Annotated in this window: 52 protein-coding genes and 1 pseudogene; 25 read left to right on the top strand and 28 right to left on the bottom strand. The window is 60.4% G+C overall.

Translation table 11 applies throughout. The annotated features are described in order from the left end of the window. Nucleotides 1–63: 63 nt before the first annotated feature. On the bottom strand, nt 64–990 hold the full coding sequence (gene tal, locus AC1MDT_RS02035; RefSeq protein WP_480420456.1) for a transaldolase: 927 nt from the start codon (nt 988–990) through the stop codon (nt 64–66). A gap of 336 nt (nt 991–1,326) precedes the next feature. Further along, nucleotides 1,327–3,474: a methyl-accepting chemotaxis protein gene (locus AC1MDT_RS02040; protein WP_480420457.1), complete on the bottom strand. Its 2,148-nt coding sequence runs from the start codon at nt 3,472–3,474 to the stop codon at nt 1,327–1,329. A gap of 300 nt (nt 3,475–3,774) precedes the next feature. On the opposite strand from AC1MDT_RS02040, the pseudogene AC1MDT_RS02045 reads away from it, so the two are divergent. The 3 genes and pseudogenes from AC1MDT_RS02045 to AC1MDT_RS02055 form a co-directional block, all read left to right on the top strand. After that, nucleotides 3,775–4,593, top strand: a pseudogene (locus tag AC1MDT_RS02045) (cache domain-containing protein); the annotation flags it as partial. A gap of 102 nt (nt 4,594–4,695) precedes the next feature. Beyond that, nucleotides 4,696–5,451 carry a methyl-accepting chemotaxis protein gene (locus AC1MDT_RS02050; protein WP_480422683.1) on the top strand — a complete coding sequence of 252 codons (756 nt, stop codon included), beginning with the start codon at nt 4,696–4,698 and terminating at the stop codon, nt 5,449–5,451. 194 nt (nt 5,452–5,645) lie between these two features. Beyond that, nucleotides 5,646–8,006, top strand: coding sequence for a DNA polymerase II (locus AC1MDT_RS02055; protein WP_480420458.1), 2,361 nt, complete (start codon nt 5,646–5,648; stop codon nt 8,004–8,006). On the opposite strand, the gene AC1MDT_RS02060 is transcribed toward AC1MDT_RS02055, so the two are convergent. Together AC1MDT_RS02060 and AC1MDT_RS02065 are read right to left on the bottom strand one after the other, a co-directional pair. Beyond that, the gene (locus tag AC1MDT_RS02060) at nt 7,971–8,441 is read right to left on the bottom strand and encodes a DUF1810 domain-containing protein (protein ID WP_480420459.1); all 471 of its coding nucleotides are present in this window, start codon (nt 8,439–8,441) and stop codon (nt 7,971–7,973) included. The genes AC1MDT_RS02055 and AC1MDT_RS02060 overlap by 36 nt on opposite strands. A gap of 30 nt (nt 8,442–8,471) precedes the next feature. Further along, entirely contained in the window at nt 8,472–9,293 is an 822-nt protein-coding gene (locus AC1MDT_RS02065; RefSeq protein WP_480420460.1) for an aldo/keto reductase, read from the bottom strand. A gap of 201 nt (nt 9,294–9,494) precedes the next feature. Here AC1MDT_RS02065 and AC1MDT_RS02070 point away from each other — a divergent pair, with 201 nt between their 5' ends. Next, nucleotides 9,495–10,244 (top strand): hypothetical protein, encoded by a 750-nt coding sequence (locus AC1MDT_RS02070; RefSeq protein ID WP_480420461.1) that lies wholly within the window; start codon nt 9,495–9,497, stop codon nt 10,242–10,244. 198 nt (nt 10,245–10,442) lie between these two features. Further along, entirely contained in the window at nt 10,443–11,228 is a 786-nt protein-coding gene (locus AC1MDT_RS02075; RefSeq protein ID WP_480420462.1) for a sulfite exporter TauE/SafE family protein, read from the top strand. A gap of 28 nt (nt 11,229–11,256) precedes the next feature. Here AC1MDT_RS02075 and AC1MDT_RS02080 read toward each other — a convergent pair whose 3' ends face one another. Further along, nucleotides 11,257–11,625: a VOC family protein gene (locus tag AC1MDT_RS02080; protein ID WP_480420463.1), complete on the bottom strand. Its 369-nt coding sequence runs from the start codon at nt 11,623–11,625 to the stop codon at nt 11,257–11,259. 180 nt (nt 11,626–11,805) lie between these two features. On the opposite strand from AC1MDT_RS02080, the gene AC1MDT_RS02085 reads away from it, so the two are divergent. Continuing rightward, nucleotides 11,806–12,354: a DUF4174 domain-containing protein gene (locus tag AC1MDT_RS02085; protein ID WP_480422684.1), complete on the top strand. Its 549-nt coding sequence runs from the start codon at nt 11,806–11,808 to the stop codon at nt 12,352–12,354. A 290-nt stretch (nt 12,355–12,644) separates the two neighbouring features. Here the strand turns inward: AC1MDT_RS02085 and ampC are convergent, their stop codons facing one another. Continuing rightward, nucleotides 12,645–13,808 carry a class C beta-lactamase gene (gene ampC, locus AC1MDT_RS02090; protein WP_480420464.1) on the bottom strand — a complete coding sequence of 388 codons (1,164 nt, stop codon included), beginning with the start codon at nt 13,806–13,808 and terminating at the stop codon, nt 12,645–12,647. Nucleotides 13,809–13,967: 159 nt separating this feature from the next. Here ampC and AC1MDT_RS02095 point away from each other — a divergent pair, with 159 nt between their 5' ends. Further along, nucleotides 13,968–14,846 (top strand): LysR family transcriptional regulator, encoded by an 879-nt coding sequence (locus AC1MDT_RS02095; RefSeq protein ID WP_480420465.1) that lies wholly within the window; start codon nt 13,968–13,970, stop codon nt 14,844–14,846. Between the two features lie 123 nt (nt 14,847–14,969). Here AC1MDT_RS02095 and gudD read toward each other — a convergent pair whose 3' ends face one another. After that, the gene (gene gudD, locus AC1MDT_RS02100) at nt 14,970–16,313 is read right to left on the bottom strand and encodes a glucarate dehydratase (protein ID WP_480420466.1); all 1,344 of its coding nucleotides are present in this window, start codon (nt 16,311–16,313) and stop codon (nt 14,970–14,972) included. A 37-nt stretch (nt 16,314–16,350) separates the two neighbouring features. After that, a complete protein-coding gene (locus AC1MDT_RS02105) occupies nt 16,351–17,697 on the bottom strand; it encodes an MFS transporter (RefSeq protein WP_480420467.1) in 1,347 nt (448 codons plus the stop codon). A 280-nt stretch (nt 17,698–17,977) separates the two neighbouring features. On the opposite strand from AC1MDT_RS02105, the gene AC1MDT_RS02110 reads away from it, so the two are divergent. Next, nucleotides 17,978–18,691: a FadR/GntR family transcriptional regulator gene (locus AC1MDT_RS02110; RefSeq protein ID WP_480420468.1), complete on the top strand. Its 714-nt coding sequence runs from the start codon at nt 17,978–17,980 to the stop codon at nt 18,689–18,691. Nucleotides 18,692–19,092: 401 nt separating this feature from the next. Here AC1MDT_RS02110 and trhP read toward each other — a convergent pair whose 3' ends face one another. After that, complete coding sequence (gene trhP, locus AC1MDT_RS02115; protein ID WP_480420469.1) at nt 19,093–20,412, bottom strand: prephenate-dependent tRNA uridine(34) hydroxylase TrhP; 1,320 nt, start codon at nt 20,410–20,412, stop codon at nt 19,093–19,095. A 163-nt stretch (nt 20,413–20,575) separates the two neighbouring features. On the opposite strand from trhP, the gene AC1MDT_RS02120 reads away from it, so the two are divergent. After that, on the top strand, nt 20,576–21,637 hold the full coding sequence (locus AC1MDT_RS02120; protein ID WP_480420470.1) for an AI-2E family transporter: 1,062 nt from the start codon (nt 20,576–20,578) through the stop codon (nt 21,635–21,637). Here AC1MDT_RS02120 and AC1MDT_RS02125 read toward each other — a convergent pair. The 3 genes from AC1MDT_RS02125 to AC1MDT_RS02135 all read right to left on the bottom strand — a co-directional run bounded on the left by AC1MDT_RS02125 (nt 21,634) and on the right by AC1MDT_RS02135 (nt 22,702). Continuing rightward, nucleotides 21,634–21,816 carry a hypothetical protein gene (locus tag AC1MDT_RS02125; RefSeq protein ID WP_480420471.1) on the bottom strand — a complete coding sequence of 61 codons (183 nt, stop codon included), beginning with the start codon at nt 21,814–21,816 and terminating at the stop codon, nt 21,634–21,636. The two genes, AC1MDT_RS02120 and AC1MDT_RS02125, sit on opposite strands and share 4 nt — an antisense overlap. Before the next feature lie 104 nt (nt 21,817–21,920). Next, on the bottom strand, nt 21,921–22,115 hold the full coding sequence (locus AC1MDT_RS02130; RefSeq protein ID WP_480420472.1) for a hypothetical protein: 195 nt from the start codon (nt 22,113–22,115) through the stop codon (nt 21,921–21,923). A gap of 248 nt (nt 22,116–22,363) precedes the next feature. Then, nucleotides 22,364–22,702, bottom strand: a complete 339-nt coding sequence (locus AC1MDT_RS02135) for a hypothetical protein (protein ID WP_480420473.1) — start codon at nt 22,700–22,702, stop codon at nt 22,364–22,366. Nucleotides 22,703–22,947: 245 nt separating this feature from the next. Between AC1MDT_RS02135 and AC1MDT_RS02140 the strand changes: the two genes are divergently transcribed. After that, nucleotides 22,948–23,766, top strand: a complete 819-nt coding sequence (locus AC1MDT_RS02140; RefSeq protein ID WP_480420474.1) for a shikimate 5-dehydrogenase — start codon at nt 22,948–22,950, stop codon at nt 23,764–23,766. A gap of 11 nt (nt 23,767–23,777) precedes the next feature. Beyond that, a complete protein-coding gene (locus AC1MDT_RS02145; protein WP_480420475.1) occupies nt 23,778–24,296 on the top strand; it encodes a cupin domain-containing protein in 519 nt (172 codons plus the stop codon). A gap of 189 nt (nt 24,297–24,485) precedes the next feature. Here AC1MDT_RS02145 and AC1MDT_RS02150 read toward each other — a convergent pair whose 3' ends face one another. After that, nucleotides 24,486–25,127 (bottom strand): YceH family protein, encoded by a 642-nt coding sequence (locus AC1MDT_RS02150; RefSeq protein ID WP_480420476.1) that lies wholly within the window; start codon nt 25,125–25,127, stop codon nt 24,486–24,488. Nucleotides 25,128–25,354: 227 nt separating this feature from the next. Here AC1MDT_RS02150 and AC1MDT_RS02155 point away from each other — a divergent pair, with 227 nt between their 5' ends. From AC1MDT_RS02155 to AC1MDT_RS02180, 6 genes are read left to right on the top strand one after another with little or no spacing between them, the layout of a single operon-like run. Further along, nucleotides 25,355–26,527 carry an acyl-CoA dehydrogenase family protein gene (locus AC1MDT_RS02155; protein WP_480420477.1) on the top strand — a complete coding sequence of 391 codons (1,173 nt, stop codon included), beginning with the start codon at nt 25,355–25,357 and terminating at the stop codon, nt 26,525–26,527. Next, nucleotides 26,524–27,717: an acyl-CoA dehydrogenase family protein gene (locus AC1MDT_RS02160; protein WP_480420478.1), complete on the top strand. Its 1,194-nt coding sequence runs from the start codon at nt 26,524–26,526 to the stop codon at nt 27,715–27,717. The genes AC1MDT_RS02155 and AC1MDT_RS02160 overlap by 4 nt, the downstream gene beginning before the upstream one ends. 14 nt (nt 27,718–27,731) lie before the next feature. Next, entirely contained in the window at nt 27,732–28,514 is a 783-nt protein-coding gene (locus AC1MDT_RS02165; protein WP_480420479.1) for an SDR family oxidoreductase, read from the top strand. 2 nt (nt 28,515–28,516) lie between these two features. Further along, nucleotides 28,517–28,975, top strand: a complete 459-nt coding sequence (locus AC1MDT_RS02170; RefSeq protein WP_480420480.1) for a MaoC family dehydratase — start codon at nt 28,517–28,519, stop codon at nt 28,973–28,975. A 31-nt stretch (nt 28,976–29,006) separates the two neighbouring features. Then, nucleotides 29,007–30,209, top strand: coding sequence for an acetyl-CoA C-acyltransferase (locus AC1MDT_RS02175; RefSeq protein ID WP_480420481.1), 1,203 nt, complete (start codon nt 29,007–29,009; stop codon nt 30,207–30,209). Next, entirely contained in the window at nt 30,209–30,598 is a 390-nt protein-coding gene (locus AC1MDT_RS02180; RefSeq protein WP_480420482.1) for a steroid Delta-isomerase, read from the top strand. Before AC1MDT_RS02175 ends, AC1MDT_RS02180 begins: the two co-directional genes overlap by 1 nt. 301 nt (nt 30,599–30,899) lie before the next feature. On the opposite strand, the gene AC1MDT_RS02185 is transcribed toward AC1MDT_RS02180, so the two are convergent. Continuing rightward, entirely contained in the window at nt 30,900–31,385 is a 486-nt protein-coding gene (locus AC1MDT_RS02185; protein WP_480420483.1) for an SRPBCC family protein, read from the bottom strand. A 17-nt stretch (nt 31,386–31,402) separates the two neighbouring features. Continuing rightward, nucleotides 31,403–32,176 carry an SDR family oxidoreductase gene (locus tag AC1MDT_RS02190; RefSeq protein ID WP_480420484.1) on the bottom strand — a complete coding sequence of 258 codons (774 nt, stop codon included), beginning with the start codon at nt 32,174–32,176 and terminating at the stop codon, nt 31,403–31,405. Between the two features lie 266 nt (nt 32,177–32,442). Between AC1MDT_RS02190 and AC1MDT_RS02195 the strand changes: the two genes are divergently transcribed. Genes AC1MDT_RS02195 through dmpG form a run of 4 tightly spaced genes read left to right on the top strand, consistent with a single transcriptional unit; the run spans nt 32,443 to nt 36,034 of the window. Beyond that, entirely contained in the window at nt 32,443–33,270 is an 828-nt protein-coding gene (locus tag AC1MDT_RS02195) for an alpha/beta fold hydrolase (RefSeq protein WP_480420485.1), read from the top strand. Next, entirely contained in the window at nt 33,267–34,058 is a 792-nt protein-coding gene (locus AC1MDT_RS02200) for a fumarylacetoacetate hydrolase family protein (protein ID WP_480420486.1), read from the top strand. The genes AC1MDT_RS02195 and AC1MDT_RS02200 overlap by 4 nt, the downstream gene beginning before the upstream one ends. Before the next feature lie 19 nt (nt 34,059–34,077). Next, nucleotides 34,078–34,986, top strand: a complete 909-nt coding sequence (locus AC1MDT_RS02205) for an acetaldehyde dehydrogenase (acetylating) (RefSeq protein ID WP_480420487.1) — start codon at nt 34,078–34,080, stop codon at nt 34,984–34,986. A gap of 13 nt (nt 34,987–34,999) precedes the next feature. Continuing rightward, on the top strand, nt 35,000–36,034 hold the full coding sequence (gene dmpG, locus AC1MDT_RS02210) for a 4-hydroxy-2-oxovalerate aldolase (RefSeq protein ID WP_480420488.1): 1,035 nt from the start codon (nt 35,000–35,002) through the stop codon (nt 36,032–36,034). A 54-nt stretch (nt 36,035–36,088) separates the two neighbouring features. Here the strand turns inward: dmpG and AC1MDT_RS02215 are convergent, their stop codons facing one another. The 4 genes from AC1MDT_RS02215 to AC1MDT_RS02230 form a co-directional block, all read right to left on the bottom strand. After that, nucleotides 36,089–36,256: a hypothetical protein gene (locus AC1MDT_RS02215; protein WP_480420489.1), complete on the bottom strand. Its 168-nt coding sequence runs from the start codon at nt 36,254–36,256 to the stop codon at nt 36,089–36,091. An 854-nt stretch (nt 36,257–37,110) separates the two neighbouring features. Then, entirely contained in the window at nt 37,111–37,659 is a 549-nt protein-coding gene (nudE, locus tag AC1MDT_RS02220) for an ADP compounds hydrolase NudE (RefSeq protein WP_480420490.1), read from the bottom strand. Between the two features lie 87 nt (nt 37,660–37,746). Then, nucleotides 37,747–38,877: a helix-turn-helix transcriptional regulator gene (locus tag AC1MDT_RS02225; RefSeq protein ID WP_480420491.1), complete on the bottom strand. Its 1,131-nt coding sequence runs from the start codon at nt 38,875–38,877 to the stop codon at nt 37,747–37,749. A gap of 135 nt (nt 38,878–39,012) precedes the next feature. Then, nucleotides 39,013–40,056 (bottom strand): 3-ketosteroid-9-alpha-monooxygenase, oxygenase component, encoded by a 1,044-nt coding sequence (locus tag AC1MDT_RS02230; RefSeq protein WP_480420492.1) that lies wholly within the window; start codon nt 40,054–40,056, stop codon nt 39,013–39,015. Nucleotides 40,057–40,201: 145 nt separating this feature from the next. On the opposite strand from AC1MDT_RS02230, the gene AC1MDT_RS02235 reads away from it, so the two are divergent. Both AC1MDT_RS02235 and AC1MDT_RS02240 read left to right on the top strand, forming a co-directional pair. Next, the gene (locus tag AC1MDT_RS02235; RefSeq protein ID WP_480420493.1) at nt 40,202–41,041 is read left to right on the top strand and encodes an SDR family NAD(P)-dependent oxidoreductase; all 840 of its coding nucleotides are present in this window, start codon (nt 40,202–40,204) and stop codon (nt 41,039–41,041) included. Beyond that, entirely contained in the window at nt 41,028–41,954 is a 927-nt protein-coding gene (locus AC1MDT_RS02240) for an alpha/beta hydrolase (RefSeq protein ID WP_480420494.1), read from the top strand. Before AC1MDT_RS02235 ends, AC1MDT_RS02240 begins: the two co-directional genes overlap by 14 nt. A gap of 92 nt (nt 41,955–42,046) precedes the next feature. Here AC1MDT_RS02240 and surE read toward each other — a convergent pair whose 3' ends face one another. From surE to AC1MDT_RS02255, 3 genes are all read right to left on the bottom strand, one after another. Next, complete coding sequence (gene surE, locus AC1MDT_RS02245; protein WP_480420495.1) at nt 42,047–43,024, bottom strand: 5'/3'-nucleotidase SurE; 978 nt, start codon at nt 43,022–43,024, stop codon at nt 42,047–42,049. 78 nt (nt 43,025–43,102) lie between these two features. After that, nucleotides 43,103–44,482, bottom strand: a complete 1,380-nt coding sequence (locus tag AC1MDT_RS02250) for a DUF1329 domain-containing protein (protein WP_480420496.1) — start codon at nt 44,480–44,482, stop codon at nt 43,103–43,105. 23 nt (nt 44,483–44,505) lie between these two features. Continuing rightward, nucleotides 44,506–46,083: a DUF1302 domain-containing protein gene (locus AC1MDT_RS02255; RefSeq protein ID WP_480420497.1), complete on the bottom strand. Its 1,578-nt coding sequence runs from the start codon at nt 46,081–46,083 to the stop codon at nt 44,506–44,508. 283 nt (nt 46,084–46,366) lie between these two features. Here AC1MDT_RS02255 and AC1MDT_RS02260 point away from each other — a divergent pair, with 283 nt between their 5' ends. Next, complete coding sequence (locus AC1MDT_RS02260; RefSeq protein WP_480420498.1) at nt 46,367–48,109, top strand: FAD-binding protein; 1,743 nt, start codon at nt 46,367–46,369, stop codon at nt 48,107–48,109. Then, on the top strand, nt 48,106–48,984 hold the full coding sequence (locus tag AC1MDT_RS02265; protein WP_480420499.1) for an SDR family NAD(P)-dependent oxidoreductase: 879 nt from the start codon (nt 48,106–48,108) through the stop codon (nt 48,982–48,984). The genes AC1MDT_RS02260 and AC1MDT_RS02265 overlap by 4 nt, the downstream gene beginning before the upstream one ends. A gap of 184 nt (nt 48,985–49,168) precedes the next feature. On the opposite strand, the gene AC1MDT_RS02270 is transcribed toward AC1MDT_RS02265, so the two are convergent. The 6 genes from AC1MDT_RS02270 to AC1MDT_RS02295 all read right to left on the bottom strand — a co-directional run bounded on the left by AC1MDT_RS02270 (nt 49,169) and on the right by AC1MDT_RS02295 (nt 55,713). Further along, entirely contained in the window at nt 49,169–50,749 is a 1,581-nt protein-coding gene (locus tag AC1MDT_RS02270; protein ID WP_480420500.1) for a FadD3 family acyl-CoA ligase, read from the bottom strand. A gap of 71 nt (nt 50,750–50,820) precedes the next feature. Further along, nucleotides 50,821–51,564, bottom strand: a complete 744-nt coding sequence (locus AC1MDT_RS02275) for an SDR family NAD(P)-dependent oxidoreductase (RefSeq protein ID WP_480420501.1) — start codon at nt 51,562–51,564, stop codon at nt 50,821–50,823. 99 nt (nt 51,565–51,663) lie between these two features. Next, a complete protein-coding gene (locus AC1MDT_RS02280; protein WP_480420502.1) occupies nt 51,664–52,752 on the bottom strand; it encodes a 2Fe-2S iron-sulfur cluster-binding protein in 1,089 nt (362 codons plus the stop codon). A 13-nt stretch (nt 52,753–52,765) separates the two neighbouring features. Beyond that, a complete protein-coding gene (locus AC1MDT_RS02285) occupies nt 52,766–53,521 on the bottom strand; it encodes a glucose 1-dehydrogenase (protein ID WP_480420503.1) in 756 nt (251 codons plus the stop codon). Beyond that, a complete protein-coding gene (locus AC1MDT_RS02290) occupies nt 53,509–55,188 on the bottom strand; it encodes an FAD-binding protein (RefSeq protein WP_480420504.1) in 1,680 nt (559 codons plus the stop codon). The genes AC1MDT_RS02285 and AC1MDT_RS02290 overlap by 13 nt, the downstream gene beginning before the upstream one ends. A 9-nt stretch (nt 55,189–55,197) precedes the next feature. Then, nucleotides 55,198–55,713, bottom strand: a complete 516-nt coding sequence (locus AC1MDT_RS02295; protein ID WP_480420505.1) for a flavin reductase family protein — start codon at nt 55,711–55,713, stop codon at nt 55,198–55,200. Between the last annotated feature and the right edge of the window lie 423 nt (nt 55,714–56,136).

Raw genomic sequence — 56,136 nt, forward strand, 5'->3', positions numbered from 1 at the left:
ATTCAGCACACAAAAAAGGGCGAACCCGTCAAGGTTCGCCCTTTTTGCGTTTGCTCTATTGAATCAGAGCTTGGCTTGAAGCAGTGCTTCGAGTTTTTCCTGGTCACGGGCGAACTGACGAATGCCTTCAGCCAGTTTCTCGGTTGCCATGGCATCCTCGTTGGACAACCAGCGGAATTGCGCTTCATTCAGGTTCAAGCGTGCTTCACCCGCATGCCCCGGCGCCAATTTGCGCTCCAGTTTGCCAGTATCCGCTGCCAGCTTATCGATCAAGTCCGGGCTGATGGTCAGGCGGTCACAACCGGCCAGTTGCTCGATCTGGTTCAGGTTACGGAAACTCGCGCCCATCACGACGGTTTTGTAGTCATTGGCTTTGTAGTAGTTGTAGATACGGGTCACCGATTGCACGCCCGGATCATCCGCGCCGGTGTAGTCGTTGCCGTTGGCTTTCTTGTACCAGTCGTAGATACGGCCCACGAATGGCGAAATCAGGAACACGCCCGCATCGGCACACGCGGCGGCCTGAGCGAACGAGAACAGCAGCGTGAGGTTGGTCTGGATGCCTTCTTTTTCCAGAATCTCGGCAGCGCGGATGCCTTCCCAAGTGGACGCGATCTTGATTAATACACGGTCGCGGCCAATGCCGGCCTTGTCGTACAGATCGATCAGACGGTGCGCGCGCTTCAAGACGGCATCAGTGTCAAACGACAGCCGCGCATCCACTTCAGTGGAAATACGGCCGGGAATGACCTTCAGGATTTCTTGCCCCACCGCAACGCCAAAACGGTCGCTGGCCAGGCCCACATCGCCCTTGCAGTCGTTGACGCAAGCGTTCAGCAACTCGGCATAACCGGGAATGGCCGCCGCTTTGAGCAGCAGGGAAGGGTTGGTCGTAGCGTCCACGGGTTTAACGCGAGCGATTGCTTCGAAGTCGCCGGTGTCGGCAACGACGGTGGTGATCTGTTTGAGTTGTTCCAGCTTGGAAGTCATGGGCGTGCTCTGTCCTATGGGTCTGTTGACATTACCCGAGCGCTGACAGCCACTCAAGGGCACGTAGGTGTATCGATGGCCTCAGCGGCAACAACCTGAAAACGGCTGTTTGAATGGCGAGGCGCGGTGTCGATAAATACGATGCCAAAATGCGGCACAGGTTCAACGCAACTGACAGGCAGGCCCGTAGGAGCGAGCTTGCTCGCGATGGACTCGAAAGCGCCGCATTCAGCCAGAAAACACGCGTATTCGTTAACGACCATCGCGAGCAGGCTCGCTCCTACAGCACAGCAGCGAGCGCCCCCCTTTTTCATGTTTCCCGCGACGCAGCGGTCATTACACGCGGAACTGATCCATCAAGCTTTGCTGTTGATTGGCCAGGCTGTTGAGCGATTGGCTCACCCGGGCAGACTCATTGGCCTGACCCGAGAGCGACTCGGTCACATCCCGGATGGTCGCCACGTTGTTATTGATCTCTTCGGCCACAGCGCTTTGCTCCTCGGCGGCACTGGCGATCTGCAGGTTCATGTCGCTGATCACCGTCACCGCGTCGCCAATTTGGCGCAGCGCGGTTACGGCCTGGCTGACCTGCTCGACACTGCCCTGAGCTTGACGATGGCTGTTGTTCATCGAGCCCACCACCTCCTGCGTGCCGCTCTGCAACTGCTCGATCACCAGGCGGGTTTCTTCGACCGACTCCTGGGTCCGACGCGCCAGGTTGCGTACTTCATCGGCCACCACGGCAAAACCGCGTCCGGCTTCACCCGCGCGGGCCGCCTCGATCGCGGCGTTGAGCGCCAGCAGGTTGGTCTGTTCGGCGATGGCGCGAATCACTTCCAGCACCGAACCGATTTTCTCGCTGTTGGCCGCCAGCCCTTCGACTTGCACCATCGCCGCGCTCATGTCGGCGGCGAGGTTGTCGATGCTGGTGGTGGTCTGATCGATCACGGTCAGGCCGCGACGGGTAGCGTGGTCGGCATCCCGCGCCGCGTGGGCGGCTTGCGCGGCACTGCGGGCGACATCCTGGGCGGTGGCGCTCATTTCGTGAGATGCGGTCGCGACCTGGTCCACCTGGCGGTATTGCTGCTCCATGCCTGCGCTGGTCTGGGTGGCGATGGCGGAGGATTGATCCGCCGTGCTGCGAGCGTCCTGCACCGAGCGTTTGACCTCGGCGATGATGGGTTGCAACTTGTCGAGGAAGCGGTTGAACCAACCGGCCAACTGGCCCAGTTCGTCCTTCTTGTCGTAGTCCAGGCGGCGGGTCAGGTCGCCTTCGCCGCTCGCAATGTCTTCCAGCATGTGCGCCACGCCGAGGATCGGCTTGGTGACGCTACGCGCCATCAGCCACACCAGCAACAGGCCAATCAGCGCGGCCAGCACGCCCAGGCCGAGTTCGACGAGTGTGCCGGCCGTGTTGCTGTCATCGAGTTGTTTTTTCAGCGCTTCGGCTGGGCCGATCAGGACTTTTTCCGGGACATCGAGCAGCACGCCCCACGACTTGCCGCCGGGAATCGGCTGGAACGGCGACAGCACTTTCAATTGCTGATTGCTGCGCAGGCTTAGGGTGTGGGTGCTGGAAGCGAGCATGCGGATCAGCTCGGCACCGCTGGTTTTGTCCACGGCCTCCAGGCGCTGACTGAGTTTGCTGGCGTCCGGGCTGTAACCGGCGAGCAAACCGGCCGGGCTGATGATGCTGACATTGGTCTGGCCGTCATAAAGCTTCTTGCTGGCGCCCTGGCTGACCGCTTGCAGGCTGTTGAGGTTGATATCAACCGACAGCGAAGCGATGACCTTGCCGTTGACCATCAGCGGGAAAACGATGCTGGTCATCAGCACGTTCTGGCCGTTGATCATGTAAAAGTAGGGTTCGATCACACACGGCTTGAGCGTCGTGCGCGGGCAGGTGAACCAGGCGTTGGCCGATTCGCCGCTGGGGCCGGTGCGGGTGTCGGCAATGTCGCTTTCCGGCAGTGGCATGGAGGTCAGTTGGCCTGGGGTCGATTGCGACCAGTACAAGGCAAAGCGCCCCTTGTCGTTGCTGCCGACTTCGCTCTGGCCGGCGAACAGTTCGTCCTTGCCGTCCAGACCGTTGGGTTCGAACACCAAGGATAGTCCGAGCAAGTCCGGGTTGGCTTGCAGGGCCGACTTGACCTGACGGGTCATGTCCTCACGCAGGTCGAAGGCATCGAGAAAGCGCTTCTCGGCCTGCTCGCGCAGAAACAGCACCTGACGCGAAAAGCCGTGGCCGTATTGGTAAGCGTCCATAAACTGCTGACGAATGTTCAGCGCCTGGTTCTCGCCCTGGGATTCGATCCGGGCCTGGGCAGCTTCGTTGAGCATCTCCATGCTTGAGGCTTTCACCAGCGCGGAGCTGTGCTCCATGCGATACAGCGAAAGACCCACGAGCAGGGTCACGACACCGGCCAGGCAAAGCCCGGCCAACAGGGTGATCTTCCATTGAATGGAAAGTTGTCTGAGCGACATGGAGACGTCCTTATTCGATATATATCTGAGACTTTGCACTGTAGCGGCCGTGATTCGGCTTTCTTGATGGTCCCGGACGATAACCACCGCCCCCTGTAGGAGCGAGCTTGCTCGCGAATGACCTAAGAGCAACGCGTTTATTCAGGAGGAGCGCGTTATCGTTAACGTCCTTCGTCGGAACGCCGCCCGGAGCAAGCTCGCTCCTACAGGGGGCAGGATGCCTTCACGACTCAACTTTTGGTTTTGTGTGCCGTTAAAGCCTTTAACCACGCCAACAAAATCAGAGTGAACGTCATGCGCATGAGCCTGAAGGCCAAAGTCCTGTCCCTTGCCGTTCTCCCGGTGTTGCTCTTTGCGCTGGTCATCAGCGTGGCCACGTTGTTCATTCTCCAGGAACAGGCTCACAAGGAAGTCGAGGAAACGCGTCAGCGTCTGCTCAGCGATGCCAAGGCGACCCTGCAAAGTTACGTCGCCGTGGCCATGACCACGATCAAACCGCTCTATGACGCCGCCGCTCCCGGCGATGACGCGGCACGGGCCCAGGCGATCAAGTTGCTGTCGAGTATCACCTATGACAAGGAAGGCTATTTCTTCGGCTACGACTCCAACACCGTGCGCCTGTTCAAGGCCAACAGTTCCGAAGGCGTGGGCCAGAGCTTCAAGGACAACCGTGATCCGAATGGTGTCTACGTCAACCGCGACCTGGTAAATGTCGCGAAGGACGGCACGCACTACCTGCAATACAGTTCGCCGTTGCCCGGCAACAGCCAGGTGCAGGTGCCCAAACTGGGTTACACCGAATACCTGTCGAAGTGGGACATGGCGGTCGGTACGTCGGTGAACCTCGACGGTATCGAGGCGCAAGTCGCGCTGGTTGAGGCCAAGGTGCAGGAGCGGATGGAAGGGGTGGTGTTAACCATTGCCGGCCTCGCCGCCGTGATGTTGCTGGTGATCGCCGCTGTCGGGATGCTGCTGGCCAACACCATTCTGCGTCCGCTGAACCAGATGAAAGCCAACCTCGACGACATCGCGGCGGGCGAGGGTGACCTGACCCGGCGCTTGACGATCACCCGTCAGGACGAACTCGGTGAGCTGGCCGGCTCGTTCAACCGTTTCGTCGACAAGATCCACGGCCTGGTGCGCCAGATCACTGAAATGACGTCGCAACTGACCGGGCTGGTCAATCAAGTCTCTGACCAGGCCCAGCGTTCGGATCAGGCGATGGAGCGTCAGCGTCACGAAACCGATCAGGTCGCCACGGCGATCAACGAAATGTCGGCTGCCGCCCAGGAAGTCGCCAAAAGCGCACAAAACGCAGCGGTGGCTGCCCAGCAGACTGACGAAGAAGGTCAGGCTGCCAAGCGTGTGGTCGCGGGCAGCATTGTGAAAATTCACGCGTTGGTGGATGACATTCGCAGCAGCGGCCTGTCCCTCGACAGCTTGCAAAAAGACGTGTCGTCGATCGTCAGCGTGCTGGGTGTGATCCGCTCGATTGCCGATCAGACCAACCTGCTGGCGCTCAACGCTGCCATCGAAGCGGCCCGGGCCGGTGAGGCTGGCCGGGGGTTTGCCGTGGTGGCGGATGAGGTCCGTGCGCTGGCCAGTCGCACACAAATCAGTACCCAGGAAATCCAGGGCATGATCGACCGTTTGCAGGCCGGCACCCAATCGGCGGTGGAAGCCATGCGTCGATCCAGCGAGGCCGGCGATGGCACTTCGGCCCAGGCCAACGAGGCGGGCGCCTCGCTGGATACCATGGCTCAGTTGATCGCCACCATTAACTCGATGAACGCTCAGATTGCCAGCGCCGCCGAGGAGCAGACCGCCGTGGCCGAGGAGATCAATCGCAGCGTGCATCAGATTGCCGTGGCGGTGGACAGCGTCGCCGACGAAACCCAGCTTGGTGCCCAAACCTCCCGCAGTCTGGCAGAACTCGGTAAGCGCCTGGGCCAACTGGTCGGACAGTTCCGTATCTGACACTGCAACCCCCGTAGGAGCGAGCTTGCTCGCGATGGAGTGTCAGTCGACACCTTGTTTAGCTGACACTCCATCGCGAGCAAGCTCGCTCCTACAGGGGAGACAGGCATAGCGCCGATCCGCAGCGGGCGGCGATCTTTTCAGGGCGGGCACGCGTAGAATTGCGACCTGAATCAGATCGTGAGGTTGCAGTGGTGGATTTACAGCAGGGCTTCGTCCTGACCCGGCATTGGCGCGACACCCCGGCCGGCACGGAAGTCGAGTTCTGGCTGGCGACCGATAGCGGTCCTCAGCGAATCCGCCTGCCTTATCAACCGTCGGTGGCGTTTATTCCGGCGGCTCAACGTGAGCACGCTGAACAGGTGTTGCATGGCGAAAAAAACGTCGAGCTGCGGCCTTTGGCGCTGCTCGATTTCGAGCACCGCCCGGTGCTCGGTCTGTATTGCCAGCAGCACGGTCAGTTGATGCGACTGGAAACCGCGCTGCGCAAGTCCGGCGTTGAGATGTTCGAAGCTGACATTCGCCCGCCCGAGCGCTACATGATGGAGCGATTCATCACGGCACCGGTCATCTTCGGCGGCACACCGAGTGCCGATGGCCTGCTGCTCGACGCGCAGATGAAACCCGATCCCGACTATCGACCGACCTTGAAACTGGTCTCCCTGGACATCGAAACCACCGCCCAGGGCGAGTTGTATTCCATCGCGCTGGAAGGCTGCGGTGAGCGCCAGGTCTACATGCTCGGCCCGCCCAATGGCGACGATTCTGGTGTGGATTTCCAGCTCGAGTACTGCGACTCCCGAACCCTGCTGCTGAAAAGACTCAACGAATGGTTTGCCCGGCATGACCCTGACGCGATCATCGGCTGGAACCTCGTGCAGTTCGATTTGCGGGTGCTGCACGAACACGCCCGACGTCTGGCGGTGCCGCTAAAGCTCGGGCGTGGCGGCGAGGAAATGCAGTGGCGTGAACACGGCAGCCGCAACCATTACTTCGCCTCGGCCGCCGGCCGATTGATCATCGACGGTATCGAGTCCCTACGCTCGGCGACCTGGAGCTTCCCCTCGTTCAGCCTGGAAAATGTCGCGCAGACCCTGCTCGGCGAGGGTAAGTCGATCAGCACGCCGTACCAGCGCATGGATGAAATCAATCGCATGTTCGCCGAGGACAAGCCGGCGCTGGCCAAGTACAACCTCAAGGATTGCGAACTGGTCACGCGGATCTTTGCCAAGACCCAGTTGCTGACGTTTCTGCTGGAACGGGCCAGTGTCACCGGTCTGCCGGCAGATCGCAGCGGCGGTTCGGTGGCGGCGTTCACTCACCTCTACATGCCGCTGATGCACCGCCAAGGCTTCGTCGCGCCCAATCTCGGCGGTCGACCACCCCAAGCCAGCCCCGGTGGTTTTGTCATGGACTCGCAACCGGGGCTCTACGAATCGGTGCTGGTGCTCGACTACAAGAGCCTTTATCCGTCGATCATCCGCACTTTCCTGATCGATCCGGTGGGGCTGATCGAGGGACTCAAACATCCCGACGACAGCGAGTCCGTACCCGGATTCCGTGGCGCGCGTTTTTCCAGGACCCGGCATTGCCTGCCCGCCATCGTGGCCCGCGTCGCGCAAGGCCGCGAAACCGCCAAGCGCGAACACAACGCGCCGCTGTCCCAAGCGCTAAAGATCATCATGAACGCCTTCTACGGCGTGCTCGGCTCCAGCGGCTGCCGCTTCTTCGATACACGCCTGGCGTCGTCCATTACCTTGCGAGGTCACGAGATCATGCTGCGCACCCGCCAGCTGATCGAAGCCCAAGGCCACACCGTGATCTACGGCGACACCGACTCGACCTTTGTCTGGTTGCGCCGCGCCCACGGCCAGGAAGAGGCGGCGAAGATTGGCCTCGCGCTGGTGGACCACGTCAACCAATGGTGGCGCGAGCATGTACGGCAGGAATATGGGCTGGAAAGTGCCTTGGAGTTGCAGTTCGAAACCCACTACAAACGCTTTCTGATGCCGACCATTCGGGGGGCTGAGGAGGGCAGCAAGAAGCGCTATGCCGGGCTCGTCACTCGTGCCGACGGCACCGATGAAATGGTCTACAAGGGGCTGGAAACGGTGCGCACCGACTGGTCGCCGCTGGCCCGGCAATTTCAGCAGGAACTGTATTCGCGGATTTTCCATCGCAAGCCCTATCAGGATTACGTGCGCGACTACGTGCGCAAAACCCTGGCCGGTGAATTCGATGACCGTCTGATCTACCGTAAGCGTCTGCGCCGCACCCTCGATGACTGTCAGCGCAATGTGCCGCCGCATGTGCGAGCGGCGCGCATTGCCGATGATTACAACGACCGGCAGGGGCGGCCGCGGCAATACCAGAACGGTGGCTGGATCAGTTACGTGATCACCGTCGCCGGTCCCGAGCCGCTGGAAATCCGCAGTGCGCCCATCGACTACGATCATTACGTCACACGGCAGCTGCAACCGGTGGCTGACGCCATATTACCGTTTGTGGACGACGACTTTTCAACCTTGATTGGTGGGCAGCTGGGCCTGTTTTGAGTCCAGCAGTGAGAGCGTCCAGTCATCCGGTATGCCGTGAAAGTAGCGCTGCAGCGACTGGTGAAACAGGCTGTCTTCGGGGGCGAACTGGGCGAACAGCGTCATCGATGAGTGAAATTTGAGGTCGTCGGGGTGACCAAAAATCTCGGCAATCGAGCGTTGCTGGACGTTCAGCACTAATTGCGTGCACATCCGCAAGCGTGAGCCCAGCAGTGGATGGGCCAGGTACGCAGCCGCTTCCTGTCCGGAAGCAATGGCGAAATGACGGGACATTTCACTGGCGCCGAGGCCGGCAATCTGCGGAAAAACGAACCACATCCAATGCCGGCGTTTCTTGCCGGCGCTCAGTTCTTCTTGAACCCGATCGAACACCGGCGCCTGCGCCAGGACAAAGCGTTGCAGATTAAAGGTGTCCAACTGATCAGTGCTTCTCATACAGAAGCCCTCTGATGAAACCGCGATGGCTTAGACCATGGCCAACCGCTGTTTGCGTTGTGGCGCGCGAAACGCGTGGTCCAGCGCCTCCAGATCCCCTGCTTCGAGCTGCAATTGCGCCGCATGCGCATTGAGCTGTACATGTTCAGGCCGGACCGCTTTGGGGATGGCGATCACCACGTCCTGACGCAGAATCCATGCCAGCGCTACCTGAGCCGGTGTTACCCCGTGACGGGCCGCCACCTGATGGAGTGTTGAATTGACCAACATATGCCCACCCTGGCTGATTGGGCAGTAGGCCATGAGCGGAAGTTGATGCTGTTGGCTCCAGGGCAGCAGATCGAATTCAACGCCGCGCTCTTCTAAATTGTAGAGCACCTGATTGGTGGCACAGGCCGGCGAGGCCAATTCCTGCAAGTCATCCACGTCAAAATTGGACACGCCCCAGCGGCCGATTTTGCCGGCGTCGCGCAAGCGTTCGAAAGCTTCGACGGTTTCCTCCAGGGGATACTGGCCACGCCAGTGCAACAAATACAAATCGATGTAATCGGTATTCAGACGCTGCAGGCTGCGTTCGCACGCCTGAGGGATGCCTGTGCGGCTGGCGTTGTGCGGGTAGACCTTGCTGACAAGAAAAACGTTGTCGCGCTGACCGGCGATGGCTTCGCCCACCACCTCCTCGGCGCCACCTTCGGCGTACATTTCAGCGGTATCGATCAGGGTCATGCCCAGCTCGATGCCCAGGCGTAGCGCGGCGACTTCCTGAGTGCGTCGGGTGTGATCTTCACCCATGCGCCAGGTGCCTTGGCCGATGACCGGTACGTGGACGCCGGCCAGTTCGAGGGTCCGCATGAAAACCTCCTTATTTTGAAACGATGAATGCTCTCCAGTTGGCAGCAGGATAAGCCGGTGGTTCCCCTTTCAAATTAAAAGATCGCAGTTTGCGCCAGCACTTACGGACCATCGGCACCGCACTTTTTCAGGATTCACCGCTCTACCATTGGCCTGCCTGCGGCGATCCCCTCTTCAGGCCCATGCCAAGTTCAAGTGCCCATGGCTCGAGTTTTACTCCTCATCGCCCCGTCAATCCGACGCCATTGCCTGGTGCTGGCCTGCGTATCGATGCTCTTTGCCAGCGGTTGCAGCCAGCAGCAAGGCCGGGACATCGTCACCCAGTTTGGCGAAGGCAAACCTCAGGAGTTTCTCCAGACCAGCGTTGATCGCATGGCGACCCTGACGATGCGCGACAACCTCGACAGCCTCTACCTGCTGATGAGCAAGCTTTACCTGCGCAACCCCGACGAGCTGAAAAAATCCGGCTTCCTCAACGCCCGCATCGCTGGAAACCAAGTGCGCATGGCTATCGAACTGCAACAGCCGCTCCCGACCCTGGGTGATAAAAAAGACCTGGCGGCGTTGAGATATGCCATGAGTCCGCAATTCCTCGGTGACCGCGTCGGTGCCTTTATCTATGCCATCGGCAGCATGTTGGTCACGGCCCACGGCAATCGGCTGGAGTTCTACATGACGGACGCCATCAACCCGACATTCGTCAGCAATGCCGCACGTAACATCGAGATAGCCACCTGGATATTGAGCCAACGGCAAAACAAGAACGGCGAACCGTTGCTGTTCTCGAATGAAATCTCGGAGGAGGGCAGTAACCTGAGTTTTGCCGTGGAGTTCGGCAAGATCGTTGCCCGGTTGGATTTGCTGACACAGATGCTCGACGAGCGTTACCGGCGAATCGCTTTGAATTACGCGCAGAGTTTGCTGTTCCTCAATTTCCTGCCCGTGCAATGAACCCTTTGTAGGAGCGAGCTTGCTCGCGAAGGAGTGTCAGTCGACATCAATGCAGCTGGCACACCATCGCGAGCAAGCTCGCTCCTACAAGGGTTGTGTATTTCGGGAATAACTATAGTTCGCATCGATATAACTGGTTATAAGAAAAATCGCTATGCTGCGAGCCAGATTTTTCATGCGTTTTTTATGGGCGTGTTAATGGATTTCGTTAACTTCGGGTTGGTGATTGCTGGGTTGGTGGTCGGCTTTATCGTCGGCATGACCGGCGTGGGCGGTGGTTCGTTGATGACCCCGATCCTGTTGTGGTTCGGGATCAACCCGGCCACGGCGGTGGGCACGGACCTGCTGTACGCGGCGATTACCAAATCCAGCGGAGTGCTGGTTCATCGAAAGAACCAGAATATCGACTGGACAATCACCGGTTGGCTGACCCTCGGCAGCGTGCCGGCGGTGGCGATGACCTTGTGGTTTCTGAGCACGCTGCACACATCACCCGATGCCATGAATGCTGTTATCAAACAGGCACTGGGCTTTGTATTGTTCGCCACGGCATTGGCGATTCTCTTCAAGAAACGCTTGCTCGATTTCGCTCACAAACGTGCAGGCGGAAACTACAACCCCAGCGGCTTGCGGCTGAATGTGATGACCGTTATCACGGGCCTGGTCCTTGGCACCATGGTTGCGTTGACGTCCATCGGTGCTGGCGCCCTCGGCACTGTGGCGCTGTTTATTCTGTATCCGCTACTGCCGACCCGGCGCCTTGTCGGGACTGAAATCGCCCATGCCGTGCCGCTGACCCTGGTCGCGGGCCTGGGTCATGCGAGCATGGGCAATATGGATTGGCATGTACTGGGCTTTTTGCTGATCGGTTCATTGCCCGGGATTTGGCTGGGCAGCCATTTGACCGGGCGCATTTCCGATGAAGTGCTGCGTCCTTGCCTGGCTACGATGCTGGTGATGATCGGCTACAAACTGGTGTTCTGATCCCGCATCAAGCGTCAGCTGCCCGAGCTCAGGCTCGGGTCATAATCTCTAGTAGATGCCCGTCCGGGTCATCGAAATATACGCGCCGGCCCCCACCATAATCATTGATCTCATTCAGCCGTTGCTTGCCAGGATCGGCCCACCAGGGTTGCTTGCGCGCTTGCAGTCGCGCGAAAGCTGCGTCGAAATCATCGTCTCCGATCAAAAACGCATAGTGTTGGGAGGTAATGGGCGGGTCATTGTCGTAGAAGTCCAGTGAGACGCCGTTGTCGAACTTGACGATCAGCATCGGGCCGAAAGGTTGGGGGGCGGGCAGGCCAAGTATTTCGGCGAGAAAAGCGGCCGAGATTCGCTTGTCGCGGCACCAGACGATGGTGTGGTTCAGCTGAGCGCTCATGCACAGGTCCTCACGGCGGTTCAGGTGGCAAGTATCAAGCCTTGAGATTAGCTCAGCCTGTTGCGCAATGACCGCCCTGACCTAAGCTTGGGGCAAGGCGGAACACAATTGCGGTGCGTCACCCGGAACGATCGCCGCGATGCGCAATCATTAGAGCGTGGATATCAAAAGGAGATGCGCATGCTCATCAGGTCATTGACCCTGGTAACCCTGCTGGCTTTCGCCAGCCCCCTGTTCGCCGCCGATGACGGCTCACCTCTGGATATGGATAAGGGCAGGTCCCGGCCGTTGATTGTCATCGCACCAAGCACGGTCGACCCGACGTGGGTCAGCTTGAAAAAATCGCTGGAGGAGCCGGCGAACAAGCAGGGTTTCGCCGAGCGAAATATGATCCTGTATACCGTACTCAACTTGATGGGCCAGCGCGAAGGTAAAGACCTGGGACCCCAAGACACGGCGGCGTTGATCCGTGCGCTCAAGTTGGGAGCGGGGGCAAAGACCAAGGTTATTCTGGTCGGCAAGGACGGCGAAAAGAAACTCGAACAATCGGATGCGGTTGATCTGAAGGCGATTTTCGCCGCGATCGACCAGTTGCCGGCCACCGAGAAAGAAACTGTGGCGCCGCCACCACCACCGGCTGCTGAAGCCGAACCGGTCAAGGGGGCCAAGGGTACAAAGAAAGGGAAACCGGGCAAACCCGCCAAGCCACCAGAAATGCCGGATGATTGAATGCGAAAGTGCCGGTGAATTACAAAAACGCAGTTATATCTGACAGAACGCGGTCACCGGATGGTGGCCGAATTGCTGGTCAACCGGGCACTGGACAATATCGATATCGATCCGCCGCAGGCGGCGTAACAAAAATGGGCGACCTCAAGGGTCGCCCATTTTATTTATCGCCGCTGATCCCTGTGGGAGCGAGCTTGCTCGCGATGGTCGTCAACGATAACGCGTGCAGCCGGATACTCCACGGCGTTCTCGGGTTTTTCGTCGGTACGCCGCCCGGACCAAGCTCGCTCCTACAGGAATTCGCTCAATATCGCATGGGCGATTTTGATTCGTTCCGGGTTCGGGTAGTTTTTGTTGGCGAGGATCACGATGCCGATGTCTTTCGATGGCACGTACGCCACGTAAGCCCCGAAGCCACCCGTGGAGCCGGTTTTGTTGAACAGCACATTTTCCGGTTGAGGTTGCGGAGGGTTCAGCCACTGGACTTCATGGGCCTCCATGGCCATCTGCGACGAGTTGCCGGCCAGCAATCGGTCAAGCGTGACCGGGTAGTTGTAGAGCTCCCAGCCTAATCCTTGTGTCATGTCGCCGACCGTGTAGTAGCCGGTGTGAGTTGTTGCGATGGCCTGCTGCAGCGGCGCTTCCAGCGCCGTCGGTTTCATGTTCGCCTCAACATAACGAATCATGTCCGCAGCACTGGTTTTCACGCCATAGGCTTCTGAGTCCAGCGCACCCGGACTGACCCGCACAGGCTTGTTGTCCTTGTTATAGCCCTGAGCATAAAGCCTCATTTGATCCTTCGGCACCTTGAGGAAAGTGTGCTTCAACCCAAGTTTGGGCAGCAGGGTTTTTTCCATCAGCTCATCAAATGGCGCGCCCATGCTGTGGGCGGCGAGATAACCGAACAGCCCGATGCTGGGGTTCGAATATTGGCGATGAGTGCCAGCGGCGTAGGTCGGTGTCCACTGTTTGAAATAGCCGAGCATCTTGTCCTGATGATCGGCCTCGTCAGGGAATTGCAGCGGCAGGCCACCGGCCGTGTAGGTACCGAGTTGCAGCACGCTGATGTTATCGAACGCGCTGCCACGCAAGGTCGGCAGGACCTGACTGGCCTTGTCGGACAGTGACAGTTTGCCGCTGGCCTGGGCGTAGGCGGCGAGGGTGGCGGTGAAAGTCTTGCTCACCGAACCGATCTCGAACAGGGTGTCCTCGGTAACGGCTTTGCCGTTTTCTTTCGAGGCCATGCCGTAGTTAAAGTAATGCGGCTTGCCATTGAAGGTGATCGCGACGGCGATGCCCGGGATGTTCTGCTGTTGCATGATCGGCACCACGGCGGCGTTTACCGCTGTTTCGATCTGCTGGTCAGTCGGATTCCCGGCAACGCAGTAACCTGCGCCAAGGAAAAGTCCGAAAGCGCTATAGGATAAGACCTTGCTGAGTTTAAAGTTGTACATGATTGAGCCGCTGTCCATGAAGTTTGTTGGTTTAACCCGCTACACTCCGACCGGTTTTTAAATCGGGCCGCCGTTGAGCGAGCCAAATCTATTCATTCTGTCGGCCATCGACAATCAACGATATTTCGGATGAGCCATTAGAAAAATTTGGGAATGAGCATGATCCGGCCTCAATTACCGCTCAACGCACTTCGCGCCTTCGAGGCCTCTGCACGGCATTTGAGTTTCACACGGGCGGCGGTGGAATTGTGCGTCACGCAGGCAGCAGTGAGTCATCAGGTCAAAAGCCTTGAAGCCCAGCTCAACGTAGCACTGTTCAAGCGCTTGCCCCGCGGGTTGATGCTGACCAGCGAAGGGCAGACCTTGTTGCCGGTATTGCGCGAGTCCTTCGACCGAATCGCTGAAACCCTGGAGCGTTTCGAAGGTGGGCACCTTCGCGAAGTGCTGACGGTGGGCGCGGTCGGGACGTTCGCGGTGGGCTGGTTGTTACCGCGATTGGCAGACTTCCAGGCGAAACATCCGTTCATAGATTTGCGCCTGTCGACTAACAACAACCGGGTGGACGTAGCGGCTGAAGGGTTGGATTACGCCATTCGGTTTGGTGCGGGGGCGTGGCACGGGATTGAGGCGGTGCGGTTGATCGAGGCACCATTGTCGGTGCTGTGCGTTCCCGAGATTGCCCGGCAACTGCAAACGCCCGCCGATCTGTTGCAGCAAACGCTGCTGCGTTCCTATCGCACGGACGAATGGCCCGAGTGGTTTCAGGCGACCGGCCTTCCTGCCCATGCCGCACCGCCGCGCAGTATCGTCTTCGATTCATCGCTGGCGATGATGGAGGCGGCGCTGCAAGGAGCAGGCGTGGCATTGGCGCCGCCGCGGATGTTTGCCCGGCAATTGGCGGCGGGTGCAATTGAGCAACCATTCGCCATTGGGATCACCACCGGCAGCTACTGGCTGACCCGCTTGCAGTCGCGGCCCGAAACGTCGGCCATGGCGGCGTTCAAGGGCTGGTTGCTGTGTGCGGCACAAATGAATTAACGAATGCCACCTTGTGGGAGCGAGCCTGCTCGCGAAAGCGGCGGCACATTCTGTATCAATGTGACTGATAGAGCTCTTTCGCGAGCAGGCTCGCTCCCACAAGGTTTACGGTGTTCCGGCTGATTAGCGCACCAGACACGGCCGCTTGTTATCGAACGTCCACCCCGGAATCAAAAACTGCATCGCCACACTGTCATCCCGCGCGCCCAATCCCATGCCTTTGTACAGTTCATGGGCCTTGGCCAGCTGATCCATATCCAGGTCCACGCCCAGCCCAGGTTTTTTCGGCACTTGCACGCAGCCATCGACGATTTGCAGCGGGGCCTTGGTCAGGCGCTGGCCGTCCTGCCAGATCCAGTGCGTGTCGATGGCGGTGATTTCACCCGGCGCGGCCGCCGCGACGTGGGTGAACATTGCCAGGGAGATATCGAAGTGGTTGTTGGAATGCGAGCCCCAGGTCAGGCCCCACTCATGGCACATCTGCGCCACCCGAACCGAGCCTTGCATTGTCCAGAAATGCGGGTCGGCCAGCGGAATGTCCACTGATTGCAACTGAATCGCGTGGCCCATTTCCCGCCAGTCGGTGGCGATCATGTTGGTGGCGGTTTTCAGGCCCGTGGCGCGGCGGAATTCAGCCATGACTTCCCGACCCGAGTAACCGTTTTGCGCACCGCACGGGTCTTCGGCGTAGGCCAGCACATGATGCTGATCCCGGCACAAACGAATCGCTTCTTTCAGCGACCACGCGCCATTCGGATCGAGGGTGATGCGCGCGTCCGGGAAGCGTTCGGCCAGGGCGGTCACCGCCTGGATTTCTTCATCGCCACTCAGAACGCCACCCTTGAGTTTGAAGTCCTTGAAACCATAACGAGCGTGTGCGGCTTCGGCGAGGCGCACAACAGCGTCGGCGGTCATGGCTTTTTCATGGCGCACGCGGAACCAGTCGTTGTCGGCATCCGGCTCGCTGCGATAAGCCAGATCGGTTGCTTTGCGATCCCCGACATAAAACAGATAGCCGAGCATCTTCACTTCATCGCGTTGCTGGCCTTCGCCGAGCAGGGCGGCAACTGGCACGTCCAGGTGTTGACCGAGCAGGTCGAGCAACGCAGCTTCAAGCCCGGTGACTGCGTGGATGGTGATGCGCAGGTCGAAGGTCTGCAAACCGCGGCCGCCGGCATCACGGTCGGCGAAGGTCTGGCGCACTTGATTGAGGATCTTCTGATAGGTGCCGATCGGGCTGCCGACCACCAAACTGCGTGCATCTTCCAGGGTCTGGCGAATGCGTTCGCCGCCAGGTACTTCACCGACGCCGGTATGGCCCGCGTTGTCCTTGAGGATCACGATATTGCGGGTGAAAAACGGACCGTGGGCCCCACTCAGATTGAGCAGCATGCCATCGTGACCCGCCACGGGAACCACTTGCATGCTGGTGATGATCGGAGCTTTTGCAGTGTCTTGTGCGTTCATTTTCTTGTCCTTAAAAACCAGGCGCTTGGATGAGTGCTCAGGCGTGGTTGGGCGTTGGTTTGCCCAGCGCTGCGGCAGGTGCAGGTTTCGGTTTGTTGCGTGCGGCGAAGACGATGATCGCGGCGATGATCGAGGTGGCAGCCAGGCCATACAGCCCGCCCTGGATCGAACCGGTGTGTTCTTCCAACAGGCCAAACGTGGTTGGCGCCACGAAGCCACCGAGGTTGCCCACCGAGTTGATCAGCGCGATGACGCCCGCGGCGATGCGTGCATCCAGATAAGCCTGGGGGATCGGCCAGAATAGCGACGATGCCGATTTGAAACCCAGGGCTGCGAAGCAGATCGCAACGAAGGCGAAGATCGGCCCGCCGGTGGTGGACATGAACATCCCGGCCGCTGCGATCAGCAGGGCGGCAGCGACCCAGGCTTGCTGGTGTTTCCATTTGGCCGACAGCGAAGCGAAGGCGTACATGCCGACGATCGACAGCAACCACGGGATCGAGTTGAACAGCCCGACCTGCATGTCGTTGAGGTCGCCCATCTTCTTGATGATGCTCGGCAGCCAGAAGGTTGCTGCGTAGATGGTCAGCTGGATAAAGAAATAGATCAGGCAGAACAGGATGATCTGACGGTCCTTGAGCAGTTTGCCCAGTGACGGCTTGATCGGCGTCGCGGCTTCGCGGGCCAGTTGTTCGTCATTGATGGCGTTGACCAGTGCGTCCTGCTCGTCGCGGCTGAGCCATTTGGCGTCGTGGGGTTTGGAGTCCAGCCAGAACCAGACGAATACGCACAGGCTCACGGAGAACATGCCTTCTATGAAGTACATCCATTGCCAGCCGTGCAGGCCGAATCCACTGATTTGCAACAGCAACCCGGACAGCGGACCGGAGATCAGCGAAGCAATGGCCGAGCCGCTGAGGAAGATCGCAATCGCCTTGCCGCGTTCTACGCCGGGTAACCAGCGAGTGAAGTAATAAATCACTCCGGGAAAGAACCCGGCTTCGGCCACGCCCAGCAGGAATCGCAGGATGTAGAAGTGGGTTTCGTTCTGGATGAAGGCCATGCCGGCGGCCACCAGGCCCCAGGTCAACATGATGCGAGCGAGCCAGATTCGTGCGCCGACTTTTTGCAGGAGGATGTTGGAAGGGACTTCGAATAGCGCGTAACCGATGAAGAACAGACCGGCACCGAGGCCGTAGGCGGCAGCGCCTATCCCTAAGTCATGTTCCATGTGGGCGCGGACGAAGCCGATATTCACACGGTCAATGTAATTGACGATGAACATGATCACGAACAGCGGCAGGACGTGCCGTTTCACTTTTGCGATGGCTGACTGCAAGACCGAATCGGTGCCGTCGTTCATCCCGGATATGGATGTATTCACTGCGTTATCTCCCACTGATTATTTTTATGCGGGGTGTAAACGGGTGGAGCTTGTTGACAGACATCATACAACTAGGTTTTTTCGTCTTGCAAGCACTGTTATCCAGATAAATCGCGCTTTATCGAGAGTTTTTATTGTTTTTTTGGCAGGGTATGGTCTGTGTTATAGGGTCTTAAGTCTTTGGTGTTGAGTGTTGTCATACAAGTTGGCCGAGGTTTTCTTGAGATTCCAGTCGACCGCAGTGCTACGATCCCGTTAGCCCCGCTTCCGGAAAATCACCATGCAAGAAGACCTCGACGCCCCTGCTCGCAAGCGCACTCACAATCTGGCCCATGACCTGGTCTCCAAACTGACCCAGAGCATCCTGCTCGGCCAGATGCTGCCGGGGGACAAGCTGCCGTCGGAGAACACGATTGTTCAGGAGCACGGGGTCAGTCGCACCGTGGTGCGCGAGGCAATCTCGAAGTTGCAGGCGTCCGGGCTGGTGGAAACACGCCACGGCATTGGCACCTTTGTGCTGGAGCGCGCACCTGAGCAGGGGCTGCGACTGAATGTCGATACGGCGCTGGGGGTGCGCAGTATTCTGGAGTTGCGCATGGGCCTCGAAACCCAGGCCGCAGCGCTGGCTGCCATCCGGCGTACTGATCATCAATTGGCGCAGATGCGCGAAGCGCTGGACGACTATCAAGGCCTGCTCGCCAACAACGACAGCTGCGTCGAAGCCGACAGACGCTTTCATCTGCTGATCGCGGAAGCCACTGGCAATGTCTGCTTCACCGAAATCATGCAGCAACTGGGCAGCGCCATGATTCCCCGGACCCGCGTCAATGCCGCCGAACGCGGTGCGACGGATTTGAGCAAGCTCGGACAGCTCGCGAATCTGGAGCACGAGGCGATTCTCAACGCCATCAAGCGCCAGGATCCGGATGCAGCGAGGGCCGCGATGTGGCTGCACCTGACGAATAGCCGCGACCGGTTTTCGGCGGGTGCCTGACGACCGTTTGTCTGTTCAATAGCACGCCATTAGCACGCTTGCTTCCAACGTGTACGGCCCAGATTTACTGGACCTCATCAGTGAGGTGCATCATGGTTAACTCAATGGATCACGATGCTCCACCTGGCATGGACCCTTCGCGAGATCCGGCCGAGGGGGAGCCTGATCAACCTGAAGACTGGATGGACCCGGCGGCGAAAGAAGACGTGCCTCCGGCGGATGAGCCTACACCGCTATCCGATGACAGGCGATAAACAGAACCCGGCCAGTGTGCCGGTTTTTTGGTGCGCGCCAGGTTTACCGAGTCATCGTTCTTCGCGAGCAAGTCGAATCGTCGCACCGCCGCTCCCACATTGGATCTTTGGTGTTAGTGAGATCCGGGCTTGTTCGCGAAGGCGGAATCACAGCACATCCCGCATCAACAGGCCAAAACTCAGCTCCACTGCGTCGGGAATCGGCACATACACGGTGTGCCCATCCCCCGGCGCCACTTCAATCGGTTCACCTTTGGCGTTTTGCAGCTGATGCAAATCGAAGTGAAAGTTGCCCTTGGGTGTCATCAACTCCATGTGATCGCCCAGGCGAAAACGGTTCTTCACTTTGACTTCCGCCAGACGGTCACGCCGCTCGCCGGTCAACTCGCCAACAAACTGCTGGCGCTCCGACACTGAGCTGCCGTTCTGATAGTTCTGGTATTCGTCATGCACATGCCGCCGCAGGAAACCTTCGGTGTAGCCGCGCTGGGCGAGGGACTCCAGGTCCGTCATCAAGCTACGGTCGAACTCGCGACCGGCCACCGCATCGTCGATTGCCCGACGATACACCTGAGTGGTCCGCGCGCAGTAGAAGTGCGATTTGGTCCGGCCCTCGATTTTCAATGAGTGCACGCCCATTCGCGCAAGGCGCTCGACATGCTGCACGGCGCGCAGATCCTTGGCGTTCATGATGTAGGTGCCGTGCTCGTCCTCGAAAGCCGGCATCAGTTCTTCAGGTCGATTGGTCTCCTGCAACAGGAACACCCGGTCGGTTGGCGCGCCAATTCCCAGGGTTGGTTCGGGCTGGAAGGTCTGAACAATCTCGCCAAGCTGGTTTTCCGTGGCCTCTGTGGCGGAGTATTTCCAGCGACAGGCATTGGTGCAACTGCCCTGGTTGGCATCGCGCTTGTTCATGTAGCCCGACAGCAGGCAGCGGCCGGAATAGGCCATGCACAACGCACCGTGCACAAACACCTCCAGCTCCATCGTCGGCACTTGCTGGCGGATCTCGGCGATTTCTTCCAGGGACAGCTCCCGCGACAGGATGATTCGGCTCAAGCCTTGTTGCTGCCAGAACTCGACACTCGCCCAATTGACCGTGTTGGCTTGCACCGAGAGGTGGATCGGCATCTGCGGAAAATGCCGGCGCACCAGCATGATCAGACCCGGGTCGGACATGATCAACGCGTCCGGCGCCATGGCAATCACGGGCTCCAGGTCCCTGAGGAACGTCTTGAGCTTGGCGTTGTGCGGGGCGATGTTCACCACTACATAAAAGCGCTTGCCCTGGGCTTGGGCCTCGCGAATGCCAAGGGCCAGGTTGGCGTGATCGAATTCGTTGTTGCGCACGCGCAGGCTGTAACGCGGCTGCCCGGCGTAGACCGCATTGGCGCCGTAGGCGAAGGCATAACGCATGTTTTTCAGGGTGCCGGCGGGGGCCAGGAGTTCGGGGGAGACAAGGGTCATGGCGGTGTCGATCGCAAAAGTCGCCGAGGTTAAGCGGCTTGTCCCAAGGGTTTATTGATCTGGATCTATGCTTGATGAACAAACGGATGGCACTCGTGCGAACCGTGGCGGACTAAGCATCAGGACGCGACATTGTGTCCCTGCGCACTGACATGGATCGGACATGAACGACACGACGCTACAAGACAAATCGCTGGTGATCTTGCTGGGGCTGGTGACCGCCGCGTTTATCTGGATTTTGCTGCCGTTCTACGGCGCAGTGTTCTGGGCGGTGATCCTCGGCATCCTCTTTGCGCCCCTGCAGCGTCGACTGCAACTGAAGTTCGGCTGGCCGCGCAACCTGACATCGTTGCTCACCCTGGGCATCTGCCTGGTGATTGCGATCCTGCCGGTGATCATCCTCAGTACCTTGCTGGTTCAAGAAGGGACAACGCTTTACAAGAACATCGAAAGCGGCGAGCTGGACATCGCGGGGTATGTGACGCTTTTCAAACACAGCTTGCCACCGTACTTTCAGCACTTGCTCGACAGACTGGGCATGGGCGAGTTGAACGGGCTGCGGGAAAAAATCATCAAGAGTGCGGTAACGGGCAACGAGTTCGTTGCCGCGCAGGCGTTCAGTTTTGGCCAAGGCACGTTTGATTTAGTGGTGAGCTTTTTCATCATGCTCTACCTGTTGTTCTTCTTTTTGCGGGACGGCGCCGAGCTTGCACGCAAAGTGCGGTCTGCCGTGCCGTTGCAGGAGCACCAGAAACGCCGTTTGCAACTCAAGTTCAATCGCGTGGTGCGGGCGACGGTGAAGGGCAACCTGGTGATGGCTGTCACGCAGGGGGCGTTGGGTGGTTTGATTTTCTGGTTTTTGGATATTCCGAGCGCGTTGCTCTGGGCGGTGCTGATGGCGTTTCTGTCGCTGTTGCCAGCGGTGGGGGCGGGGATTGTCTGGGCACCGGTGGCGGCGTTTTTCCTGCTCAGCGGGGCCATCTGGCAGGGCGTGGTGCTGGGGTTGTTCGGGGTTTTCGTCATCGGCCTGGTGGACAACGTGCTGCGACCGATCCTGGTGGGCAAGGATACGAAGATGCCGGACTACCTGATCCTCATCTCAACCCTGGGTGGTCTGGCGATCTTCGGCGTCAATGGTTTTGTCATCGGACCGTTGATTGCGGCACTGTTCATGTCGAGCTGGGACATTTTCATCGAAACCAAACCGCGGGTTCAGCTGCCTTAGGCGCTGAGGTTGCCTTTGCCGATACATTGCGAAAGTGCCTGGGCGGCTGGCAGCGAGGTGAGCGGACCGCTGATGGGTTCACCGTCCTGCATCAGGTACCAACAGGCGAGCAATCCCAGCTCTCGCAGAGGTGCGGGAACGGCGCTGCCAATAACGGACATGATCTGAACCTGGGACATAAGTACCTCCATCAATCAATGGAGCTACCTTACGGACCTGGCGCTTTTTCGGACAATCAACGCTTTCGATAGTGATCATTGATACCCGTGAGGCCAATCGGCCGTCAGTCGACGACCAAATCGAGCATATGAATGACTTCGTGCTCATTGAGCAGGCCTTTGCGCACCAGGTTTTGCGCCAGCAGCGAGAGAAACTTGGCGCTGCGATGGCCTTCCAGGTGCTTGAGTTCAGTCAATGTGTTGTACACCTTGCTGGAGGTGCACAGGTCGGTATTGCGGTGCGGGTTCTGGGTGGGCATTAGGTCGTCCTTGTTGTTATCAACCTATTGTTTTCGGACTGGTCCAAGCTTGCGGACCCGACATGACATAAATATGACCGTTTTCAACAACGTGAAGGGCAGGCACACATCAATCATGCCGTTTCCAGTGTCAAGGACTGTTCCGACAGCGACCTTGGCGACATATTTTCAGACTCGAAAAAGCAAAAAAGGCCCCGCCTTGCGACGGAGCCCGTTTCGTTTGCAGCGTGACACTACTTTTGTAAGCCTTAGTTACGAGGCTGGACGTAGTAGCCCGGTGGCTGGTAGTAAACCGGTGGCGGTGGCGGTTGGTAATAAACTGGCGGCGGCGGTGCGTAGACCGGTTGCTGGACATAGACCGGTTGCTGGACGTAAACCGTGCGCGGGGCTGAGTTGGCGTACACAGAACCCGCCACCACGGCGCCTAACACTGCACCTGCGGCGGCGGGTCCCACCCAACTGTTCCCCCCACCCCAGCAGCAGCCACCGTGACCACCACCGTGATAATAGTAACCACCGGCTTGAGCCTGTCCGGCGACCGCTAACGCGCCGATCAGCAAAGCTAAGACAGGAAGTTTACGGATCATGATAATTCCTCGTTGTTCGGCCCGGCGCTTGAGTCTGCAATAGACCCAAGGATTGTCGCGGGGATACATCTAAGACAGCGTTTTTTTGAAAATCAGCACAGCCGATAGGTAAATTTTGTGTAAGGTCTGTACCGGTTTCCTGACGGAGCCCGCGACACCTCGCGCAGACACCCCGTCATGATCGAACAGACCCGATGGAATGGCTAATCCCGTCCATCCGAAAGTGCTATTGAAGGAGAAGTTTCATGCAGATGAACCCAAATCGAGACACGCAGCTGTGCATGTCGCTGTCCGGGCGCCCCGGCAACTTTGGCCTGCGGTTTCACAATCATCTGTATGAACAGCTGGGCCTGAACTTCTATTACAAGGCCTTCAGCAGCCAGGATTTACCGGGCGCTGTCGGTGGTATCCGGGCATTGGGCATTCGGGGCTGCGGCGTGTCGATGCCGTTCAAGGAAGCCTGCATCGCCCTGGTGGACGAACTGGATGCGTCCGCGGCGGCCATTCAATCGATCAACACCATCGTCAACACTGATGGCCATCTCAAAGCCTACAACACCGATTACATTGCCATTGCCCAGTTGCTTGAAACGCATCAGGTGCCTACTGCATCGACTTTTGCCCTGCGCGGCAGCGGCGGCATGGCCAAAGCGGTGGCCAGTGCCTTGCGTGATGGCGGTTACAAAAACGGCCTGATCGTCGCCCGAAACGAGCGTGCCGGGCAGGCGCTTGCCGATTCGCTGGGCTATCAGTGGCAAGCGGAACTGGGCACCGAGCGCCCGAAAATGTTGATTAACGTCACACCCATCGGCATGAGCGGCGGGCCTGAGGCCGATCAACTGGCATTCGACCTCGAAACCATCAAGTCTGCCGACACTGTGTTCGATGTGGTGGCGATTCCCTGCGAAACACCGTTGATCGTGCGCGGTCGTGCCGAAGGCAAACGCGTCATCACTGGTCTCGAAGTCATCGCGATCCAGGCGTTGGAGCAGTTTGTGCTGTACACCGGCGTCCGGCCGACAGATGAGCAGTTTCGCAACGCGGTAGAGTTTGCGCGCAGCTAGGAGGTTTGTTCATGCATCCGCGCATTTTGAACCTGAACCATGTCGACCTTGAGCCATTGCCCGAAGCGTTGGCGCCTACTGGCGACACGGCTGGCCGCTATCAACAGCGGTTTGCCCGAATCGGCCAGCAATTGGGCTCACAGAAGCTAGGTTATCGCTTGTATTCGCTGGAACCTGGGATGCGCGGCAGCCCGTTTCACAGCCATCGGGTCAACGAGGAGATGTTTTACGTCGTGGCCGGGGAGGGCGAGGTCCGCCTCGGCGCCGAGCGCTTCCCGATCCGTGCCGGTGACGTGATCGCCTGCCCACCGGGTGGGCAGGAGGCCGCGCACCAGATCATCAACACCAGCAGCGCTGAACTGCGTTATCTGGCGGTCAGCACCCAGCAATCGCCGGAGATCTGCGAATACCCGGATTCCGGCAAGTACGCGGTGATGGACGACTTCAAGGTCGATGCCCAGGGCAATGCCTCGGGCTTCGTCGCCATCGCTCGTCCGGGCGACGGTGTGGATTACTGGGACGGGGAGTAGGAGCGCGGAAAATCCTGTAGCAGCTGCCGAGCCTGCGAGGCTGCGTCCGGCTGCGCAGCAGTCGTAAAACCTGTATGCACGATTTTCCTGAAGCACCGCATCGCTTGAATTCACGACTGCTGCGCAGCCGAACGCAGCCTCGCAGGCTCGGCAGCTGCTACAGGCTGCTACAGGCCGCTACAGCGTTGGTTATTCAAGGCGCGCCAGGCGTTCTTCCAGTGCGGCAATCCGCGCTTCCAGCTCTTCGATCCGCTCAACCGACACACCGCCACCGCGCTCCACCGGGTTTTGCCGTGCCGCGAGTATCACTTCAATATCCGCCGGATCCCCCAACGCGTGCATATACCGGTCTTCACGCTGGCCCGCCTGGCGCGGTATCAGCAGTGCCAGACCCCTTGCGATCAACCGTTCCAGCTGATGTACGACCTGTTCGGTATCTTCAAATTCATGCATGCGCCCGCTGCGGGTCAGCAGTTCATTGACCGTCTGCGGACCACGCAAGAACAATAACCCGGTCAAAATCACCTGCGCGGGTACCAGTTCCAGTACCTTGTCGACCTTATGCTCCCAGCGATCCGCCCGGCTGCCCATCACCAAACGGGTGAAACCGCGACCTTCGAGGGCGCGCAGGCTCTGGCCGACCTGACCCTGGGTAAGGTTCATCACCGGCTCCCGGCTGGTCTTCTGATTGCAGGCAATCACCAATGCGTTGAGCGTCAGCGGATAGGTTTCCGGGCTGGTCGCCTGCTTCTCGATCAACGAACCCAGAATGCGAATTTCCGTGCTGTTGAGTCGCGGCTCGTCAAAGGTCGTCTCTTGCTCAGTGCTCACAGTGTCTGGAACCTCGCTAGCGGTTGGTTTTGATGTTCTCGGCCAATAAGACCTCGTAATGGGAGGTTAGTCGAGCATTCCTGCCGTGCTGCGTTTCATTCTCTGCGGCATCGCCCGTTTGGACTAGGCAGGGCTAACGATTCTGTCGCGTCCGGCTGGCACCAAACTCGAAGGCCAGAGGGGTGTCGCTGCATGCGTGCCCCGCCAAACGAGCAGAAGGCGCCGCGATGGAGTTTGCATTCAGCGACGAACAGGAAATGATCCGTACATCGGCCGAAGGCTTTCTCGCCGCCGTGTCGGATTCTACCGCCGTGCGGGCGGCGATGGTCAGTGAGCGAGGTTTCGACGAGGCACTATGGCAACGTCTGTGCCGCGAAATGTGCTGGCCGGCGATTCATATTCCCGAAGCATACGGCGGGCTCGGTCTGGGCTTTGTCGAGCTGGTAATTTTGCTGGAACAGATGGGCCGCCGCTTGCTGTGCTCGCCGTTTTTTGCCACCGCCTGCATGGCCACTCCGGCATTGTTGCTGGCCGCCAACGATGAGCAAAAGCAGCGCTGGCTGCCATTGATCGCCGACGGCAGCCTCACGGCAACGCTGGCCTTCAGCAGCGCCAATGGCTGGACGGCCGAGGATGTTCAGGTAACGGCGGTGGCCGAGGGCGAAGGGTTCGTGCTCGACGGAATCCTCAAGCATGTCCTCGACGGGCACAGCGCCGATCTCTTGATCATTGCCGCACGGACTCCCGGATCGACCGGCCAAGCAGGTATCAGTCTGTTCGCCGTGGACGCGAACCGTGCCGGGATCGAGCGGCAGAGGGTGCCCACGATGGACCAGACCCGTCGTCAGGCGCGTATTCAACTCAAAGGTGTCTCCCTCGACTCTAGCTGCCTGCTGGGTCAGTTCGGCGCGGGTTGGTCCTGCCTGGAGCGAGTCCTGCAATTGGCCTGCATTGGCCTGGCCGCCGAACAGACCGGCGGCGCCCAGCAAGTGCTCGACCTGAGCATTGCCTACATGCAGGAACGCCAACAATTCGGGCGAGCGATCGCCAGTTTTCAGGCGCTCAAACACCGTGCCGCCGACATGATGCTGCAGGTCGAATGCGCACGATCAGCCAGTTATTACGCGGCCTGCGTGGCTCAGGAAGTCCTCGATCCACAGGGCGACTCGCGGGTGGCCGCCGAGCTGGCGCTGGCGGCGGCGCTGGCCAAGGCGCAGTGCTCTGAAACCTATTTCCACTGCGCGTCCGAGTCGATCCAGTTGCACGGCGGCGTTGGTTTCACATGGGAATACGACCCGCACCTCTACTTCAAGCGCGCCCGTGCCAGCGAAAGTTTTCTCGGGTTACCAGCCTGGCACCGCGAGCGGATTGCCGTGGCAATTCTTGGAGAGCAGTCATGAAAATCAGTTTTAGCGAGCAGGATGAGTGCTTCCGTCAGGAAGTGGCCGATTGGTTGAGTGCCCACCTTTGCGGTGAATTCGAGCCCCTGCGTTTTCGCGGAGGCCCAGGCGATGAACATAACTTTCCCGAAGAACGTAAAGCCTGGGAACGCAAACTCGCCGAGGGCGGCTGGACCTGTGTCGGGTGGGCGCCAGAGCATGGCGGACGAGGCTTGTCGATTAACCAGCAGGTGATTTTCCACGAAGAATACGCCCGCGCGGGTGGTCCCGGACGCATGGGGCATATCGGCGAAGGACTGGCCGGGCCGACCATCGCCGCCTTCGGCAACGCAGACCAGCACCAGCGGTTTCTCCCGGGCATCGTCAACGGTACAGCATTCTGGTGCCAGGGCTATTCCGAACCGGGGGCCGGATCAGACCTGGCCAACGTCAAGACCCGGGCGGTGCTGGATGACGCTAGCGGCAATTGGGTGATCAACGGGCAAAAGGTCTGGACCTCGTTGGCCCATGAGTCGGACTGGTGCTTTGTGATTGCCCGCACCGAACCTGGCAGTGTCGGTCATCGCGGTTTGTCATTCCTGCTGGTGCCCATGACCCAGGCGGAAATTACCGTGCGCCCGATCGAGCAACTGACCGGTACCTCGGAGTTCAACGAAGTGTTCTTCGACAACGCGCGAACCGACGCCGCGAACATCGTCGGCGCGCCGGGCGAGGGCTGGAAGATTGCCATGGCACTGCTGGGTTTCGAGCGCGGGGTGTCGACCCTCGGACAGCAGATGCAGTTTCACAATGAATTGAACGAAATTATCGCTATCGCCCAGGCCAATAACGCCGCGCGCGACCCGGTCCTGCGCCAGCGTCTGGCCGAGGCCTGGAGCGGCTTGCGGATCATGCGCTACAACTCGCTACGCATGCTGTCCGGTGTGCAGGATGGATCACTGCGCAAGGAGGCAACCATCTACAAGCTGTTCTGGTCGAGCTGGCACGCGAGCCTCGGCAAGTTAGCGATGGATGTGCTCGGTGCCGAAGCGGAATTGCTTGAAGCCGAGCCTTATCAACTCACCCGTTTGCAGTCGCTGTACCTGTTCAGCCGCGCCGACACCCTCTACGGCGGCAGCAACGAAATCCAGCGCAACATCATCGCCGAGCGCGCCCTGGGAATGCCCAAAGAGCCGCGCCTGCGCACCTGATCAAGGAGTTTTCCATGTCTGTTCCTCACTATGTTGCGGGTCACGGTTTGTTGCGTGACAAGTCGGTGCTGATCACTGCGGCGGCGGGCGCCGGTATCGGTTTTTCCGCCGCGGTGCGAGCGGCGGAGGAAGGGTGTCGCGCCTTGATGATCAGCGATATCCATGAAGGGCGGCTGGCAGAGGCAGTGTCGAAAATCCGCGAAACCACAGGCTTGCAGCGCGTCTTTGGGCAGGTCTGCAATGTCGCTGACGAAGCGCAGGTACAGCAGCTGATTGCGTGCGCCGAGCGTGATTTGAAAGGGGTCGATGTGCTGATCAACAACGCCGGTCTTGGCGGGTCGCGGCTGCTGGTGGAGATGACGGACGAGGAGTGGAACCGGGTTCTCGAGGTGACGCTCACCGGCACCATGCGCATGACCCGGGCGATGTTGCCGAAGATGATCGAACGGCGTGCCGGGGTCATCGTCAACAATGCTTCGGTGCTGGGCTGGCGGGCGCAAAAAGAACAATCGCACTACGCCGCCGCTAAAGCCGGCGTCATGGCATTGACCCGATGCGCGGCGGTCGAGGCGGCCGATTACGGGATTCGCATCAACGCCGTGAGCCCGAGCATCGCGTTGCACGATTTCCTGCGCAAATCCGCGCCCCAGGCGGTGCTCGATCAACTTGCCGCCAACGAAGCGTTCGGCCGTGCCGCCGAGGTCTGGGAAGTGGCCAACGTGATGATGTTCCTGGCCAGCGACTACAGCTCCTACATGACCGGCGAAGTGTTGTCGGTTTCCAGTCAGAGGGCTTGAGCATGCCACGTATTTTCGACACCCCCTTCGACCTGCACGACGCCGTGGGCCAGGCACTTGGCGTCAGTGACTGGCTGAATCTGGAGCAAGCGCGCATCGACCAGTTTGCCGAGGCGACGGGCGATCATCAGTGGATTCACGTCGACCCCCTCAAAGCCGCCAGCGGGCCGTTTGGCGCCTGTATCGCCCATGGCTATCTGAGCCTGGCGCTGGTCAATCTGTTCTTGCCGCAAATCGTCGAGGTGCGCGGCATTGCCATGGGTGTCAATTACGGCTGCGAGCGGGTGCGTTTTCCCAATGTGGTGCGCGTTGGTTCGCGGGTGCGCGGCAACGCGCAATTGGTGGCGGTCGAGGAGGTCAGGGGCAGCGTTCAGGCAACGATTCGCGTCAGCGTCGAAATCGACGGCGAGGAGCGCCCGGGCTGTGTGGTCGACACCATCAGCCGTTACTTCCCCGCCTAAACCCTTCAACAGCATATTTGAGGAATCCAGCATGAAAGAAGCCGTCATCGTTTCGACCGCCCGCACTCCGATTGGCAAAGCCTTTCGCGGCGCATTCAATGACACCGAAGCCCCGCAGCTCGGCGGCCATGTGGTGCGCGAGGCCGTGCGCCGCGCCGGGATCGACCCGGGCGAAGTGGACGACGTGATCATTGGCGCGGCAGCGCAGCAGGGCACGCAGTCTTATAACCTGGGGCGCCTGTGCGCGATTGCCGGTGGTTTGCCGACCTCCGTCGCCGGGATGGCCGTCGAGCGCCAATGTTCATCAGGCTTGATGAGTATCGCCATGGCGGCCAAAGGCATCATGTGCGACGAAATCGACATCGCCGTGGCCGGAGGCCTGGAGTCGATTTCCCTGGTGCAGAACAAACACAAAAACCTGTATCGCAACCAGTCCGGCGCGGTGATCGAGCTTGATCCGCACGCCTATATCCCGATGATTGAAACCGCCGAGATCGTCTCCGCGCGTTATGGCATTTCCCGCGAAGAACAGGATGAATACAGCTATCAGAGCCAGCTGCGTACGGCACTGGCCCAGAGCGCTGGATTGTTCGACCGTGAACTCGCGCCGCTGACCAGCCGCAAAGTGATTGTCGACAAAACCAGCGGCGAAACCCGCTACGAGTCCGTCACCTTGCTGCGCGACGAGTGCAACCGCATCGACACCACGCGTGAAAGCCTGAATGCACTGGAGCCGGTGTGGCCGGGCGGTCAGTGGAGCGACAAGGGTCGCTTCATCACGGCCGGCAATGCCTCGCAATTGTCCGATGGCGCGTCGGCGTCTGTGCTGATGAGCGCCAAACTCGCTGAAAAGCGTGGACTGGAACCGCTGGGGATTTATCGCGGAATGGCGGTCGCTGGCTGCAACTCCGACGAAATGGGCATCGGGCCGGTGTATGCCATTCCAAAACTGCTCAAGCGTCATGGTCTGACCATGGACCACATTGGCCTCTGGGAGTTGAACGAGGCATTCGCCTGCCAGGTGCTGTACTGCCGCGATACCCTGGGCATTCCGGCTGAGCGACTGAACGTCAACGGCGGGGCGATTTCCATCGGGCACCCGTTTGGCATGTCCGGCGCACGGATGGTCGGTCACGCGTTGGTCGAGGGACAGCGTCGCGGTTTGCGTTACGTGGTGGTGAGCATGTGCATCGGTGGCGGCATGGGTGCCGCTGCACTGTTCGAGGTGGTTTGATGATCAGTGCTCAACAGGTTCAAGCGACCATGGCGCGTTATGTGGAGCTGGTGGACGCCGGCGACATCGACGCGATTGTGGCGCTCTACGCCCAGGATGCGGTGGTCGAAGACCCCGTCGGCCAACCGCCGATTCAAGGCCTTGTCGCCATCGAACGGTTCTACCGTGACGGTCTGGGTATGAGCAAGGTCTCGGCCGCGCTGACCGGCCCGATTCGGGCGACGATTAACGGCTGCGGGGCGATGCCATTCCGGGTCGACATGGAGTGGGCCGGGCAACCGTGTTCGCTGCATGTGATCGATGTGATGGAGTTCGATGCGCACGGCAAGATCCGCTCGATGAAAGCCTATTGGAGCGAGGTCAATCTGACTGCTCAAGGTGGGGCATAGGCTAATGCCAAGCAGCTTGAACACATCCCCGTAGCAGCTGCCAAGCCTGCGAGGCTGCGTTCGGTTCGTGTAGCAGCTGTCGAGCCTGCGAGGCTGCGTTCGGCTCGCGTAGCAGCTGTCGAGCCTGCGAGGCTGCGTTCGGTTCGTGTAGCAGCTGTCGAGCCTGCGAGGCTGCGTTCGGCTGCGCAGCAGTCGTGAGTCCTGCCCCCACGGATTATCTGGAATACCGAATCGCCTGATTTTACGACTGCTGCGCAGCCGAATGCAGCCTCGCAAGCTCGACAGCTGCTACACGAGGCTGCTATAGGGCGCGTTCGGCGAGCAAGTCGCGATTCTGGGTCTGCCCGCTTTCGTAGTAAGCCTTGAGGTTCTCGGCGATCTGTCGCACGACGTTGTTGAACGCCTTGGCCAGCAACCATTCCACCAGCCTGCCACCACGCAGGCTGTAACTCATGCGCGTGGTCATGCGTGCCCCATCTCCCTCGGCTTGCAGGGCGTAACTGAAGCTGGCCTCGCGAAACGGGAAGGGTGCGCCTTCACTGGCCCGGTGCAGGATCAGTACGAAACCTGCACCTTCCTGCCATTGCACCACGCTTTCATCCAGCCATTGGCCGCCCTTGCGGAACACCCGGCGGCTGGCGCCGAGCCCTTCACGTGCGCCAGGATGAAACTGGCAACCGGTCAAGCCCGGCACATAGTGCGGTGCGAGGCTCAGGTCGCGCAATTTGGCCCAGGCGGCTTGCGGGGTGAGATCAAGTAGAACGCTGTGGCTGGCAATCGCGGGCATGTCGCAACTCCTTTTGTTCAATGGGATTGAGCCGCGTCGAGAAAAGCCGGGCGTTCGCCGCCGCCGTGCACGGTGATGTCCGCGCCGCTGACGTAACGAGCCAGCGACGACGCCAGGTACAGGCAGGTATCGCCAATGTCTTCAGGGGTTGCCAGGCGTTGCAACGGGATGGTCGCCGCCACCCGCGCAATACCCGCCTGATCGCCATAATGCAGGGCCGCCTGCTCGGTGAGAATCAGCCCGGCCGTCACGGCGTTGACCCGCACCTTGGGTGCCCATTCCACGGCCAGCGAACCGGTGAGGTTGAGCAACCCGGCCTTGGCCGCACCGTAGGCGGCAGTGCCGGGGGAGGGGCGGGTGGCGCTGACGCTGCAAATATTGATGATCGCGCCACCCCCAGCCTGCGTTTGCATCACCTGATTGGCCTGCTGACACAGATTCAGCGGTGCCAGCAAATTAAGGCGGACGATCGCTTCGCTAAAACGCGGCGAGGCGCTGGCAGCGTCGGCATTCGGTGAGCCGCCGGCGTTGTTGACCAACACATCGAGGCGACCAAAGCGCTCAACGATGGCCTCAACCAATTGCGCGGACTGCTCGACATCGCGTAAATCGCAGGGCAGAAACAACGCCTCGCGCTCAGCGCTGGCGGGCAAGGTGTGCGGCGCTTCGCGACCGCAGATCACCACGTCGGCGCCGCTGTCCAGAAAGCGCTGGCTGATGCCGCGACCGACACCTTTGCCACCGCCGGTGACCAGTACCACTTTGCCGCGAAAGTCCATCGGATCAAGCATCGGGATTCTCGTTCTGTCGGGTGGAAATACTGTTGATGCTAGGACTGCAGCACTTGTCGGCCAACGTCCGATGAGACTAGAGACTGTAGGAGCGAGCTTGCTCGCGATGGACGTCAACGAAAACGTGCCCTGCCTGACTGAGTGCGTTGTCCAGACGTTTTTCGCGAGCAAGCTCGCTCCTACAGACGCGTAGTCCTGTCGGACGATGTTGACGGCCCGGGCCCTCGGAATAATCCGGCGACAACAACAGGCCGGGAGGACACCTTATGGGCGCATCAGCGCAAGGGCACTTCGTTACGCTGCCGGAAGGTTTGCAGCTGCGTTACCAAGACGTCGGCAGTGGCGAGCCGGTGATTTTCATCCATGGCAGCGGGCCGGGTGCCAGTGGTCACAGTAATTTCAAGCAGAATTACCCGGTGTTCGCGGCGGCCGGTTACCGCACCATTGTCCCGGACCTCCCGGGTTATGGCGCTTCGGATAAACCCGACAGCCTCTACACCCTGGATTTCTTTGTCGCAGCGTTGAGCGGTTTGCTCGATGCGCTGGACATCCAGCGTTGCGTGCTGGTCGGCAATTCGCTGGGCGGTGCAATCGCTATCAAACTGGCCCTCGACCAGCCGCAGCGAGTGAGCCGGTTGGTGCTGATGGCGCCCGGCGGCCTGATGGAGAAAGAACAGTATTACTTGCAGATGGAAGGCATCCAGAAAATGGGCGCGGCCTTCGCCAAGGGTGAACTGCATGACGCGGCCGGCATGCGCCGGTTGCTCACATTGCAGCTGTTCGACGAGACCCTGATCAGCGACGAGACCGTCAACGAGCGGGTCGCGGTGGTGCAACAACAACCGGTGTGTGTGCTGTCGACCATGCAAGTGCCGAACATGACGTCGCGTCTCGGCGAATTGCAGTGCCCGATCCTCGGTTTCTGGGGCATGAACGACAAGTTCTGCCCTGTCTCTGGCGCGCACACGATGATGCAGCACTGCCACAAAATCCGCTTTGTACTGCTCAGCGAATGCGGGCATTGGGTCCAGGTCGAGCACCGTGAGCTGTTCAATCGCGAGTGCCTGGCATTCCTTGAGGAGGCCCGCCGATGAGCGTGCAATTGCGCCGGCATTACGGCGAAGAGCTTTATCAGGCGTTGCTGAGCGGCAGCACATTGGCGCCGCTGACCGAGCGCTGGCCGGCGATCAGCATCGAGGATGCCTACCATATTTCGCTCTACAGCATCGAACGCCGAGTAGCCGCCGGGGACGAGATTGTCGGCAAAAAAATCGGCGTGACCTCGGCAGCGGTCCAGCAAATGCTGAACGTGCATCAACCGGATTTCGGCTTCATCACCCGGCAGATGTCATTCGCCAACGATGCGCGGATTTCCCTGTCGGCCAACAAATTGATCCAGCCCCGCGCCGAGGGCGAGATTGCCTTTAAGCTCAAGCACGACCTGATCGGCCCCGGTGTTACCGAAGCCGACGTGCTGGAAGCGACCGAGTACGTGATGCCGTGCTTCGAGATTGTCGATTCGCGGATTCATGACTGGCGCATTCGCATTCAGGACACCGTCGCCGACAACGCCTCTTGTGGCGTGTTCGTGCTGGGCGATGGCCGGGTCGATCCACGGGCGCTGGATTTACCCAACTTGCGCATGCGCGTATTGAAGAACGGTGAGCCCCTCAGCGAGGGGCTGGGCTCGGCGGTGCAAGGCAATCCGTTGACCGCCGTGGCCTGGCTGGCCAACACCCTTGGCGCCTACGGCATTCCGTTCAAGGCCGGGGAGATCATTCTTTCAGGCTCCCTGGTGCCGCTGGAGCCGGCGCGTGCCGGCGACCTTTTTTCCCTGACCATCGATGGCCTGGGCAGTGCCCGGGTGTCCTTTTGCGTCTGACCTGTGGGGTGTTAACCGGATGAGCAAGAAACTCAGAGCGGCCATTATCGGCCCGGGCAATATCGGCACTGATCTGCTGATGAAAATGTACCGATCGGAATGGATCGAGCCGGTGTGGATGGTCGGCGTCGACCCTGCGTCCGAGGGCCTCAAACGCGCCCGGGAAATGGGCGTGAAAACCACCGCGGAAGGCGTCGACGGGCTGCTGCCGCATGTGCTCGACGATGATATTCGCATCGCCTTCGATGCCACCTCGGCTTATGTGCACGCGCAAAACAGCCGCAAGCTCAACGCGCTGGGGGTGATCATGATCGACCTCACGCCAGCGGCCATAGGCCCGTTTTGTGTGCCGCCGGTCAATCTCAAAGAGCACGCGTCGAGCCTCGCGATGAACGTCAACATGGTGACTTGCGGGGGCCAGGCGACCATTCCGATGGTCGCGGCGGTGTCGCGCGTGCAGTCGGTGAGTTACGGCGAAATCGTCGCCACGGTGTCTTCCGGCTCTGTTGGCCCGGGCACGCGGCAAAACATTGATGAATTCACCCGTACCACCGCTGGTGCGGTCGAGAAAATCGGCGGGGCCCGACGCGGCAAGGCCATCATCGTCATTAACCCCGCCGAGCCGCCGCTGATGATGCGCGACACCATCCATTGCCTGACTGACGACGAGCCGAATCAGGATGCCATTCGCACCTCAGTGTTGCAGATGGTCAACGAAGTGCAGCGCTATGTGCCCGGCTACAAGCTGGTCAACGGCCCGGTGTTCGACGGGCGCAAGGTGTCGATTTTCATCGAGGTCGAAGGCCTCGGCGACTTCCTGCCAAAATCCGCGGGCAACCTCGACATCATGACTGCCGCCGGTTTGCGCACAGCCGAGATGTTCGCCGAAGAAGCCCACAAGGGCACCCTGCAACTGCCCGTCCGTTGAGTGGAGAATTGCCATGAATTTGCAAGGTAAGCGCGTCCGTCTGCATGACATGAGCCTGCGTGACGGCATGCACGCCAAACAGCACCAGATCAGCCTGGAGCAGATGATTTCTGTGGCCACCGGTCTCGATGCCGCCGGTGTCCCGCTGATTGAAATCACCCACGGCGACGGCCTGGGCGGTGCATCGCTGAACTACGGTTTTCCCGCCCACAGCGACGAGGAATATTTCGCGGCGGTGATCCCACGCATGCAGCAGGCCAAGGTCTCGGCGCTGTTGTTGCCGGGCATCGGCACCCTCGATCATTTGCGCATGGCCCATGAGCACGGGGTGTCGACCATTCGCGTGGCCACCCACTGTACCGAGGCGGACGTCTCCGGCCAGCACATCGGCATGTCGGCGAAGATGGGCCTGGATACCGTCGGTTTCCTGATGATGGCGCACATGGTCAGCGCGGAAAAACTGCTGGAGCAGGCGCGGCTGATGGAGAGTTACGGCGCCAATTGCATCTATTGCACCGACTCGGCTGGCTACATGCTACCCGATGAGGTCAGCGAGAAGATCGCCGTGTTGCGCGCCGGGCTGAGTGCCGGGACCGAGGTGGGTTTTCATGGTCATCACAACATGGGCATGGCGATTGCCAACTCCCTGGCGGCGATCGAGGCCGGTGCTGCGCGGATCGACGGTTCGGTTGCGGGGCTGGGGGCGGGTGCAGGTAATACGCAGCTTGAGGTGTTTGTTGCGGTGTTGGAGCGGATGGGGGTCAACAGTGGCATCGACTTGTACGGGATCATGGACGTGGCCGAGGACCTGGTGGTGCCGATGATGGATCAGCCGATTCGCCTGGATCGCGATGCGCTCACCCTGGGTTACGCCGGTGTATACAGCTCGTTCCTGTTGTTCGCTAAACGTGCCGAGCAAAAGTACGGCATTGCTGCCCGTGAACTGTTGGTGGAGTTGGGGCGGCGCGGCACGGTCGGAGGTCAGGAAGACATGATCGAAGACTTGGCGCTGACGTTGTCACGTTCGCGCGGTGTCTTGCCGACCTGACGATTGGGCAACCCAAAAAAACCACCGGACTGGCTTGCAGTTCCGGTGGTTTTTTTATGGCAGCAGGTTGTGCACCAACGGGGGGTAGCAGTTGATGGCCGTGCTTGAACAACTGAAGTAGGCGGTGGTGGGGCGGTAGGCTTCGTTTTTGAACAGCTGACACAGGGTGGCACTGCTGCCGGCGCAGACGATGATGAACAGGGCAAGGGTGGCATTTCGCATGGCGAGCCTCGACATAGATTTTATTGTTGTAGAGGCACGGTATTGCGGATGGTGGGACGTGGCTTCGTCCGAATGGACTACACAGGCCCCTTGTGGGAGCGAGCTTGCCCGCGAAGGCGGTGTGTCAGGCGACATCGATGGTGAATGTGCTGGCCTCATCGCGAGCAAGCTCGCTCCCACAAGTTTTGTGGTGCCTCGTCCTTGCGTACGACCTCGACCTCCTGTGGGAGCGAGCTTGCTCGCGAAGGCGGAGTGTCTGGCGACATCGATGGTGAATGTGCTGGCCTCATCGCGAGCAGGCTCGCTCCCACAAGTTTTGTGGTGTGCCTCGTCCTTGCGTACGACCTCGGCCCCTGTGGGAGCGAGCTTGCCCGCGAAGGCGGTGTGTCAGGCGACATCGATGGTGAATGTGCTGGCCTCATTGCGAGCAAGCTCGCTCCCACAAGTTTTGTGGTGTGCCTCGTCCTTGCGTACGACCTCGTCCCCCTGTGGGAGCGAGCTTGCTCGCGATGGCGGTGTGTCTGGCAATATCAATGTTGAATGTTCTGGCCTCATCGCGAGCAGGCTCGCTCCCACAAGTTTTGTGGTGTGCCTCGTCTTTGCGTACGACCTCGACCTCCTGTGGGAGCGAGCTTGCTCGCGAAGGCGGTGTGTCTGGCGACATCGATGGTGAATGTGTTGGCCTCATCGCGAGCAGGCTCGCTCCCACAAGTTTTGTGGTGTGCCTCGTCCTTGCGTACGACCTCGTCCCCCTGTGGGAGCGAGCCTGCTCGCGAAGGCGGAGTGTCTGGCGACATCGATGGTGAATGTGCTGGCCTCATCGCGAGCAGGCTCGCTCCCACAGGTTTTGGGCGTCAACCCCGCCGGGCGATGGCGCCCATGGCCATGAACAGTGCGGCGATGGCCCGGGCTTCATTGAGTTCGCCGCGAGCGACCAGGTCGGGGATTTGCGTGAGTGGTACGCGCAGGCACTCCAGGGGTTCGGGCTCATCGCCGTCCAGTTGGCAGGGGCTCAGATGCTCGGCCAGCACGACCTGGTAGCGATGGCACAGATGACCCGGCGCGAGGGTCAGTTCGCCCAATTCACTGAGGCGGGCGGCGCGCATTCCGACTTCTTCGCAGAGCTCGCGTTGCGCCGCTTGCAGATAGTCTTCATGGGGTTCTGCGCCGCCCTTGGGCAGGCCGAGTACGGTGTTTTCCACGCCGACCGCATATTCACGGACCAGCAAAACATGCAGCGGATCGGGCATCGCCACCAGCATCACCGAACGATAGCCAGTGCCGCGCAGACGTTCGTAGACCCGCTGCTGGCCGTTGCTGAATTGCAGGTGCAGAGCTTCGATCTGAAAATAGCCGCTTTCAGCCAGCAATTCAGTCTTGAGGATGGTTGGACAGTTGCGCATGGTCAGGCCCCTGGTTGGGATAGAGCCACTGTGCGCTGTACCGTGGTGGCCGCCATCGTCCGAGCGGACGAGGGCGGAAAATGCGCGTCAGCCCAGGGTTGCCACGCTGCGCAGGATCAAGCGCACGAGCATGGTCTGGCGGGTCACGCCGGTCTTGGAGAATGTCGATCGCAGATGCGCCCGCGAGGTGTTGCGGCTGATGCCAAGTTCTTCGGAGGCCTCGTCGAGGGTCAACCCGTTGGCCAACAACATCGCCAGTTGGGTTTCCGCCGGGGTGAAGTCGAATAGCGCACGGACGATCTCCTGTGGCGCGGTGGACTGTTGCTCCGGATCGCTGATGAAAATCACCACGGTGGGGCATTGCTTGCCTTCGCTCCAGTCCGACAATGGCACCGAACGCACGATGATTCCCAGGTCCGCACGCCCGGACGGTCGTTGCACCCGAAGGGCTTCGACCACCGACGGATTGCTGCTTTTCTGCGAGAGCAACGATTGCTTCACCAGTCGCCGAAACTCCTGGGTGTCACGTGCCGTACCGACTTGCAGGCCATCATTGACCAGTTTGATGCCGTCCTTTTCCTGTATCAGCCGGTCGGCAACCTGGTTGGTCTGCAGCACTTTGCCGGACTCGTCGAGGATGATCGTGCCGACCGCCATCTGATTTACCGCGCCGGCGTACAGGTTGCGCTCGGCTTCGATGCGATTGAGCTGCATGTGAATCTTGATCGAGCGTTCCAGGTGCGGAATGAAATGCGTCAGCAAGGCTTTTTCTTCGTTGCCGAAGGGTTTGTCGTCACGCCCGCGACTGATGCGGATACGGCATTGCGCGCCATCGCAGGTGTTGATGTCGGCGCCGAGGATGTGGAACACATCCACCGGCTCGAGGAAACTCTTGTAGAACTCCGAGTGTTGCCAATCGTCGTTGGAGACGAACTCGGCGAGGGTCACGACCTGGCGGTTGGGCAGGTCGACAAACGGATCGAGGGTGAAAAAGTGTTTGTTGTAGGACGCTGTCGCCTCGGTCGACGTGCCGGTGGTGTTGACCATCAACCCGTCCACATGGGCGCTGGGCGGACGCAGGATGAAGGTCACGTACTTGCTTTCAAGATGCACATTGAGCTGATTGAGAAAGGTCGCCCACGGAATGGTTTCCAGCGGCCCCTGATAAAGGTTGCCGAGTAAATCACTGAACGTATCGAGGCTGAGGCTCTGCTGCATAGGGAAAACCGTTTTTATTATTAGCGTTGGCCGGTGGCCGAGAATAAGCGCCGCTATCGACTCCTTGCAACGCTCGGGCTCAAGGCCTGACGGGCGGCTGCCGATCAGGCGCAGGGAGCACGAAAGCCGCTGTGTTCAGACCCGTTCGCTGGCACGCACGACAAAACGTTTGTGCTCCAGCACGTCGGCCGAGAGCGCCGCGACATCGGTGTAGAACTGCTCGTACCAACGGCGCAACTGATAGACCGGGCCATCGCCGTCACACAGCAGCGGGTTGTCGACGCGGGTCTTGCTGTGCCAGATGGTCACATCTTCGTAGAAGGCTTCCTGGGCCTGTTGCACATAGGCCTTGGCCATCGCCTGATTCTGTTCTTCGCTGAGTCCTGGAATCTTTTTCACCAGCACGCCGTAGCGCAAGGTGAAGCTGTCGAGGTCGATCGGCACATGGCAGTTGAGCAGGATCGAATGAATCGGCTGGCCGTTCATGGCGCCAGTCATTTCAGTGATCTGATAGGCCGGGCCGAAGTAGGTGGCCACGGTGCTCAACAGGCTGTCACCGGACAGGCGCTCACTGCGTGCGCTCATGATCTGGGTGGCCAGGTGGCCTTCAAAGACGTTGCTGAACGCTTCCACTGGTGCGCCATGAACGGTGCCGAAGTGCGCCATGTCGGCGATGTTGTCGATCAGTTCGCGGCAGTTAGTACCAATTTGCAGTTCGGCGACTTCCCATGCGGCCCACTCATCACTGAAGCAGGCGTCGATGCGCGGGATGCGCTGCTCGGGCAGCGGCGGGTTGCCTTCCGGGTCATTCCACACGAACAGCAGCTGGTTCTCTTCCATCAATGGCCAGCTCTTGAGCCGGGCCCGTGGCGGAATGCGCTTGGCATAAGGAATGTCATCGCAGACGCCGTCGGCACCCCAGCGCCAGGCATGGAACGGGCAGCGAATCGAATTGCCCTCAACGCAACCGGCACTGAGGTCGGCGCCCATGTGCGGGCAATAGCCATCAAGAATATGCAGGTCGCCGTCCTCGCCTTGAAAGGCCACCAATCGGGTGCCGAACACCTCCAGGCGATGCGCCTTGCCGTCACGGTATTGGGCGGCCAGGCCCAGACAATGCCAGCCACGGGCGTAGCGGTCTTCCAGCAGTTTGGCTTCGATGCGGTGCAGGGTACTCATCTTATTATTCTCCCAAGGTTCACGGGTTTGGCGCACGTAACGGATTCTGCCGTCCCTGTAAAAGCGGGCATCGTCTGAATGGACGATGGCCGCTGAAGACAGGCCCGCTCTACTGGCGCCATTGGACCCATGGCAGGAGTTGGAGATGAGCAAAGAACAAGGGCTGGTTGCGGTGATTACCGGGGCCGCCAGTGGTATTGGCCGAGGCCTGGCCGAACACGCGGCGAAGCGCGGCATGCGCCTGGTGCTGGCCGATCTGGATGTGCCGGGCTTGCAAGCGTTGTGCGATGAATTGCAGGCAAACGGTGCACAAGCGATGGCTTGCGTCACGGATGTAGGCGACCCGGCGCAGGTCGAACGCTTGCGCGACAGCGCCGTCGCGCACTTCGGCGGGGTGGATCTGCTGTTCAATAACGCCGGGGTGATGCAAACCGGCTACAGCTGGGAAGTCACTCAGGCGCAATGGCAACGGATGCTTAACGTTAACCTTAACGGGGTGATCAACGGCATTCGCAGTTTCGTCCCGCTGTTCCTGAGCCAGGGGCGAGCGGCGCATGTGATTAACACCGCGTCCCTTGCGGGACTAGTCAGCAGCCCGTTGATGGCGCCGTATAACGTCACTAAACAGGCCGTGGTTGCCCTCTCGGAAACCCTGCATTACGAACTGGCCATGCTCGGCGCGCCGGTGTCGGTCTCGGTGTTGTGCCCAGGCCCGGTGGCCAGTGAAATCATGGCCTCGAACCAAGTGGTGGATGCGGCCGGTTCTTCGTTCAGTCAGCGGCTCGACAGCACGATTCGCCAAGGCATGACGCCAGATGAACTGGCGGATCGGGTGTTCGCCGCTATCGCTGAGAAACGCTTCTGGATCTTCCCCCACAAAGGTTTTAAACCCGCCCTGGAACGGCGAGTGAAAAGCATCCTGGAAGAAACCAATCCACAGTTTCAGATGACCGATGTAGAGGAAGATTCCCATGCCGCTCGATAGTCAGATCGCCGGGGTGCTCCGGCAGTTTCGCGACCTGCCGGTACCCGACTTCAGCCAGCTCGATGCCAAACAATATCGGCAGTTTTCCGACAATTTGCTGCCCGCCATCCCCGGCGACCCGATGATCGAAGTGCGTCACCTGCGGGTTGCCGGAGCAGCGGGCGAACTGGATGCGCGGCTGTATCGGCCACTGGAGCAGGACCACCTTCCTCTGCTGGTGTTCTTCCACGGTGGCGGTTTTGTCATGGGCAACCTCGACACCCACGACAACCTCTGCCGCTCGCTTGCCCGCCTGACGGAGGCAGTGGTGGTGTCGGTCGCGTACCGTCTGGCACCGGAAAACAAATTTCCGGCGGCACCACTCGATTGTTATGCCGCCACGTGCTGGCTGGTCGAGCACGCGGCTGAACTGGGTGTCGATGGCAGTCGATTGGGCTTGGCCGGCGACAGTGCCGGGGGCAACCTGGCGCTCGCCGTCAGTCGCCTGGCGGCGCAACGCCAGGGACCGAAAATCAGCTATCAGTGTCTGTTTTACCCGGTCATTGAAGCGCAATGCGACAGTCAGTCCTATCAGGATTTTGCCGAAGGCTATTTCCTCACCAGCGCAATGATGGGCTGGTTTTGGCAGCAATACCTGCAGGATGCGGGGCAGGGCGACGATCCACTCGCCTCGCCCTTGCGCGCGGACACGCTGGTAGGGATGCCACCAACCACCCTGATCAGTGCGGAGTTTGATCCGCTGCGAGACGAGGGCGAGGCATTTGCCCAGTGTCTGCGAGAAGCCGGGGTGTCGGTGCGGGTGCAGCGTTGCGTGGGCATGATTCACGGGTTTATCAGCATGGCGCCGTTTGTCGAGCACGCTGCACATGCGTTGTCCGACGCCGCGGCAGACCTGCGCAGGGCGCTAGTGTAGGAGCGAGCTCGCTCGCGAAGGTGTGTCAGTCGACACAACGGTGCCTGACCCACTTTCGCGAGCAAGCTCGCTCCTACAGGTTTTGCGCGTGCCTAAGGCTTCACCCCCCGCAATATTTCCCTGGCCCGGTCCTGCACCGCATCCGGTGCACTCATGTTGCCGTCGATCACCGTGATCACCGCATGCCCCTGCCACAACTGATACGCATCGGCTTGTTGCTGTGAGGCTGTCGGCGCAGGCGGCGCGATCAGGTTGACGTGAACCACACCGTCGGCACCGCGCTGAGAAGTGAAGTTCACGCGATCCCAATTACCGATCGGGGCAAAGCTCACGCCTTTGACGTCACTGGCGGCCAGCGCCGGATAGTTGAGGTTCAGGCCGCTGACGCCGGGCAGACCGAGCACGTTCAGTTCGCAGTGTTGCTTGTTTTTTTCACAGGTTTGTCTGGCTTGAGTTCCCGCCAGACTCGCCTGCGCAATGACCTGCACCGCAAACCGGGCGGTGTCGTCCATGGCACCCAGGGTTTTGCGGTAGCCGGCCTGTTGATCGCGAATGATCAGGTCCATGTCGATGGCCGTCGACACCGCCACCGCCGGAACGCCCTTGAACATCGCGCGGACCGCTGCATTCAAGGTGCCGGACATTTGCGTCAGCGGGCCGACGTTTTCACCAAAGTTACTGCCCGACACCACCAGGTCTGGCGGAGTGTCCTTGAGCAGCACGTCCAGGCCCACATTGACCGCGTCCACCGGGGTGCCGATGGCGGAGGTCTTGCCCGCGGGCGGGGTGTAGCCATCGGGTGGTCCGACGCAAAACTTGCCGGGCGCCAATTCGGTGACCGCCAGGGCCTGGCCAGGCACGACCACACTGGCTGCGCTGATGCCGCTGCTGTCGTTCAACGGGCCGACCAGGGTCACCTGATGCCCGGCGGCAGTCAGCGCCCGGTACATCGCATCGATACCGGGTGCCCGGCAACCATCATCGTTGGTCAGCAGAATATTCAAGGCATTGGCCTGCATCGACAGGCTGATGCTGGCCATGACGATGACGCCAGTGAGCAGTTTATTCATGGGGAGTTTTCCGCGAAATGAGCAAATTTGGAAAAGCACAACGCCCCGACCGAGCAAATCGGTCAGGGCGTCGAGGGTTTAGCGGGTGCCGAGTTTGCGCAGGTTGCCGGGGGTGAATTCGTCTTCAGTGAAGGAGGTGGCGTTGAGCTTGGCGGGCTTTTGATCGACCAACATCCGGTCAACCAGATAAGAGCCGGCGATCAGGTCATGGTAGATCCCGAGGCGAGCGTGGTAGCGCTGCATCTCGTAGGCGTAGATCGAGGTTTGCATGTTGGTGCGCCAGAGCGCGCCGTGGCTGTCGTAGTTGTCGGCCAGCGTGGCGGCCCAGGTATCCTCGTCCAGGTACAACACGCGCTTGGCGTAAACATGTCGCGCACCTTCCTTGAGGGTGGCCTGCAAGACCCAGACGCGGTGCTTCTCGTATCGCATGAACTGCGGATCGACGTGGCCGGTGGTGGCCAGAATCTGATCAGAGCTCACGCTTGGATCGTCGATCTTGTAGTTGTGGTACGGGATGTAGATTTCTTTCTTGCCGACAATGGTCCAGTTGTAACGATCCGGCGCACCGTTGAACAACCGGTCTTCGTCGTACACCCGAAAGCCACCGGCGCCGGTGGGCGAGTCATAACCTACAGTCGGCGCGCGACGCACCCGACGTTGCCCAGGGCTGTACTGCCAGGCCTGACGAGGTGAGGCGGTCGGATTGATGAACTCGTGCCCGACGACGATCTCGCCTTTCTTGCGCACGGGCTCCAACGTGGTGATCAGGAAATCGGTGAGAATGCCGTTGGCGTTTTCCAGGGTTTTGTCCGGGCTGGACCAGATCGAGAAAATCTTATAGTTGACCTCTTCCAGTACCCGCTCTTTATTGGAATAGACCACGGCCTGCTGATAATTGGCCTCTTCGGTATTGGCACGCCCGGCGAGGGTGTGGTTGAACATCAATTCGCTGCCGTTCTTCGGAATCGGAAAGGGTGATGCGCCCCAGGCGTTTTGTGTGTCGTTGTTGTCGTTGGCCAGTTCGGCGCTGACGGCGTTTTTCTTGATGTCTTCTTCCAGGCGCTGATCGAAACGGAAGTCGCGATGGCTCGGGTACACCGGAATATTGAACGTCTCGGGATAGCGCTTGAGCAACGCTTTCTGGCCGTCGGTGAGGTTATCGGCGTATTTGTCCATGTTCTTCGCGTTGATCACGAACAACGGTTTTTCCGCCGCGTACGGGTCCGGGTACGGCGTACCGGGACCGGCGTACTTGAGTTGCGGTGGCAGGCCACGCCATTTGCCGGTCCAGGCCGGAATACTGCCGTCGGCATTTCCGGCTTTCTCGGCGCCCATCGGGGTCAGGTCCTGGCCCAGGCGTGCGGCCTCTTCGTTGCTGACTTTGGCCTGGACCAGGCCGCTGCTTAGCAGGCTGACGGCCAGCGCCGTGCCTAACAAGGTGTGGGTGAATCTAGACATGCTGTGCTCCTCCATCAGGGGATTCAGAACCGGTACTTGAAGTTGAGCGCGACGTTGTCGCGGTCGGCCAACGGGCTGTTGTTGGCGTTGCCCAGGTAGGCGTTGTAACGGGCTTCGACGGTGAAGTTGCCGAGGTAGCGCCACGAGCTGCCGATACTCGCGCGGTTGTCGTTTTGGCCTGCGTTGATCGAGCCCACCAGCGAGCTGTCACCGTGGGCGGCGACGCTCAAGGTGACCGGCACCGACATATCCCAACCGCTGAACACGTCGTTGTAGTCAAAGTTCGCCTGAACCGTGTAGCCCCACGCTTCACGGTCGTAGAGCAGCCTTTCGGTACCCGGCAACGAGAAGCCGGGGGCCAGGTTCACCGGCTGCGACTTGTCGTTGCTGATCACCGTGTTGTAAACCAGCTCGCCGGTCAGGGTGGTGTTGTCTGCCCATGAGGTCGGGCCAACCACGTAGATCATCGAGGTCTGGGCCTGCATGGTTTTGCTGCGCACCGGGCTTGAGAAACCGTTGTCGACCAACACCGGTGAACCGTCGCGGTAGCTGACTTCACCGGCCCAGCTGACGCTGCCCAGTACCGTGGAGAAACTCGCGCCGTACAAGTCGATGTTGTCGAAGTAGCGCACCAGGTAGTGCCCCGGGTACGTCTGGAAATCCAGCGACGGCGTCTTGTCGTGATAACGCGAGTAGTACACACCGAACTCGGTGTTGTTCAGCGACTCGGCGGCGTAGGTGAAGGCCACGCCGTACTGGCCGCTGTCGCTCGGTTTGTCGTCCTTCAGACGGGTGACAAAACCGGAAGCGTCGTTGAAGCCACCCTCGTCGATGAAGTCGGTGGTGGAGAAGTAGCTACCGACGCCGAACAGCTCGGTTTTTTCCCACTTGTATTGGTAGTAGGCCTGAATACCCAGGCTGTCGGTCAGGCTGAACTGGGTGAACAGTTGGCCGACCGGCAGCAGGATTTCCTTGACCTCGACGCCCGGAGTAGTCGCCTTGGTCGCATCCACCGGGCTCTGCGCCGCGGAAATGCCAGGGTAGAACAGGCTTTCACCCCAGCTCACCACCTGATTGCCGAGTCGCGCGTTGAGGGCGTGGCCGCTCAGGTCCCAAGTGCCATAGGCGTAGTAATCGAGCATGCGCAGTTCATTGCGGTGCTGATCGATGGTCTCTTGGGAAAACCGGTCGGCGCGGTTGCAATTTCCACCGACGAAGCAGTTCGAGGTGCCGGTGTTGTTGTCGTTACCCTGATCGTAAACGTTGTCGTAGAAGCCCGTCCCACGCAGGAATACCCCGTAGTCCTCACGCCATTTAATGTTGGCTTCGGTGAGGAAACCGCTGCGGTTATTGATCAGGCTGCCTTTGTCGAACGCATTGTCACCATCGTTAGCGTTGGCGTTGGCCGTCAGCTTTTGATCGCGAGACTCGGTCCGCCAGGCCAGGCTGTACGTCAGCGTGGTATCCCAGTCGACGCTCAAGTCCTCGTTCGGCTGGAAGCTCATCGCGCTGGCGTGACTGCACAGCCCACCTGCCAGCAAGAGCATGGCCAGCTGTACGCGAGGGTGTAGCGTTGGTGGGGCGATTATTGTTTTTATCATGTCGTCCTCATGCCCAGGTCAGACCTGCCTGACCTGCATTTCAGGGGGGATTGGTGCTGTGGGCGACTATGGAGTCAGCTATCGGGAGCAACATCGTCCAAGCGGACTAAGCGATTTGCAGGGGGGGGGCGCGGCGGGGGCCCGGTGTGGATGGCCTGCGCCTTAGTCCCATCGGACGATGACCGCTCAAGGCCCCCGGCGAACAATCCCGAGACTGACTGCACCGGGCGAAGATCTGGCGGCGGCGGTTTCTGCCTGATGGGCGCTGAGCAAGGGTGATCGCATGAAAGATGCCGGGATCAAATGGGACGAGTGCTGCGATGTGCTGGTAATTGGCTCCGGAGCAGGGGGCATGACCGCTGCGTTGCGCGCCCACGATCTGGGACTCAATGCCCTGTTGATCGAGAAGAGCGCCGAATACGGCGGCACCTCGGCGGTGTCCGGCGGCGGCATCTGGATACCCGACAACCACCGAATCAAAGCCATGGGCGGCAGCGATTCGCCGGCAGAAGCGATTGCTTACCTGCGCGCAGTCACCCACGGCGAGATCGATGACGGGCGCATCGAGGCCTACGTCGAACACGGCCGCGAGATGGTCGAATACCTCGAACGACAGACCCGCGTGCGCTTCGAGGCACAACCTGCGTATGCCGATTACTACCCGGAAATCGAGGGTGGAAAGCCCGGCTATCGCTCCATGGACCCGCAACCGTTTGACGCCGCCGAGCTCGGTGAAGAGTTCCTGCGGATGCGCGCGCCATCCCCCGGAACCCTGATGATGGGGCGCATGGCGATGACCATGAAAGAGGCGCAGGTTCTGCTGTGCCGAGGGCCGGGCTGGTTGCGGCTGACCCTGCGGGTGATGTGGCGTTACTGGCGTGATCGCGAGGGGCGGCGGTTATCGCGTCGCGACCGTTTCCTGACCCTGGGCAATGCCCTGATCGGCGCACTGCGGTGTTCGTTGCTGGATCGTGCAAAGCCGGTGTGGCTGAACTGCGGGCTGGAGGAATTGCTGATCGTCGGCGACCGGGTCGGCGGTGCTCGGGTCTGTCGTGCTGGTCAGCAACTCAACGTCAAGGCTCGGTACGGAGTCATTATTGCGGCCGGTGGTTTCGAGCGTAATCAGGCGATGCGCAGCCAATACCTGCCGCAGCCGACCCAGGCGAGCTGGAGTGCCACGCCGCCGCACAATACTGGAGACGGTATTCGAGCGGGCCAGGCGATAGGCGCGCGCACCGCGCTGATGGACCACTGTTGGTGGGCACCAACGACGCATGTTCAGGGCGAGGAAAAACAGCGCGCGCTGTTCGTTGAGAGGACCTTGCCCGGGTGCGTGCTGGTCAACGCTGCCGGCGAGCGTTTCGTCAATGAAGCCGCACCCTATACCGACATCGTTTACGCGATGTACGCCAACAATCGCGAAGGCGTGGCCAGCGTGCCGTGCTGGATGGTGTTCGACGCCCGATTCCGCCACAAATACCCCTGTGGCGCGTTGTTGCCAGGTTACGCCCAGCGTGATTGGCAGTTGCCCAAGCACCTGCGCGAGTATGCTCACAAGGCGGCGAGCTTGCAGGAACTGGCAGAAAAGATCGGCGTCGATGGCACCGGCCTGATGCGCACTATAGAGCGCTTCAACGGCATGGCGGTGCAGGGGCGCGACGAAGATTTTCACAAGGGGGAGTCGCTATTCGATCGCTATTATGGCGACCCGAATGTGCAGCCCAATCCGTGCCTGGCGCCGTTACTCAAAGGTCCGTTCTACGCCGTGCGCATCGACGCTGGGGACATCGGCACCAAAGGCGGGCTGCTGACGGATGTTCACGCTCGCGTGCTGCATGAAGACGGGCAACCGATCAACGGACTGTATGCCATTGGTAATAGCGCCGCCTCGATGATGGGCCGCACGTATCCGGGGGCCGGCTCAACGATCGGCCCGGCCATGACCTTCGGTTACCTGGCGGCCAATCACATCAAGCGTCAGAGCCAGACCAACCCGGTCAAAAGTGTGTTCAGGAGCGTCGAATGAACAGCCTGCGTCAGCAAGTCGCCGTGGTGACCGGCGCCAGTCGAGGAGTTGGCCAGGGTATTGCTCTGGCCTTGGGGGCCGCGGGCATGACGGTATTCGTCACCGGCCGCGCACCGGAACACGGCGGGTCGAATGTGTACGGTCATGCGTTGCGGGGTTCACTGGAGGACAGCGCTGCGGCGATTACGGCGGCCGGTGGGCGCGGTATCGCGGTGATCTGTGATCATGCCGATGATGCGCAGGTCCAGGCGCTGTTCACCCGGGTTGAAAACGAATGTGGGCACCTGGATTTGCTGGTGAACAATGCCGCGTTCATCCATGACCAATTGATCGAACCGGGACCGTTCTGGGAGAAGCCGCTGGACCTGGTGCGCATCCTCGACGTCGGGCTGCGCTCGGCGTATATCGCCAGTTACTTCGCCGCGCCGTTGTTGCTGCGTAGCGGTCGGGGGCTGATTTGTTTCACCTCGTCGTTCGGCGCCGGGTGTTATATGCACGGGCCCGCGTACGGTGCGCAGAAGGCCGGTGTCGACAAGTTGGCGGCCGACATGGCGATCGATTTCGAGGGGCAAGGCGTGGCGGCGTTATCGCTCTGGCTTGGCCCGCAATTGACCGAGCGCACACGGATTGCCGGCGAGCAGCATGGCGAGCAATACAAGGCCTTTCTGGCAGATGCAGAAACGCCGCAATTCAATGGTCGGGTGATTCATGCCTTGCTCAATGACCCGCGGTTGACAAGCTTCTCCGGGAAGACCTTGATCACCGCCGAAATAGCCCGTGGTTATGGCATCAGTGAAGCTCAGGGCCGCCAGCCACCCTCACATCGGGCCATGCTCGGCGACCCACGCCAGCAGCATCCGGCGCGGGTGATCTGACAGTTCAGCGTACGACGTATTCCTGTAGCAGCTGGCGAAGCCTGCGTTCGACTGCGAAGCAGTCGTAAATCCTGCCAACACGGTTACCCTGAAAAACCGTAGCGTCTGATTTTACGGCCGCTGTGCGGCCGAACGCAGGCTTCGCCAGCTGCTACACGGGATTGAAGGGCCCTTGCGAAATCCATCAGTCAGCGCCCAACTCAGCCCACTCACGCAACACATTCTTGGTCACCTTGCCCGCCGCATTCAGCGGCATATTCTGCAGCACTCGAACCCTGCGCGGGACTTTGTAGTTGGCCATCTGCTCACGGCACCAGGCGAGGAATCGTGCCTGTTCAATCTCCATGCCGGGTGCCGGGAGCAGGAACGCCATCGCCACTTCACCCAGGCGTTCGTCGGGAATGCCGATGACCGCGACCTGGGCCACGCCCGGATAGGTCAGCAAACAGTGTTCGATCTCCGCCGGGTACACGTTGAAACCGCCGGTGATGAACATGTCCTTGAGCCGGTCGGTGATGCGCAGGCATCCCTGCTCATCGAGTACGCCGATGTCCCCGGTGTGCAGCCAGCCGTCGGCATCGACGATTTCCCGACTGGCCTGCGGATCATTGAAATAGCCCTGCATCAGGTTGTAGCCGCGCACCTGAACCTCGCCGGGGACGTTGGCCGGTTGATTGTGACCGGCATTGTCGACACAGCGGATTTCCACACCGGGCATGGCCCGGCCGCTGGTGTTAGCAACCTGTTCCGGCGAATCACCAGGACGGCAGATCGTCGCAAAGCCGCAGACTTCGGTCAGACCATAGGCCGTCACGATGGTGGAAAATCCAAGCTCCTCACGCATGCGCTGGATCATCTCCACCGGGATTGCGGCGGCGCCGGTCACCGCCACGCGCAATGACGTCAGGTCGTATTCGCTGCGTTGTGGATGGGCGAGGAGTGACTGATAGAGCGTCGGCGGCCCCGGCAGCACGGTGATCCGTTCGCGCTGGACGCATTCGAGCACCGCCTGCACATCGAACACTTGCTGCGGCACGATGGTGCAGCCGCGCATCAGGGCCGCGAGCCAACCGGCCTTGTAACCGAAGGAGTGGAAGAACGGATTGACGATCAGGTATCGATCACCCTCATGCAACCCGACGATATCGCTCCAGTCGCGCACCACTCGCAGGTTTTGTCCGTGGCAGGTCATTACCCCTTTGGGCTTGCCGGTGGTGCCCGAGGTGAACAGCAGGTCAGACAGTGTGTGTGGACCCACGCTGCGTTCGCGGGTTTGCAGTGCCAATTGCGACACGTCCGCCGCCAGCGAGAAAAATTCTTCCCAGCCCAGCGTGCCGGATCCACCGCCACGCAAATTGACGATGTGGCGCAGCGCCGGCAGCGCTTCGCCGACCAGCATGCGCGGGTAATCGGCACCCAGAAACTCCCCGATGGCAAACAGCACGCAGGCGCCGCTCTCACGCAGGATGTAACCCGCCTCGCTGCCTTTCATGCGGGTATTGAGTGGTACCAGCGCGGCACCGACACTCTGCAACGCACCCGCGGCAACCATCCATTCCCAGATATTGGGCGCCCAGATCGCCACCCGATCTCCGGCCTGAACGCCCAGCGCCAGCAGTGCGCGAGCGGCTTGCCGACGCAGTTGGTCGAGTTCTCGGTAGCTGATCGTTCGTCCCGTGTCCTCAATGGCCGGGCGATCGCCGTAGGCCTGGGCCGCGTTGGCGAACAGTTGGGGAATGGTCAGTGCATGTGCGACAGGCGGCATGGGGCCTCCTCGGTTAGAGGACAAGTGCGAAAAGGGGATAGGCCAGGCAGGGCGCCCGGCCGGATGGAGAGTCAGGCGGGCGGGGCGAAGCGGCGGCCGGCGGAGAAACCACCGTCCACGGCGATCATTTGGCCGCTGACAAAGGACGCCTCGTCCGAGGCCAGGAACAGCGCTACATTGGCGACCTCTTCCGGTTGTCCGCAGCGGTTGAGCATATGTTGCGAAGCGAAGAAGGCGTGGAAGGCTTCCTGCTCACGGACCATGCTGGTCATCGGTGTTTCGATCAGGCCGGGACACAAGCCGTTGACGCGGATGTTGGCGTAGCCGTAGTCGATGGCCATCGAGCGGGTCAGCTGGTTGATGCCGCCCTTGGAGACGTTGTAGGCAACGTTGCCATCGCAGCCTTGCAGGCCGAAGATCGAGCCGACATTGATGATCGAGCCGCTGCGTTGCGACTCCATCGACGCCAGCGCATATTTGCTGGTGAGCATGCTGCCCGTCAGGTTGATGTCCATCACCCGTTGCCAGTTGGCGGTGGTAGTCTGGGTCACGCTGCCCTGGTCGGCAACGCCGGCCGCGTTGACCAGCACGTCGATGCGCCCGAAGTGGCTGATGATTTCATTCATGACCTGCTGGACTTGCGCTTCGTCGCGCACATCGAGGGTCATGAACCGGCCAGGGAAATCCGCCGGTGCGGTGCCGATATCCAGCCCGACCACTTGTGCGCCTTCAGCGGCGAATCGGCGCACACAGGCCAGGCCGATCCCCGACGCGCCGCCGGTAACGACAGCGACCTTATTCTGCAAACGAGCCATAACTGCACCTCTTTTATTGTTGTGGGCTAACGCTGTGGCCGAGTCTAACGGCAGACCGGGTCAAGGTGATCGTCCGTTGAGACTATTGCTTTTGGCCGTTCAATCCGGGAACTTCAGCCGGACCCGGGTGCCGGTCGGACGGCTCTGGCAAGCCAGCGTCCAGCCCTCGGCGAGCTCCCGGGGGCTGAGCACATCGTTGCGGGCCAGCTGGGTTTCACCTTCCTGGACCACACACATGCAGGCCCCGCAAAAGCCTTCTTCGCAGGAAGAAGGCACATCCAGCCCGGCCGCCTTGCAACTTTGCAGCAGGGTGTCGCCGGGGCGACAGGCAATCTCATGTTGCCGACCATCGAGCTCGACGATCAACGCCTCGCATCGCGAACCGAGGGCCGCAGCCCTGGCCAGCGCTTCTTCAGCCAGCAGTTCGTCGGGATCGGGTGGCGAGACGAAGCGTTCGACGTGGATGCATTGGGCGGCTTCGCCCAGTCCCAGCAAGGTGCGCTCCACGGTGTCCATGAACGGACCCGGCCCGCAGATGAAGTAGTCACCGCCACTCGATCCGCGCAGCAGATGACGCACCTGGGCGTCGGTGAGGTAGCCCTGCACGGAGTCAAGTACGTGCACGACTTGCAGTTGTTCGGGATGGGTCTTGCTCAGCTGGCACAGCTCATCCTTGAATATCACCGAGGCTTCATCGCGGTTGGCGTAGATCAATTTGATCGGTCGCGAGCTGCTGTGCAGCGTCGATTTGAGGATGGAAAACACCGGGGTGATTCCGGAGCCGCCACCGAACAACACCAACGGCCTGGCGTCGAACGCCGGCTGAGGCTCGTCCAGACAGAAATGCCCGGCCGGTGGCAGTACCTCCAGCCAGTCACCGACCTGGACGTTGTTCATCCAGTTCGATACCCGGCCACCCTCGACCCGCTTGACCGTGACCTTGGGCCGCGCATCCGTCAGCGGTGAACTGGCCATGGAGTAACAACGAGTCAATAGCTTGCCGTTGCAAGGCACGCGAAAACTCAGGAACTGGCCCGGTTTGTAGCGAAAGCGCTCACGCAGTGACGGTGGTACATCCAGCACCAGCGAGCGTGCGTCGTCGGTCTCATCGATCACCGCGCACACTTGCAATGAATAGCTTCCCGTCGCTTGCTCGACCGGTGTCAGGTTCTGCTGTTGCGTGCCCATGCTCACCTCGGTCTCAGAGCCCGCTGATCAATTGGGCGTTGTCGACGCGGATCTCGGCACCGTTGACGAAACGCGACTCGTCCGTGGCGAGGAACAGCACCACGTTGGCAATGTCCCGGGGCGCGCACATGCGATTCATCGGGTCTTGATCGAGGGCTTCCTGAGGAATCGCCTGGCCACCGGTCAGGGCCTGGGTCATCGGCGTATTCACACCGTCCGGGTGCACGCTGTTGCAGCGAATGCGGTAGCCCTGCTGTTTGCAGTGCAAGGCAACGGAGCGGGTCATCGCCGCTACCGCGCCCTTGGAGGCCGAGTAGGCACAGAACATCGGCATCGCGCCCAGCGCTGCCACCGACGACATATTGATGATCGAGCCGCCGCCGGTTTCTTTCATGGCCTGGATCGCGTACTTGCAACCGAGGAAATATCCGTCGCCATTGATCTTCTGTACCTTCTGCCACAGTTCCAGGGTGGTGTCTTCGATGCTGCCCAGGGCCAGGATCGCCGCGTTGTTCACCAGTACGTCGAGGCGTGCGAAGTGTTCCAGGGTGGTTTTGATCACCCGTTGCCAGTCGCTTTCGCTGGCGATGTCGTGACGGATAAACAGAGCGTTACTGCCGATTTCCGCGGCGGCCTGGCGACCGGCTTCTTCGTTGAGATCGGTCAGCACCACTTTGGCACCTTCGCGGGCCAGCAGCAGGGCGTCTTCGCGACCGATGCCACTGGCGGCGCCGGTGATGATGCAGACTTTGCCTTCTAGACGTTGCATTGTGGTTCTCCTGAGCGTGTGATTTGAAGTGCGGCCAGGTCGGCCAAGTGCGTAGCAGCGCGACGACCGGAATAGATGCAGTCGGCCAGCGACAGGCCCGAGATATACAGATTGGAAGCGACTCCGACGGCGGTGCGACCGGCGCTGTACAGGCCGGGAATCGGGGCGTCGGATAGGTCCAGCACCTGGCCGCTGCGTTCGCAGACTTTCAGCCCGCCGAGGGTGATGACCGGGCAGGGGAACAGGCGGCTGGCGAAGGACAGATCGAGGGCGTACCACGGACCTTGGTCCATGTCGGCGAGCATGGTTGGTGACTTGCCAAACGCATCAGCGACTTCGCCCTGCGCGGCGCGGCTATAGGTTTGCACGTTTTGTCGCAGAGCTTCGGCGGGCAGCCCGCAACGTTTTGCCAGACCCGTGAGGCTGTTGCAGCGCCTGGCGTTGAACAGCAAGTTGAGCAGCACCGGCAGTCGCTGGAATTGCCAGACTTTGCCCGGACCGACCTGACGTAATGCTTCGCGCACCAGCGCCCGATTGAGAATCAGAATGGCGCGACCGTCCTGCTCTTCGACCATCGCGTGGCCGAGGGTTGCACCGTAGATTTCTTCGTTAGCGTAGCGCTGCCCATGCGCATTGACGATCAGCCCTCGGGCCCAGGCCAGCGGCGGATTGATAAAGCGCCAGGCACTGACCTTGTCCATCCGCGCCACGCTGCCACCCACACTTTGGCCGAGGGCGATACCGCTGCCGTTGCAACCCGTGGTCCCCAATGGCAAACCGGCCAGGTATTGCGGGGCATGCTGGCCGACCCACTCGCGATTGAAGATAAAACCGCCGCTGCTCAGCAATACACCGTACTCGGCGCGAATCAGCTGGCGCTTGGCACTGGTTTGTTCGATGCGGCGCACGCGGGCGCGCAAACGGTCGGCCAGGGCCGGGGCGTACATGTGGAGAGCGCTGGCCCAGCGCGACAGTCGCGCATGTTGACGGGCAGCGCGGCTGCCGGACGGCAGGTGCCAGGCTTCGACGCCCAGCACCTGATTGCCAGTGTCGATCACCAGGCGCCGGACTTCACACTGGCTGCGTAGTCGTGTGCCGTGGTGCAAAGCACTGGCTTTGAGGGGGGCGAACAGGCTGGCACCGGACATGCCCGGGCCTTTGGTGCGATGCCCGCGAGGCGCCGGTTTGGCTAGCGCGGCATAGGCCGGCACGGTTTCGTTGCCGGAATAATAGAGATAGTACTGATCGCTCGGGTACGAGGTTTTATGCGGCGGTACGCTGGATTCGAACGCGACCCCCTGGCGCTCAAGCCAGGCTAATTGCTCGCAACTGCCCTCGCAGAAATCGCGCAATGTCTGGCTGCTGACGGCCTCGCCGACTTCCTGACGCAAGTAGTTGAACATCGCTTCGCTGCTGTCGTCATAGCCGGCCTGACGCTGATACGGCGTGCCACCACCGGCATAGACCACACCGCCGCTGAGTGCGGTAGCGCCGCCCCCTTCGAAGCGATCCAGCGCCAGCACAGCCAATCCGCGGCTGGCCGCTTCGATGGCTGCACAAGCGCCGGCTCCGCCAAACCCGACGACCAGCAAGTCGCAACGATCATCCCAGTTCAGCTGATCGGCGCTGCTCACTCGCAACGCCGGCAACCCTTGTAAGCCGTCCATGTCCGGGCCTTAGCCAGCGACAGCGAAGGCGGTTGAAGGTTTGGCGGTGGTGGTGTAGCTGCCATCCAGGTAGACCAGCGGCGTGATCGAATCGCTGGTGTGAATCTGCAGGATGCGCCCGATGAAAACGGTGTGGGTGCCATAGCTGAAGTGGCCGTCCTGCCGGCAGAGAATCGCAGATTGGGCGTCACCCAGATACGGAATGCCCCCGGCGCTGGTCAGCCAGTTACCACGATCGAAACGCGCTTCGCCTTTGATCGCGCCACTGCACAGGTGTGCCAGATCCTGTTGCTCGATGCCCAGAATGTTCACGCAGAAGTCCGCGCCGGTCGCCAGCGCCGCATGAGGCGAGGCGGTCTTGTTGACGCAGATCAGCAGCGACGGCGGTTCAGTGCTGAGGGAGTCGACAGCCGTGGCGGCCATGGCGAAACGCTCAGAGCCGTTGCTGGTGCTGATTATGGTGACTGACTTGGCCAAGCGGCGCATGGCCTGGAGCATGTCGGCTTTCAGATTGACGTCATTCATCGCACGAGCCCTTTCGTTGTGCATGGAGTGCGATGGATTCTTGCTCCGACGTCCCTCCTTAACATCGTCCGAGGGGACTAGGCCTTGGCGGCCTCTGGGCCGACCAGGGCTCTGGGTGAATGGGGGCATAGTCGTTGCTGCGGTAACGGCCACCTAGGGTTTCGCCCTTACGGCGACTCACTTTTTTTTCAAACGCCAAAAAAAGTAAGCAAAAAAAGCGTCGAACGGCGCTGCGCGCCACTCCCCGGATGAACACCTCCACTCAGCCTCCCGAAGGGGCGGGTAGATCAAAAGCTCAGGCGAGCTAACGCTCGGCCTGATGAGTGGTGAGGATCAAAAGCGGTACGCCGACCTGCTTTATGTAGGAGCGAGCTTGCTCGCGATGGACGTGAACGATAACGCGTACTGTCTGGAAAAACGCGC

This window comes from Pseudomonas sp. ASL7, from assembly GCF_056680375.1.

Coding starts and splice junctions, on each gene's coding strand:
- tal (WP_480420456.1), bottom strand. CDS start 990: ATGACTTCCAAGCTGGAACAACTCAAACAGATCACCACCGTCGTTGCC.
- AC1MDT_RS02040 (WP_480420457.1), bottom strand. CDS start 3,474: ATGTCGCTCAGACAACTTTCCATTCAATGGAAGATCACCCTGTTGGCC.
- AC1MDT_RS02050 (WP_480422683.1), top strand. CDS start 4,696: ATGGAGCGTCAGCGTCACGAAACCGATCAGGTCGCCACGGCGATCAAC.
- AC1MDT_RS02060 (WP_480420459.1), bottom strand. CDS start 8,441: ATGAGAAGCACTGATCAGTTGGACACCTTTAATCTGCAACGCTTTGTC.
- AC1MDT_RS02065 (WP_480420460.1), bottom strand. CDS start 9,293: ATGCGGACCCTCGAACTGGCCGGCGTCCACGTACCGGTCATCGGCCAA.
- AC1MDT_RS02070 (WP_480420461.1), top strand. CDS start 9,495: ATGGCTCGAGTTTTACTCCTCATCGCCCCGTCAATCCGACGCCATTGC.
- AC1MDT_RS02075 (WP_480420462.1), top strand. CDS start 10,443: ATGGATTTCGTTAACTTCGGGTTGGTGATTGCTGGGTTGGTGGTCGGC.
- AC1MDT_RS02080 (WP_480420463.1), bottom strand. CDS start 11,625: ATGAGCGCTCAGCTGAACCACACCATCGTCTGGTGCCGCGACAAGCGA.
- AC1MDT_RS02085 (WP_480422684.1), top strand. CDS start 11,806: ATGCTCATCAGGTCATTGACCCTGGTAACCCTGCTGGCTTTCGCCAGC.
- ampC (WP_480420464.1), bottom strand. CDS start 13,808: ATGTACAACTTTAAACTCAGCAAGGTCTTATCCTATAGCGCTTTCGGA.
- AC1MDT_RS02095 (WP_480420465.1), top strand. CDS start 13,968: ATGATCCGGCCTCAATTACCGCTCAACGCACTTCGCGCCTTCGAGGCC.
- gudD (WP_480420466.1), bottom strand. CDS start 16,313: ATGAACGCACAAGACACTGCAAAAGCTCCGATCATCACCAGCATGCAA.
- AC1MDT_RS02110 (WP_480420468.1), top strand. CDS start 17,978: ATGCAAGAAGACCTCGACGCCCCTGCTCGCAAGCGCACTCACAATCTG.
- trhP (WP_480420469.1), bottom strand. CDS start 20,412: ATGACCCTTGTCTCCCCCGAACTCCTGGCCCCCGCCGGCACCCTGAAA.
- AC1MDT_RS02120 (WP_480420470.1), top strand. CDS start 20,576: ATGAACGACACGACGCTACAAGACAAATCGCTGGTGATCTTGCTGGGG.
- AC1MDT_RS02125 (WP_480420471.1), bottom strand. CDS start 21,816: ATGTCCCAGGTTCAGATCATGTCCGTTATTGGCAGCGCCGTTCCCGCA.
- AC1MDT_RS02130 (WP_480420472.1), bottom strand. CDS start 22,115: ATGCCCACCCAGAACCCGCACCGCAATACCGACCTGTGCACCTCCAGC.
- AC1MDT_RS02135 (WP_480420473.1), bottom strand. CDS start 22,702: ATGATCCGTAAACTTCCTGTCTTAGCTTTGCTGATCGGCGCGTTAGCG.
- AC1MDT_RS02140 (WP_480420474.1), top strand. CDS start 22,948: ATGCAGATGAACCCAAATCGAGACACGCAGCTGTGCATGTCGCTGTCC.
- AC1MDT_RS02145 (WP_480420475.1), top strand. CDS start 23,778: ATGCATCCGCGCATTTTGAACCTGAACCATGTCGACCTTGAGCCATTG.
- AC1MDT_RS02155 (WP_480420477.1), top strand. CDS start 25,355: ATGGAGTTTGCATTCAGCGACGAACAGGAAATGATCCGTACATCGGCC.
- AC1MDT_RS02160 (WP_480420478.1), top strand. CDS start 26,524: ATGAAAATCAGTTTTAGCGAGCAGGATGAGTGCTTCCGTCAGGAAGTG.
- AC1MDT_RS02165 (WP_480420479.1), top strand. CDS start 27,732: ATGTCTGTTCCTCACTATGTTGCGGGTCACGGTTTGTTGCGTGACAAG.
- AC1MDT_RS02170 (WP_480420480.1), top strand. CDS start 28,517: ATGCCACGTATTTTCGACACCCCCTTCGACCTGCACGACGCCGTGGGC.
- AC1MDT_RS02175 (WP_480420481.1), top strand. CDS start 29,007: ATGAAAGAAGCCGTCATCGTTTCGACCGCCCGCACTCCGATTGGCAAA.
- AC1MDT_RS02180 (WP_480420482.1), top strand. CDS start 30,209: ATGATCAGTGCTCAACAGGTTCAAGCGACCATGGCGCGTTATGTGGAG.
- AC1MDT_RS02185 (WP_480420483.1), bottom strand. CDS start 31,385: ATGCCCGCGATTGCCAGCCACAGCGTTCTACTTGATCTCACCCCGCAA.
- AC1MDT_RS02190 (WP_480420484.1), bottom strand. CDS start 32,176: ATGCTTGATCCGATGGACTTTCGCGGCAAAGTGGTACTGGTCACCGGC.
- AC1MDT_RS02195 (WP_480420485.1), top strand. CDS start 32,443: ATGGGCGCATCAGCGCAAGGGCACTTCGTTACGCTGCCGGAAGGTTTG.
- AC1MDT_RS02200 (WP_480420486.1), top strand. CDS start 33,267: ATGAGCGTGCAATTGCGCCGGCATTACGGCGAAGAGCTTTATCAGGCG.
- AC1MDT_RS02205 (WP_480420487.1), top strand. CDS start 34,078: ATGAGCAAGAAACTCAGAGCGGCCATTATCGGCCCGGGCAATATCGGC.
- dmpG (WP_480420488.1), top strand. CDS start 35,000: ATGAATTTGCAAGGTAAGCGCGTCCGTCTGCATGACATGAGCCTGCGT.
- AC1MDT_RS02215 (WP_480420489.1), bottom strand. CDS start 36,256: ATGCGAAATGCCACCCTTGCCCTGTTCATCATCGTCTGCGCCGGCAGC.
- nudE (WP_480420490.1), bottom strand. CDS start 37,659: ATGCGCAACTGTCCAACCATCCTCAAGACTGAATTGCTGGCTGAAAGC.
- AC1MDT_RS02225 (WP_480420491.1), bottom strand. CDS start 38,877: ATGCAGCAGAGCCTCAGCCTCGATACGTTCAGTGATTTACTCGGCAAC.
- AC1MDT_RS02230 (WP_480420492.1), bottom strand. CDS start 40,056: ATGAGTACCCTGCACCGCATCGAAGCCAAACTGCTGGAAGACCGCTAC.
- AC1MDT_RS02235 (WP_480420493.1), top strand. CDS start 40,202: ATGAGCAAAGAACAAGGGCTGGTTGCGGTGATTACCGGGGCCGCCAGT.
- AC1MDT_RS02240 (WP_480420494.1), top strand. CDS start 41,028: ATGCCGCTCGATAGTCAGATCGCCGGGGTGCTCCGGCAGTTTCGCGAC.
- surE (WP_480420495.1), bottom strand. CDS start 43,024: ATGAATAAACTGCTCACTGGCGTCATCGTCATGGCCAGCATCAGCCTG.
- AC1MDT_RS02250 (WP_480420496.1), bottom strand. CDS start 44,482: ATGTCTAGATTCACCCACACCTTGTTAGGCACGGCGCTGGCCGTCAGC.
- AC1MDT_RS02255 (WP_480420497.1), bottom strand. CDS start 46,083: ATGATAAAAACAATAATCGCCCCACCAACGCTACACCCTCGCGTACAG.
- AC1MDT_RS02260 (WP_480420498.1), top strand. CDS start 46,367: ATGAAAGATGCCGGGATCAAATGGGACGAGTGCTGCGATGTGCTGGTA.
- AC1MDT_RS02265 (WP_480420499.1), top strand. CDS start 48,106: ATGAACAGCCTGCGTCAGCAAGTCGCCGTGGTGACCGGCGCCAGTCGA.
- AC1MDT_RS02270 (WP_480420500.1), bottom strand. CDS start 50,749: ATGCCGCCTGTCGCACATGCACTGACCATTCCCCAACTGTTCGCCAAC.
- AC1MDT_RS02275 (WP_480420501.1), bottom strand. CDS start 51,564: ATGGCTCGTTTGCAGAATAAGGTCGCTGTCGTTACCGGCGGCGCGTCG.
- AC1MDT_RS02280 (WP_480420502.1), bottom strand. CDS start 52,752: ATGGGCACGCAACAGCAGAACCTGACACCGGTCGAGCAAGCGACGGGA.
- AC1MDT_RS02285 (WP_480420503.1), bottom strand. CDS start 53,521: ATGCAACGTCTAGAAGGCAAAGTCTGCATCATCACCGGCGCCGCCAGT.
- AC1MDT_RS02290 (WP_480420504.1), bottom strand. CDS start 55,188: ATGGACGGCTTACAAGGGTTGCCGGCGTTGCGAGTGAGCAGCGCCGAT.
- AC1MDT_RS02295 (WP_480420505.1), bottom strand. CDS start 55,713: ATGAATGACGTCAATCTGAAAGCCGACATGCTCCAGGCCATGCGCCGC.